This window comes from Flavobacterium swingsii, from assembly GCF_900111965.1.
In the GTDB taxonomy this organism is placed as follows: Bacteria; Bacteroidota; Bacteroidia; order Flavobacteriales; family Flavobacteriaceae; genus Flavobacterium; species Flavobacterium swingsii.
Genome location: NZ_FOJT01000001.1, coordinates 461,372 through 519,042, shown reverse-complemented (window position 1 = coordinate 519,042; position 57,671 = coordinate 461,372). Strand labels below are relative to the sequence as shown.

Sequence of the window (57,671 nt, the reverse complement as noted above, 5' to 3'; positions counted from 1 at the left end):
CGAAAGCGATTCTGGTATTTTAAAATATGTAAGAATAGAATTCTCAGGAAGAAAACTCAATGCTTTGAAAGAATTAAACGGATTGTCACTAGCCGGAGTTGGTAATAAAACAAAAATAGAATACATACAAATTAGTTTTTCTAACGACGATTCATTCGAATCGTACGGTGGAGATTTAAAACTAAATAATTTAATTTCTTTTAGAGCTACAGACGATGATTTCGATTTTACCTTAGGAGCGCAATGTTTTATAAACAATAGTGTGGCTATTCGTTACCCATTTTCATCAGATGTTTCAAGATCTAGATGTTTTGAAGTAGATTCGTATGATAAAATTGAAAATTATGATTCGGAAAGAAAATTAACAAAAATCACGGCAAATAATATAACTTTAATCAACAATGAAGATAATAATCAAGGATTGATAAAAGAAGCTATTTATATTAAAAAAGACAGTTTTTTTGAATTAACAAACAGTGTTGTTTCTGGATTTAATCAGTTCCTACTCTTGGAAGACAAAGCACTTTTAAATTCTAATCTGGATAAAATAAAGTTTCAAAACCTAGTTCTCAATGATTGTAAAACCAAAGTAGAATTAGAGTCAAGTATTATTAATAAAACACTGGAAGAATGGATTACTAATGATAGTTTAAAAATAACAACTTCACATACAGATAGGAAGTTTTTGTTTGTAGAATCAGATGTTAAAAAAAATCCTGATTTTAGATTAAAAGATGGCAATTCTGCTTCTGCCGTACTTGTCGTAAAATAAATTTAAAGTACTTGTGAAAAGTGTTTCAGAAATGAAGCACTTTTTTGTTTTCTAAAAATAAACAATCTAAAAATACAATTTTAACTTTGTATCTTTGGCACTTTGCAACTTTGAACCTTATATAAATTGATTTCAAAAGCCACCATAGACACCGTTTACGAAACTGCTCGAGTAGAGGAGGTTATTGGCGATTTTGTACAATTAAAACGTGCAGGAAGCAATTACAAAGGATTGTCTCCGTTTTCGGACGAACGTTCACCATCATTTATGGTGTCGCCAGTCAAACAAATCTGGAAAGATTTTAGTTCAGGAAAAGGAGGAAATGCGATAGCGTTTATTATGGAACACGAGCATTTTTCGTATCCAGAAGCGATTAGATATTTGGCAAAAAAATACAATATCGAAATCGAAGAAACTGAACAGTCGCAGGAAGAAAAAGAGCAAGCAGGCGAAAAAGAAAGCATGTATTTGGTTTCGGAATTTGCAGCCAAGTTTTTTCAAAACACTATGATGAATACCGATGAAGGCAAATCAGTAGGACTTTCGTACTTCAAAGAAAGAGGATTTACAAACGATACCATCAAAAAATTCGGATTGGGTTATTCGCCCGAAGTTTGGGACGCATTTACAAAAGAAGGATTAGGACAAGGTTACAAATTAGATTATTTAGATAAAGTCGGACTAACGATTCTTCGAGAAGACGGCAAGCATTTCGACCGTTTCAAAGGACGTGTTATGTTTCCAATACAAAGTATGTCTGGTCGAGTTTTGGGTTTTGGAGGACGTATTTTGACGAATGACAAAAAAGCAGCAAAATATCTGAATTCGCCCGAAAGCGAAATATATCATAAAAGTAAAGTTTTATACGGAATTTACCATGCAAAACAAGCTATCGCAAAATTAGATAATTGCTTTTTGTGCGAAGGTTATACCGATGTAATTCAGATGCAACAAGCCGGAATAGAAAATGTAGTTTCGTCTTCTGGAACAGCACTTACGCCAGATCAAATCCGATTAATAAATCGATTAACAAAAAATATCACCGTGCTTTTTGATGGTGATGCTGCTGGACTTCGTGCTTCTATTCGAGGAATCGATTTAATTCTCGAGGAAGGTATGAATGTTAAAGTTTGTACGTTTCCGGAAGGAGATGATCCGGATAGTTTTGCTAAAAAAACACCTTATGAAGAGCTGATAAAATACCTCGATGAAAATGCGATGGATTTTATCCAATTCAAAGCGTCTTTGTTGATGAAAGATGCCAAGAATGATCCTATCAAAAAAGCGGAACTTATTCGTGACATGGTAAATAGTATTTCGAAAATTCCTGACCGAATTAAAAGAGAAATCTATATTCAGGAATGTTCTCGAATTATGGATATTTCCGAAGAAGTTTTGTTTAACACGTTGGCACAACTGGTTCAAAAAGACATTTCGGAAGTTGGGAAAAAACAAAAGCAAGATCAGAAAAATCAAGTTTTTGAAGTTCATAAAAACGAAAACATTGCTGTTAATGCAAAAGTAGATGTCTTGTATGAATTGGAACTTAAAATTATCGAAATCTTACTGCTTTATGGAAATGTAGAAGAAGATTTTGAAGATTTTGTTTTTAAAGCAAATGAAGAAGGCGAATTATTAGAGATAAAAGAAATAAATAAATACAAAGTTTTTCAGCGTATTTATTTGAGTCTTCAAGAAGATGAGGTCGAGTTGGGAACACCAATATTCAAAGATATTTACAACGATTTGATTACTTATTTTAATGAAAATGAGAAATTCGAAATTGAGCAATATCTTATGAGACTTTCACCAGAATTAGCGCAAGAAGTCACCACAATTCTCATGGACGATGAGAAAGTTTCGTTGCACAACTGGGAAGCCCAACAAATTTATGTAAAACAAAAAGACGAAACGGTAAGTCAATATGTATCGGAAACGATACTTACTTTGCGTTGGTTTTTAGTTAATAAAATCATCGAAGAAATCAAGTCAAATTTATCCAAAGAAATAGACTCAGATAATTCCGAAAATCTATCTATGGCTATGGATTACTCTAAATTGGTAAATAATTTTTCGAACAAATTAGGACGCGTTATGTCACGTTACAGCTAAACGATTTCTAAAGTTTTAGCTTTATTTACTAAATCGACCAAGTTTGTAACATTCAGTTTTGCTAAAAGCCTCAATTTATAAGTACTTATCGTTTTTTCGTTAAGATGTAAAGCTTCGGCAACTTCTTTGTTTTTCTTTCCGTTGCTCAAATAACGCAAAACCTCAATTTCACGAGAAGATAATTTTCTGTATAATCTTTCGGATTTAGCTTGTTTAGAAATTAATGCGATGTTTTTCTTAACTGCATCACTAAAAATTACCGCACCACGATTTACTTTTATAATAGTAGAAGTTAGCACATCTAATTTTTCAGTTTTTTGTACAAAGGCAAAAACACCTGCTTTTATAGCATTTGGCGCATAAATTTGCTCGTTCAAGTTAGAAAACAAGATGATTTTTACCTTAGGAAAATCTTTTAGTAAATTCTTAATGAGGTTTATACTCGAAAGACCTTCGAGTTCTAAATCCAAAAGTAAAACGTCAATTTCCTTTCGTTTTAGCATCTCCGATACCATTTCAAAATTATCAACAATTCCTACCAAAGTAACATCAGCATGTTCTTTGTAGTAAGCACGAATGCCATAATGTACAACGGGATGATTGTCTGCAAGACCTATTTTTACCATGACCTTAAAGTTTAAATAGTTAGACTAAAACGTATTATAGTAATAAAGATACGGAATATTTTATAACCAATTGGCAATCAAGTAATAAATTACTTATAAAAAAGTCATAAAATCTAAAGTGAGAACCTTATAGACTTTATGACTATCATTAACTAATATCAAAAAAAATTAGACCACGGATGCAACGGATTTGGACAGATTTTTACAAAAAAATACCAACAAAAATAATTTTTAATCAGTAAAAATCCCTGATATCTGTGACGAAAAAAAATAGTCTGTTAGCGGACAGATATATTAGACTTTATAACTATTTGGAATTAAACAAACAGGAATTGGGTTCATTTTGTGCTGATTAATCGTGTTCAATCGTTTGTAAATTTCAAAAACTACTTTTTCACGACCTGTAAAATCATCAGTGTTTTTGCCGTTTTCTAACGCATTCATAGCCCATTCTAATTCGGTATAACTCGCGCCAAGTTGGTCTTCGTCGCTTCGGTCATCACCAAATAACCCATCGGTCGGAGCCGCTTTTTGTATAGATTCCGGAACATTAAGATAAGCAGCAAGCGCACGAACATCACTTTTCATCAAATCGGCAATGGGACTCAAATCGACACCGCCATCTCCATATTTAGTAAAAAAACCAACGCCAAAATCTTCAACCTTATTACCAGTTCCAGCTACTAATAATCCGTGAATTCCGGCCAAATAATACAAACTCGTCATGCGTAATCTCGCTCTAGTATTGGCAAGCGATAAATTTAGTTTGGCTTCATTGTCCGAAGTAGGAACTTCGGCTTTAAAACTTTCAAAAATAGGAGTCAAATCTACACGTGTATCAGACACGTTTGGAAAGCGTTTTTTAAGCTGAGTAATATGCTCTTGCGCTCTGTTTACATGGCTTTGTGCTTGGTGTATCGGCATTTCGACACACAAAACATGTAGTCCAGTTTGTGCACATAAAGTTGAGGTAACTGCCGAATCTATTCCGCCCGAAATTCCTATCACAAAACCATTTACTTTGGCATTTTGCGCATAGGTTTTCAGCCAGTTTACAATATGGTCGTTAACTTTTTCACAATTTATGGTACTATTTTTTTGCATGGTTACTTTTGTTTTAAAAACGAATGTATATTTGCAAAAATAATAATTAGGAGCTATTCCAGCTATACGTTTCAATCTTTTATTTTTTAAAGAAAAAAACAAAAGGATTTCCACTGCTATCTGGGCTAAAAAATCATGTTTATGAAAAAATACATTGTACTTGTTCTATTCCTATTTGCCATTGTTTCGTGTTCTAAAAAGAGCAAAATTCAAGAAGCTGCAGAAGAAATACCGGTAAATATAAAAGTAGATCGTTACGATAAAGCTTTTTTTGAAACGCCAGTAACCGAATTGCCAAAACTAAAAGCACAATATCCTGAATTTTTTCCGCCATCAATATCGGATTCGGTTTTGGTCAATAAAATGCAAAATCCGCTTTGGAGAGAATTATATGCTGAGGTGCAAAAACGTTATGGTGATTTCGATAAAGAAACAGCCGAAATAGAAGATTTATTTCGTTACATCAAATACTATTACCCAAAAACACAAATCCCAAAAGTATATACTGTGATTCAGGAAATGGATACAGATTATAAGGTAATTTATACAGAAAAAGCATTAATTATTTCGTTAGAATTATATTTAGGAAAAAATCATAAATTTTATGAATTCCCAAATTATATGAAGCAAACTTTCGAGCCTTCACAAATACTACCAGATATTGTAGAGAGTTTTTCTAGAACAAAAGTGAAGCCTCCAACTCAAAAAGATTTATTATCGCTCATGATATATTCAGGAAAACAATTGTATTTAAACGATGTTTTGTTGCCAGAATACTCAGACGAAGACAAAATTTGCTACACGCCAGAGCAGCTTAAATATTGTAAATATAATGAAGCAAATATGTGGAGATTCTTCATCGAAGAAAAATTATTGTATGATACCGACCCTAAAATGTCACAACGATTTATAAGTCCAGCGCCGTTTTCTAAATTCGGATTAACGTCAGACAACGAAACGCCAGGAAGAATAGGAGCGTGGTTTGGTTTACAAATCGTACGTTCGTTTATGGAAAACAATGATGTCCCAATGCAACAAATGATGGCTATGGATGCCAAAGATATTTTTCAAAAATCTAAATACAAACCGAAAAAGTAATTACGAATTTTCTTTATTAGAAAAATAAAAATCAAAAAAATGACTTCTGAAATAAAATTTAACATACAATTAGACGAAAATCGTGTTCCCGAAAAGCTACATTGGTCAGCACAAGATGGCGGTGTCGAAACTGAGGAAACAAAGGCGATTATGCTTTCTATTTGGGATAACAAAGCCCAAGAAACCATGCGAATAGATTTATGGACAAAAGACATGCCTGTCGATGAAATGAAAGTATTTTTTCATCAAACATTAGTTGCCATGGCAGATACTTTTCATCGTGCTACGGGCGACGAAAAAATGACCGATACCATGAAAGATTTTTGCGACTATTTTGCAGAAAAGCTAGAATTGAAAAAGTAAAATACGTTTAAAAGATGAAGAAATATTTATTTATATTGGTGATTTCAAGCATTTTTAATAATGTTTTTTGTCAAGATATAAGAATGGTAATCCCAACTTTTTATGGAAGTAGTATTAATTTAAATAATGAAGCAAAATATTTAGATTTAGGTAAGAAATCTATTCAAACAATTTTAAAAAACATTAATTATTCTAATATTGAAGCTAATTTTAAAGAAGGAGATACTATTTCTTTTGAAATAAGCTATGTAATTGGTGAAACAGGTAAGGTTGTTAAAGATTATACTTTTGTTAAATCCGAAAGTAATTATCTTGATTCTGAGTTTATTAAAATCATAAATGATTTCCCTATTTTTACACCAGCTATTTCATTAATTAAAAAGACGCCTGTAGGTTACCAATTTAAAACTTTTGCAAAATTCTTTTTTTCTAAAGAGATGTATCTAATTAGAATTTCTCCCGATGCTGTTAAGCAAAAAGAAATAAAGAGAAATTTTAAGATTTTGCCATTGTTTGGAAATTGCAAAAAAGATAATACTTTGGAAGAGCAATCAGTTTGCTTAAGCAATGGAATTGCAGATTATATTGGCAGGTATTTGATTTTTGAAGAAAAGGGTAGTCTTAAAACCATTAGAATTTACTTAAAAATAGACAAAAATGGAATAGTTGGGCTAATTGATGTTGATAATCCAAATAACGATATTAAGGAAGCTTTCAAAAAAGTAATAGAAAGAATGCCTAAATTGGAACCTGCTCTAGGTCTTGAAAATGAACCAATTGATTTTCTTTTTCGTTTACAAATTAATTTCAGTAATTAAAATTCGTTATTCTCCTTAAAAATTTCTTGATTTACTTCGTCTATATAACTTAAAAGACTTTCTTTTCCTGTATGTTCCGTTGCAGAAGTAACAAAATGATGTGGCATCTCTGCCCAATTATTGGCAAGCAAAGCTTTGCGATAAGCCGCTACGTGTTGGTCTACTTTTCCTTTACTAATTTTGTCTGCTTTGGTAAAAACGATACAAAAAGGCAATTCGATTTCGCCAAGGTAAGTGATAAATTCTAAATCTATTTTTTGTGCCTCGTGGCGAATGTCTATTAGTACAAAAGCACAAACTAGTTGTTCTCTTTTTTCGAAATAATCGGTAATAAATTGCTGAAATACTTCTTTTGTTTTTTTAGAGACTTTGGCATAACCATAACCTGGTAAATCGACAAGAAACCAATTGTTATTTATCTTAAAATGATTTATTAGCTGTGTTTTTCCGGGCCTTCCGGAAGTTTTAGCCAAACTTTTGTGATTGGTTAACATGTTTATTAACGATGATTTCCCAACGTTAGATCGTCCAATAAAAGCGTATTCTGGTATGCGTTCTTGCGGACACAAACTTACGATGGAATTGCTTATTATAAATTCGGCGGTATTAATTTTCATTTAATATGTTTTACACTAAAATAGCGGTATAATTATTTTTTAAAGAACAAGTCAGTTTTTAATGTTCTGCTTTTGTAGTCAACCATTCATCAAGCAAACGGTTAAACTCGTCTGGATGTTCCATCATCGCTGCGTGACCGCAATTTTCAATCCAATATAAAGTCGAATTGGGTAATAATTTATGAAATTCTTCGGCAACATTTGGTGGTGTTACTTTGTCGTTTCTACCCCAAATAATTCCTATGGGAACATGCATTTTCGGCAAATCTTTGGCCATATTATGACGAATGGCACTTTTTGCAATAGTCAATGTTTTTATTAATTTTATTCTGTCATTTACCGTAGCATATACTTCGTCAATGATTTCTTTGGTTGCAATTGCTGGATTATGGAACACATCTTCTGCTTTTTTTCTAATATATTCGTAATCACCACGTTTTGGATAACTATCACCCATAGCGCTTTCGTAAAGCCCTGAACTTCCTGTAATTACAAGCCCAGAAACGCGTTCTGGATACATTTTTGTAAAATATAAAGCAATGTGTCCGCCCAATGAATTTCCAACAAGAATTACTCTGTCAAAACCTTTGTATGTGATAAAATCTTTAACGTATTTCGAGAAAGCTTTTACGTTAGTTTTTAGTATGTTTTGTGTGTATAATGGCAATTGAGGTATAACAACTTTATAACCTTTTGCAGGAAAATAATTGGCAACACCGTCAAAATTACTTAGACCGCCCATTAATCCGTGCAAAATGATAATTGGTGTTCCTTCTCCAGCTTCAAAATATTCGTATTTACCTTCTTTCTTTAAGTTATCCACAGTCAATCGTTTTGTCTTTAAATAGATGCAAATATAGGACTAAAATACCAAATATAAATCGTGTCTTTTTTTATAACATCATTTTTTTGTTAATAAGTCTAGAATATTGATTCTTCTTGATTTTGCATTTGTTTAGCGTCAAAAAAGCTAAAACTTATCAACAAAGTGGTATTTTGTGGTAAAAGGTGGTAAATAATTATTTATATTTGCTAACTATCATACAAAATCATAACTACTTGAATACCATTGTTGGAACATACGAATGTAAGGTCGATTCTAAAGGAAGGCTCATGATGCCTAATCCTTTGAAGAAGCAGCTGAACACGTCTTTGCAAGAAGGCTTTGTGTTGAAGCGTTCGGTTTTTCAGCAATGCTTGGAATTGTATCCAATGCAAGAGTGGAATATGATGATGCAAAAAATTAACAAGCTGAATCGTTTTGTAAAGAAAAACAACGATTTTATTCGTCGTTTTACTGCTGGTGTTCGTGTTGTCGAAATTGATGCGACGGGGCGATTGTTAATTCCAAAAGATTTGGCGGTTTTTGCTTCGGTTTCAAAAGATATTGTGTTGTCTTCGGCAGTAAATATTATTGAAATTTGGGATAAAGATTTATACGAAAAAGCGATTGATGATTCGGTTGGAGATTTTGCAGATTTGGCAGAAGAAGTAATGGGTAACGTAAATGACGATGACAATGGAATATCATAATCCAGTTTTGCTAAAAGAAACGGTTGATGGTTTAAATATTAAGCCAGACGGAGTGTATGTAGATGTAACTTTTGGTGGCGGAGGACATTCGAAAGAAATTCTATCTCGCCTTGGTCCTGACGGAAAATTATTTGGCTTCGATCAAGATGAAGATGCTTGGAAAAATGCTTTGCCAGACGAAAGATTTACATTAATACAAGAAAACTTCAGATATATAAAAAGGTTCTTGCGTTTTAACGGAATTAAAAAAGTAGACGGAATTCTTGCTGATTTGGGTGTTTCTTCTCATCAGTTTGACGTTCCTGAAAGAGGTTTTTCTACTCGTTTTGATGCCGAATTGGATATGAGAATGAGTAAGAAAAATGATTTAACAGCTTTCAATGTTGTTAATGAATATGATGAAGCAAACTTGCGTCGTATTTTTTCGGAATACGGAGAGTTAGGAAATGCTTTGGCAATTTCAAGAGCAATTATTGAAGCTCGTGAAAAAGAAAAAATAGTAAATACAGAAGATTTAAAACAAGTTTTGGCTAGATTTTTACCTAATAACAAAGCGCATAAAATTTTGGCCCAAATATACCAATCTATCCGTATCGAAGTAAATCAAGAAATGGATGTTTTGAGAGAATTTTTAGAACAATCGCTAGAAGTCTTGGGTGAAGGTGGAAGGTTAAGTGTTATTTCTTATCATTCACTGGAAGACCGATTGGTAAAAAGATTTATGAAAAACGGATTGTTTGAAGGTGAGCCTGAAAAAGATTTCTTTGGGAGATTCGAAGTTCCTTTCAAGCTAATTGGAAAAATGATTATTCCTTCAAATGCGGAAATTAAAATAAATAATCGAGCTCGAAGTGCAAAGCTTCGAATTGCTGAAAAAAAGTAAAATGAAAGGCAATTTTTATGACATATTAAAAGCAAGATTTCTTGTCAATGAAGACGCTACAAAAAATTGGCGATTCATTGTGTTTCTGCTTTTGTTGGCTATAATAATGATTGCAAACACACATAGTTACGAGAAAAAAATTTTTCAAATTGCCGATTTAACGAATGATGTAAAAGAATTGCGTTCGGAGTTTGTAGACAGACGTTCGGAATTAATGAAAATAAAAATGGAATCGACTGTGGCGGAAGAAATGGTAGATAAAGGAATTTTACCATCATCAGTACCACCAAAAAAAATAAAAGTAATCAAAGAAAAAACTCCTTGGTATAAAATATGGCAATAGAAGATAGAAATATTTTAAAACGTATATACGTAATTGCTTTAGTTATTCTACTAATGGTAACGGCTGTAAGTGTAAAACTCACTAATATACAGTGGGTTGAAGGTGATTATTATCGAAAATTAGCCAAAGACAGATCTATTAAGAATTTTGTAATTCCTGCTAATCGTGGTAATGTATATTCTTCTGACGGAAGTTTACTTGCAACCTCAATTCCTAAATACACAATCCGTTTTGATGCTTTAGCTCCAAGCAAAGAAAATTTCGATTCTTATATTAAAGACTTATCGGATTCACTTTCCGTTTTATTAAAAAAACCTTCTAGTGCTTATTTGAATGATTTCAGGAAAGCTAGAGCTAATAAAAACAGGTATTTTCTTTTGGCTAAAGATTTGAGTTATACCCAATATGCTACGGTCAAAAAATTTCCTTTATTTAATCTTGGTCCTAATAAAGGCGGCATGATTACCGAACAAAGAACCGTTCGTGAGCATCCTATCGGAAAAATTGCAGCAAGAACAATTGGTTATGAGCGTTATGACGACAGCGGAAAACTGTTGCCAGTAGGAATAGAAGGCGCTTACGGAAAATACTTAAATGGTAAAGACGGAAAAGTAGTAAAACAAAAAATTGCACAAGGTCAGTGGAAACCCATTCGTGACAATAACGAAGTAGAGCCACAAGACGGCTATGATATTGTTTCTACAATCGACGTTTACATACAAGACATCGCACATCATGCTTTGCTAAAACAATTAATCGAATATGATGCCGATCACGGTTGTGTTGTGGTAATGGAAACCAAAACAGGAGCAGTAAAAGCCATTTCTAACCTAGGGAAAGACAAAGATGGCTCTTATTATGAAACCATCAATTATGCTGTTGGAGAATCGCACGAGCCAGGTTCTACATTCAAATTAATAGATTTAATTGCTTTATTAGACGATAAAAAAATTGATACAAGTAAGGTTTACGACAGCAAAGGTGGAGAAATTACATACAGAGGAGAAAAAGTTCGTGATTCTCACGAAGGCGGTTACGGTAAAATATCTTTAGCCAGAGGATTCGAAGTTTCTTCTAACACGATTATGGTACAGGCGGTTTATGAAAATTATAAAAACAATCCAAAACAATTTACTGACAGAATTGTAAATTTAGGTTTAAACAAACCACTCGGATTGCCTTTCAAAGGAGAAGGAACTCCAGTTATTCCCCAACCTTCAGACAACAATTGGAGTGCGATTTCACTTCAGTGGATGGCATTTGGGTACGGAGTTTCTGTAACGCCATTACAAACTTTAACCTTATATAATGCTGTAGCAAATAATGGCGAAATGGTTAAACCAATGTTTGTTCAAGAAGTTAAAGAATGGAATAAAACCATCAAGAAGTTCGACAAACAAGTCATCAATCCGAAAATATGTTCTGATGAAACACTGAAAAAAGTGCGTGCTGTACTTCAAAATGTAGTTAAAAAAGGGACGGGTTCAAAACTGTATTCTAAAGATTTTTCAATGGCTGGTAAAACAGGAACTGCAAAAGTGGATTACCATAAAACCGATGGAAGTATGTATTACGCCTCTTCTTTTGCAGGATATTTCCCTGCCGAAAATCCTAAATACTCTTGTATTGTGGTGGTGCACAAACCAAATACATCAAAAAATAATTATTACGGAGCCGATGTTGCTGGGCCAGTTTTTAAAAGAATTGCACAAAAAGTATTTACCGATGTACCATCAACTAATGTCGTAAAAAACATTAAAAAAAATAATCCTGCTCAGGACAAAAATTATTTGACTTACAATGATAAGGTTAATAAAAAACCAAAAGCAATACCCAATTTACACGGTATGTCTGGAATGGATGCGGTAGCACTACTAGAAAATTTAGGTATGAAAGTAAAAGCTATCGGTGTTGGAAAAGTTAAAAAACAATCGATACAAGCAGGTCAGCCGATATTAAAAAACAATACAATAATTTTAGAATTGTCATAAAATGGTTTTAAAAGAAATTTTATATAAAGTCGCTCTCGAAGTTGTTCACGGTTCAACCGATGTTGCTGTGAATAATATTCATTTTGATTCCCGAAAAATAGAATCAAATGATGCTTTTGTAGCTATTCGCGGTTCGGTTTCAAACGGACATGAGTTTATAGACAAAGCCATTTCTCTTGGTGCTTCTGCAATTATTTGCGACACTTTACCAACCGATTTATTGCCACAAATTACTTATGTAAAAGTAAAAGATACCAATGCAGCTTTGGCCTATTTGGCAACAAATTTTTATGATAATCCATCACAGAAATTGCAATTAGTTGGAATCACGGGAACCAACGGAAAAACAACAATTGCCTCATTATTATATCAATTATTCAAAAAAGCAGGTTTCAAAGTCGGATTACTTTCTACTGTAAAAATCTTGGTCGATGAAGTAGAATATAAAGCAACTCACACCACACCAGATTCATTAACCATCAATTATTATTTAGATAAAATGGCCGAAGCTGGTTGCGAATATTGCTTTATGGAAGTGAGTTCGCACGGAATTCATCAAAAACGTACCGAAGGTTTACAATTCGTAGGTGGCGTTTTTACAAACTTATCTCACGACCATTTAGATTACCACCCAACATTTGCAGAGTATCGCGATGTGAAGAAATCATTCTTCGATAATTTGCCTAAAAATGCATTTGCGCTGTCTAATATCGATGATAAAAATGGTGCTGTAATGATGCAAAATACCAAGGCAAGAAAATTGTCTTATGCATTAAAAACCTATGCTGATTATAAAGCAATTATCATCGAAAATCAGTTAAGCGGATTGTTATTGAAAATAAACGAACAAGAAGTTTGGGTTCGATTGATTGGAACTTTCAATGCTTATAATTTATTGGCAATTTACGGAGTGGCCATCGAATTAGGGATTGAAAAATTAGAAGTTTTAAGACTTTTATCAGAATTAGAAAGTGTTTCAGGACGTTTTCAGTTTATAGTTTCAGAAAAAAATATCACGGCAATTGTCGATTACGCACACACGCCAGATGCTTTAGAAAACGTATTGAGCACTATAAATGACATTCGTACTCGCAACGAACAACTCATAACAATTGTAGGTTGCGGCGGTGATCGTGACAAAATCAAACGTCCAATAATGGCAAATATCGCTTCAGAAATGAGCGATAAAGCGATTCTTACTTCGGATAATCCAAGAACCGAAAATCCGGAAACGATTATTGCCGAAATGGAAGCCGGAATTACACCAATTAATTATAAAAAATACATGTCTATTACTGACAGAAAACAAGCCATAAAAACAGCTTGCCAACTAGCAGAACCGAATGATATTATTCTCATTGCAGGAAAAGGACACGAAACATATCAAGAAATAAACGGCGTTCGTCATGATTTTGATGACATGCAAATTGTAAAAGAAATTTTAGAACAACTAAATAAATAACCGAAAATATGTTATACTATTTATTCGAATACTTAGACAAATATTTTGATTTTCCAGGAGCTGGAGTTTTTCAATATATCACATTTAGATCAGCATTAGCGATTATCATGTCATTGCTTATTTCGACTATTTTCGGAAAAAGAGTCATTAGTTACTTAAGCCGTTTGCAAGTTGGAGAAACAGTAAGAGAATTGGGTCTCGAAGGGCAAACTCAAAAAGCTGGAACACCAACAATGGGTGGGTTGATTATTATATTTTCAACATTACTTCCTGTTCTTTTATTGGCAAAACTGAATAATATTTACATCATACTTCTAATTATAACCACACTTTGGATGGGAGCTATTGGATTTCTTGATGATTATATCAAAATTTTCAAAAAAGACAAAGCGGGATTAAAAGGAATTTTCAAAGTAATTGGTCAAGTTGGATTAGGAATTATTGTAGGAGCCACTTTATATTTTCATCAAGATGTAACTATTCGTGAGGATATTTCGAAAAATAAAATTGAAATAAATTCTGCTCAAAACACAGCAAATTCACTTTCGTTAGATAAAAAATCGACCGCAACAACTATTCCTTTCCTTAAGGATAATGAATTCGATTATGCCGAATTATTAGCTTGGACGGGCGATGGCTATGAAAATTATGCTTGGCTAATTTTTATTCCAATCGTAATATTTATCATTGTTGCAGTTTCAAACGGAGCCAATCTAACTGATGGAATCGATGGTTTGGCAGCAGGAACTTCGGCAATAGCTGTAATCGCAATCGGTGTTTTTACATTCGTTTCAGGAAATATTATATTTTCTAATTATCTCAACATTATGTTTATCCCAAATTCGGGCGAAATGACGGTTTTTATAGCTGCATTTGTAGGAGCATTAGTCGGATTTTTGTGGTACAATAGTTATCCAGCCGCAGTTTTTATGGGCGATACAGGAAGTTTAACCATTGGCGGAATTATAGCTGTTTTAGCAATTGCAGTTCGAAAAGAAATGCTAATTCCAGTTATTTGCGGAATTTTTCTAGCCGAAAATTTATCAGTGGTTTTACAAGTTTCCTACTTTAAATATACTAAAAAACGTTTTGGCGAAGGGAGAAGAATCTTTCTTATGTCGCCTTTGCATCATCATTATCAGAAGAAAGGTTATCACGAAAGTAAGATTGTAACTCGTTTCTGGATTGTCGGAATTTTATTGGCGATAGTGTCAATAGTAACTTTAAAATTGCGATAATATGAGATTAGTAATTCTTGGAGGAGGAGAAAGCGGTGTTGGTACAGCGATTCTCGGTAAGAAAAAAGGATATGATGTCTTTGTTTCTGATTTTGGAAAAATAAAAAACAATTACAAAGAAGTTTTAATTCTTAATAAAATCAAGTTTGAAGACGAGCAACATTCAGAAGAATTAATTCTAAATGCCGATTTAGTGATGAAAAGTCCAGGAATTCCTGATAAATCACCCATCGTTAAGAAACTGAAAGAAAAAAATATTCCTATTATATCGGAAATTGAGTTTACAGCACAGTTTACTAATGCAACAACGATAGGAATTACTGGAAGTAACGGCAAAACAACAACAACGATGTTGGTGTATCATTTGCTAAAACAAGGTGGCCTAAATGTTGGTTTGGCAGGAAATATAGGTAAAAGTTTTGCTTGGCAAGTTTCCGAAGACAAACATGATGTTTATGTTTTGGAATTAAGCAGTTTTCAACTCGACGGAATAGAAAATTACAAACCACATATTGCCATAATTACAAATATTAGTCCGGATCATTTAGACAGATATGATTATAAATATGAAAAATATATAGAGTCGAAATTCAGAATCACAATGAATCAAACGGAAGATGATTATTTGATTTATGATGCCGATGACGAAGCCATAAAGAACTGGCTGAAGAACAACAAAACAAGAGCAAAATTAATTCCATTTTCATTAACAAAACAATTTGAATTTGGCGCTTTCGAAGCAGAAAAAAATATAAATATAAATACCAATAACGACCCATTTGTTATGCTAACATCTCAATTATCACTCGAAGGAAAACACAACGTAAAGAACGCTTTGGCTGCTACATCTGTGGCACAATTATTAAAAATCAGAAAAGCGACCATACGTGAGAGTTTAGCTGATTTTCAAGGTGTCGAGCATCGTTTAGAAAAAGTGCTTAAAATTCAAAATGTACAATACATTAACGATTCTAAAGCAACAAACGTAAACGCTACTTTTTATGCTTTAGACAGTATGACATCGCCAACTATTTGGATTGTAGGTGGAGTTGATAAAGGAAATGATTACTCAGAATTGATGGAATTGGTAAATAAAAACGTAAAATCAATCATTTGTCTGGGTGTTGACAACAAGAAAATAATTGAAGCATTTGGCAGCGTTGTCGATGAACTAATCGAAGTTTCTTCTATGACTGAAGCAGTTCGTCAAGCATACAAAATGGCAGAAAAAGGAGATACAGTTTTACTATCACCAGCTTGTGCCAGTTTCGATTTATTCGAAAATTATGAAGACAGAGGAAGACAGTTTAAACAAGCCGTTCAAAACTTGTAACAAGGTTTTCAAATAACCAAATTAACGCATAACCGAATAAACATAAATTATGAAAACGTTATTACATAACTTAAAAGGAGATAAAGTCATCTGGTCATTCGTGGCGCTTTTGGCATTATTTTCGTTTATACCTGTATATAGCGCAAGTAGTAATTTAGCCTATTTACATCATGGTACAGGAAATACATTTGTGTATTTACTAAAACATTTTATGCATCTAATAATGGGTTTTGTTATTATGTATCAAGTGCAAAAAGTGCCTTATCATTATTTCAGAAGTTTATCTAGATTATTACTGCCGTTTGCTTGGTTGTTGTTGATTTACACGATGCTAAAAGGTACAATAATCGATGGTGCTAATGCCAGCCGATGGATACAAGTACCATTTTTAGGAATTACCTTTCAGCCATCAGCTTTTGCATCAATATCATTGTTAATATTTGTTGCCAGATATTTATCTAAAACAGCGATTGAAGACATGACTTTGTCTAAATCTGCATTAGATTTATGGGCGCCAGTTTTTTTTACATTAATGTTAATATTACCTTCTAATTTTTCTACAACGGCTTTAATATTTTCAATGGTTTTAATGTTAACTTTCATTGGAAAATATCCAATAAAAAACATAGCTGTAATAATAGGAATTGGAATCTTATCATTGACATTTTTTATTTTGGTTGTAAAAGTATTTCCAGATGCGTTCAAAAACAGTAGGGTTGGTACTTGGGAAAGCCGTATAGAAAATTTTACATCCGACAAACCTGACGAAGATGATTATCAAATAGAAAAAGCAAAAACAGCCATTGCAACTGGAGGAGTATACGGATTAGGTCCAGGTAAAAGTGTTCAGAAAAACTTTTTGCCACAATCTTCTTCCGATTTTATTTTCGCCATCATCATCGAAGAATTTGGACTAATTGGAGGATTTGCAATTATGTTTCTATACATAATGTTGTTCATTCGATTCATAATTGCATCATATAAAGCGCCCACATTATTCGGAAAATTATTAGTCGCAGGATTGGGATTCCCAATTATTTTTCAAGCTTTTATAAATATGGGTGTTGCGGTCGAATTATTGCCAACCACAGGACAAACATTGCCACTTATAAGTAGCGGAGGAACATCTATCTGGATGACTTGTGCGGCGCTTGGGATTATAATAAATGTGACCAAGAAAGAAGAAGAAATCACCGAAGAAAATATCGAAAAACAACAACGAGAAGAAGCATTACAAAAACTAATAGACAAACAATTAGCAGAAGATTCTCAGGATGAAAATTATTCTATCGAAGACAATTCGAATAATCCGATGAATGCAGTTTTGAATAAATAAGTTAAATGATGAAAACAAATCCAAAATTCATATTAAGTGGCGGCGGAACTGGAGGGCATATTTATCCTGCAATTGCAATTGCAAATGAGTTAAAATCTCGTTTTCCTGATTGCAAAATCCTTTTTGTAGGAGCGCAAGATAAAATGGAAATGCAAAAAGTGCCACAAGCAGGTTATGATATAAAAGGATTGTGGATTGCAGGAATTCAAAGAAAACTGACATTGCAAAACGCCATGTTCCCATTTAAGCTATTATCAAGTTTGGCTAAGTCATTCGGAATCTTAAAGCAATTCAAGCCCGATGTTGTTATAGGAACTGGAGGTTTCGCAAGCGGAGCAGTTCTAAAAGTTGCTTCAATGTTAGGAATAGCAACAGTTATTCAAGAACAAAATTCTTATCCTGGAATTACCAATAAATTATTAAGCAAAAAAGCCAATAAAATTTGTGTGGCTTACGAAAATTTGGAACGATTTTTTCCAAAAGAAAATATGATGCTGACAGGAAATCCTGTTCGTCAAGATTTAATTTCAGTTGATGACAAACGAAACGAAGCAATCGATTATTTTAAATTAGACACAAATAAAAAAACAATATTAGTTCTTGGTGGAAGCCTTGGTGCAAGAAGAATTAACCAATTAATTGCAAAAGAAATCGATAGGTTATTATCGCTAAATGTTCAAATTATCTGGCAATGTGGTAAATTGTATTTTGAGGATTACAAACATTTTTCAGACAAAGAAAATGTACAAGTTTTGTCATTTATTGATAGAATGGATTTTGTTTATGCTGCTGCAGATATTGTAATTTCTCGTTCAGGAGCATCGTCAGTATCAGAATTAGCGATTGTAGGAAAACCAGTCATTTTTATTCCGTCGCCCAATGTGTCCGAAGACCATCAAACCAAGAATGCGCAAGCGATTGTCGACAAACATGGTGCGATTTTACTAAAAGAATCACAATTAGATTCTGAATTTAATTTGGTTTTTGAAGCTTTACTAAAAGACAAAGGAAAACAAGAAGATTTAAGTGAAAACATAAAGAAATTGGCTTTGCCAAACGCAACAAAAGATATAGTTGATGAGATTGTAAAATTGGTCGAAAGTCGAAAGTTATAAAGTCAAACGGCTTTGAATCTTTGCAATCTTGAACCTTTGTAACTAAAAGAAAAAAATGAATCTAAACCAAATACATAACGTCTATTTTATAGGAATCGGAGGCATCGGAATGAGTGCTTTGGCTCGTTATTTTAAATTTATTGGCAAAAACGTATCTGGTTACGACAAAACACCGTCAACATTAACATCAGAGTTAATAGAAAGCGGAATTGCAATTCATTTTGAAGACAATATCGATTTGATTCCGAAAGATTATTTCGTCGAAAACACATTGGTAATCATCACGCCAGCCGTTCCTAAAAATCATTCGGAATGGAATTATTTCCTAGAAAGAGAATATCAGGTAAAGAAACGTGCCGAAGTTCTAGGAATAATTACCAAAGATACTTTTTGTTTGGCAGTGGCAGGAACGCACGGAAAAACGACAACATCCAGTATTTTAGGACATATTTTGTACGAAAGTGGTGCCGATGTTACTGCGTTTATTGGAGGAATTGTCGAAAATTACAATTCAAATCTTATTGGTTCTGGAAAAACAGTAACTGTTGTCGAAGCCGATGAGTTTGATCGTTCCTTTTTGCATTTACACCCAAATATCGCTTGCGTCACTTCGATGGATGCCGATCATTTAGATATTTATGGCGACGATGCTTCGATAAAAGCTTCGTTCAAAGAATTTGCTGATAAAGTAGAAGATAAAAATAACCTTTTTGTGATAAATGGTTTGCCGTTAGAAGGCATTACTGTTGGTGCAAACGATGATTCGCAATTTGTAGCACACAATATAAGAATTGAAAATGGCTGGTATGTTTTTGATGTAAAAACGCCAACCGAAAACATAAAAGATTTGAAATTCGGATTACCCGGAAAACACAATCTAACAAATGCGTTGCTTGCTTTGGCAATGGCTCGAACTTTCGGAACCCCAACCGAATCTATTGCTAAAGCATTGGCAACATTCAAAGGTGTAAAACGTCGTTTTTCTTTTCAAATCAGGAAACCAGAATTCGTTTATATCGATGATTATGCGCACCATCCAACAGAAATAAATGCCGTGCATCAAGCGGTTCGTGAGCTGTATCCTAATCAGAAAGTTTTAGCAGTTTTTCAGCCACATTTATTTAGTAGAACCAAAGATTTTGCTGATGATTTTGCCAAAAGTTTATCACAATTTGATGAAGTTTTGTTGTTGGATATTTATCCAGCGAGAGAATTACCTATGGAAGGCGTTACATCGCAATGGTTATTAGATAAAATTGAAAATAAAAACAAAAAATTAATTCAAAAAAACGAACTTATTCCACTTTTAAAATCTTCCGATGCCACAGTAATTGTTACTATTGGAGCTGGAGATATTGGAGAAATGGTTGTAAATATTAAAAAAGAATTAGATGCGAAATAATTTAATTTTAAATATCCAATTAATTGCCATTCTTGCTTTGGTCGTTTTTTTGTATTCTTTCACTTCAAAAAGGAATGAACACAGAAAAATATCGAAACCAACAATAGAATTTTTAAACTCAGAAAGTCCTTTTGTGACTCATGAAATGGTTAATAACTTGTTGATAGATAATTTTGGTGGCACTTTCAGTATCCAAAAAGATAGGGTAAATTTGAAAAATGTTGAGCAAACCATCAACAAACACAACCTAATCGAAAATTCTGAGGTTTTTTTGAGTGTCGATGGAAAGTTAAAAACGGTTATAAAACAAAAGACCCCAATCGCTAGAGTTTTTAACAAAAACACTTCCTTTTATATTGATTATAAAGGAGGTAAGATGCCACTTTCGAGTAATTTTACAGCAAGAGTTCCGCTTGTTTATGGTGATTTTAACAATCGTTATAGCAAGAATTTTGTCGAGCTTTTGCAGCAAATTTATAACGATGATTTTTTGAAAAAAAACATCATCGGAATGAAAATTTTACCCGATGGTAGCGTTATTATGAAGAATAGAGATTATAGTTATGATATAATTTTCGGAAGAACCATCAATATGGAAAGAAAGTTTAACAACTATAAAGCGTTTTTTCAAAAAGCAGTACAAGATACTTTGATAAGCTCTTATAAGAAGATTAATCTGAAGTTTACAAAACAAGTAGTTTGTACTAAATAATTAGGAGTATGGAAAGAGAGAATATAGCAGTAGGACTAGATATAGGTACAACAAAGATTGTGGCTATGATAGGTAAGAAAAATGAGTACGGAAAGCTAGAAATTTTAGGTGTAGGAAAATCTAAAAGCCTCGGTGTGGCTCGTGGTGTAGTAAATAATATCACGCAAACCATACAATCTATACAAGAAGCAATAAGTTTAGCGGAAGCAGATTCGGGTTATAAAATAAAAGATGTTGTAGTAGGAATTGCGGGCCAACATATCCGCAGTATTCAGCACAGCGATTATATTTCAAGACCCAATCCAGAAGAAGTAATTAGCGAACTTGATATTGATGTTTTAATCAATCAAGTTCAAAAATTAGCGATGTTGCCTGGAGAAGAAATTATTCACGTTTTGCCACAAGAGTTTAAAATCGACGGGCAATCTGAAATAAAAGAACCAATCGGAATGTACGGCGGAAGACTAGAAAGTAGTTTTCATGTTGTCGTTGGGCAAGCATCTTCTATTAGAAATGTTGGTCGTTGTATAAAAAGTTCTGGTTTAGATTTATCTGGATTAACGTTAGAACCATTAGCTTCGGCAGATGCAGTTTTAAGTCAAGAAGAAAAAGAAGCAGGAGTTGCATTGATTGATATTGGTGGTGGAACAACCGATTTAGCCATTTTCAAAGACGGAATTATTCGCCACACAGCAGTAGTGCCTTTTGGAGGAAATGTAATTACCGAAGATATAAAAGAAGGCTGTTCGATTATCGAAAAACAAGCTGAGTTATTAAAAACAAAATTTGGTTCTGCTTGGCCAGGAGAAAATAAAGACAACGAAATTGTTTCAATTCCAGGATTAAGAGGAAGAGATCCAAAAGAGATTTCATTAAAAAACTTGTCTAAAATAATTCATGCTCGTGTAGTAGAAATTATCGAGCAAGTTTATACTGAAATTAAAATATACGGTCACGAAGATCCACGCAAAAAATTAATTGCAGGAATTGTACTAACTGGTGGTGGTTCACAACTAAATCACATCAAACAATTAGTAGAATATATCACAGGAATGGATACCAGGATAGGATATCCTAACGAGCACTTAGCAGGGAATTCTAGCGAAGAAATATCAAGTCCGTTGTATGCAACTGCCGTTGGATTGGTTATGAATAGTATTCGTAACAATACAGTAAGTGCTGTGCCACAGGATAATTTTATTCCTGAGCCAGTACTCATTCAAAAGCCAACCATTGCAGAACAAGTAGAAATACAACAAGAGGCCGAAAAAGTATTTGAAGAAACAAAATCAGAATCAAAAACGACCGAAAAAATGATTCGTAAATCGTTTTTCGACAAGTATATAGATAAAATAAAAGATTTTTTAGACAACGCCGAGTAAAATTATAATACAATTTAAAGAAACAAAATGAAAAAATTATTTTTAATATTATTTATTACGTTAACAACTTCTTTTTATGGGCAAGAGCCAGTAATGTTTAAAGTCGAAAAATCTACTATAATATTAAATGATAATACTGAAATTCAAGGAGAAATTGATTTTCCACTTGTAGACGATGGAAAACCGTTGAAATATAAAAATGCCAACGGGAAGCAAAAAATTGAAAGAGACAAAATCAGTAAAGTAGTTTTTACCACAAACCAAGGAGGAGGAGCGGCGATTGAATACATAAATATGAAGGTTTTTAATGAAATGAATGTGAAAGTAATGAAAGAACCAAAATTGTTGCTTAATGTAGTAAAAGGTAAAGTTTCAGTATACATAAGTAGTTATACAAACAATCAATTCTCATATAACGGAAGTGCAAGTGCTGCAAGAAATACTGGTGTTGGGTTTGTAAATTATTATTGCATTCGAGAAGGAGAAGAAGCAGCGTCATTAATCCATGTTGATAGTAATTATGCAAATGAAAACATGTTTTTTAGACAAAACGGAAGAAAATATTTTGCAGACAATACAGAAATTGCAGCAAAAATAGATAAAAGAGAATATACCTATAAAAATTTTATGGAAGTTATCGAATTATACAATTCCAAAAAATAATTGGAATTCAATAATATCAAATAATAGATATTAAATTTTTAAAAATAAGATTAATAAAGCATAAATAAAAACCAATAGTATGGAAAGCAACTCAGAATTTGGAAGTATTTCATTTGATTTACCAAAAAACCAATCAAATGTAATTAAAGTAATTGGTGTAGGCGGAGGCGGAAGCAACGCAATAAACCACATGTTTAAGCAAGGGATAAAAGGTGTCGACTTTATCGTTTGTAATACCGACTCGCAAGCGCTCGAGAACAGTGCTGTGCCTAATAAAATCCAGTTGGGTGTAAACCTAACCGAAGGATTAGGAGCGGGAGCAAACCCAGAAGTGGGGCAGCAATCAGCAATAGAAAGCATTGCCGAAATCGAAAAAATGCTAGACAGCAACACCAAAATGGTTTTTATCACCGCAGGAATGGGTGGAGGAACAGGAACAGGTGCTGCGCCAGTTATTGCACAATTGGCAAAAGAAAGAGATATCTTAACTGTTGGTATCGTAACAATTCCATTTCAATTTGAAGGAAAAGTACGTATCGAACAAGCACTTTTGGGTGTCGAAAAATTGAGAAAACAAGTCGATTCACTTATTGTTATCAATAATAATAAATTGAGAGAAGTGTACGGAAATTTAGGTTTCAAAGCTGGGTTTTCTAAAGCGGACGAAGTTTTGGCAACTGCATCACGCGGAATTGCTGAAGTAATCACACACCACTACACGCAAAATATCGATTTAAAAGATGCTAAAACGGTATTGTCTAATTCAGGAACAGCAATCATGGGTTCTGCCACTGCCGAAGGCGAAAACAGAGCTAAAGAAGCGATTGTTTCTGCATTAGATTCACCACTTTTAAATGATAATAAAATTGCTGGAGCCAAAAACGTATTGTTGCTTATCGTTTCTGGAACTAACGAAATCACTATCGATGAGATAGGAGAAATAAACGATTACATTCAAGCTGAAGCAGGACACAACGCCAATATTATTATGGGAGTTGGAGAAGAAGAAGAACTTGGAGATAAAATCGCGGTAACCATTATTGCTACTGGATTTTGTGTAGAGCAACAAGCAGAAATTGTAAATACAGAACCTAAAAAAATAATTCATGCGTTAGAAGACGACCAAAAAATTGTTCGTGATTTAACACAAAAATACGAAGCGCAAGGATTCGATTTTTCGTCAAATGTAGTTTCGGAAGTGCCGAAAATTATTGAAACTCCTGTTGTTGAAGAAAAAATAGTATTTTCTTTAGAAGAAGAATTGCCAAATCCTGTTGAAACTTATTTCACAATGGATTTAGTGCCAACAACAGAATTAATCAAAAATTTGGACGTTACTTTTGAAGTAGTTTCATCAAAAGCAATCGATGTCAATGACTTTTATTTCACTTCACCAGAAGTAAAAGAAATCGAAGTAATCGATCCGCAATTTGTAGTAAACGAACCAGAACAAATCACATTTACGTTCGATTTGCCAATACAAAAAGCGCCCGAAACAGTAAATACTGATAGGTTGATATTCGATTTAACAAACGAAATAAAAGACATAAAAGTAAACGAAGCGGTAGAATTTGTGCCAATGACCGAAGTAACTCAAAATGGAGTTATCAAACATTCGCTCGAAGAATACATGGAAATCGAAAACCAATTATTCGAAGCTAAAAAAGTAGAAGTAATTGCAGAAACCATTCCAACCGAGTTAAACATAACGATGACGCAAGTAGATATCGCGCCACAATATGCGACTCAAAATACAGCAAACGAAATTTCTCCGTTAGACATGTCTATCGAGGATTCATTGCGAATGAGAGCCGAAGAACGTCGTCGCAAGATGAAAGAATTCAATTATAAGTTTCACAATAACGCATCAAAAGTAGATGAGTTCGAAAAAGAACCAGCATACAAACGCATGGGAATCGATATTTCGAACAATTCGATAGACAATAGCAGATCGCGCATGTCACTAGGAACAGATAGTAACGACGATATACAGTTGCGATCAAACAATTCGTTCCTTCACGACAACGTCGATTAACTAACTCAAACCAAACCCTTGTAGCCCGAAAATTCTTATGATTTTTCGGGTTATTTTTTTATCTTTGCGCAAGATATTTGAAGCGAATGGCTTGGTCTATTTTTGCTAGCCATTTTCCCGCTTTTCGTTGCAATCTTTTTTCTATACCTGACAGGTTTTTAAAACCTGTCAGGTATAGAAAAAAGATTTTCACTTCAATCGGGGCTAAATAGTAAATCATTTTACCTTTTGCTATCAAATAACCAAATAACCAAATAACCAAATAACCAAATAAACGAATCAACAAATACACAAAATATGAGCTTATCAACACACATCATGGACGAAATGAAAACAGCAATGCGTGCAAAAGACACCGTTGCACTAGAAGCACTTCGCGCCATCAAATCGGAAATATTACTAGCACAAACCGCAACAGGAAGTAAAGAAGAAATCACTGAAGCAGACGAAATAAAAATTCTACAAAAATTAGTAAAAATGCGTAAAGACAGCGCTACTATTTTTGCAGAACAAAACCGTCCAGACCTTGCTGAGCCAGAATTAGCACAAATCGCAGTCATCGAAAAATTCTTGCCAGTACAACTATCAGAAGCAGAAGTAGAAGCAATTATTGCAAAAATCATTGCCGAAACCGGAGCTTCTGGAATCGCATCAATGGGAAAAGTAATGGGATTAGCATCAGGACAAATTGGCGGTCAAGCCGAAGGAAAAACAATCTCTAGTATTGTTAAGAAACTATTAGTTTAGATAAATTAGATAACATTAGACTTCTTAGATTTTAGCAACTGTTTAAGTTGTCTAAAAATCTAAGAAGTCTAATAATCTAAAAACTGGCCGCGTAGTTCAACTGGATAGAATGACGGATTTCGGCTCCGTTGGTTGCAGGTTCGAACCCTGCCGTGGTCACATTTTAGTGTTTTGGAATAAAACAAGCAACAATTTTTATGATAATTATTTTATTAATTTTATTTACTCCTGCTGTTGCTCTTTTTATTGCTTTTATCTACACAGTAGCAGAGGATAATTACGGTTTGTTGTTTAATAAACCTTTTTATGTTCATTTTTACCCTAATGTAAAGTCATTATCGGCTAATCAGTTTTATATTTTAAAGAAACAATTTAATTATTACAACACACTTCCGGATAATAAAAAAAAATATTTTGAACATCGAGTAGCTACTTTTATAAAAAAATATAAATTCATTGGAAATGAAGGGTTTGTAATTACAGATGAAGTGAGAATTTTAATAGCTTCAACGTCAGTTATGTTAACTTTTGGAATGCGAAACTATTTATATTCTAATATTGATAAAATAATAGTATATCCAAAGGAATATTATTCAACAATTGGAGAGGTCTATCACAAGGGAGAATTCAATCCAAGAATGAGGGCAATTGTTTTTTCTTGGCACGATTTTAAAGAAGGTTTCGAAATTACTAATGATAATTTAAATCTAGGAATTCATGAATTTGCACATGTTTTGCATTTTCACGGGTTGAAGAGCGATGATGCTAGTGCCGTAATTTTTTCAAGAATGTACAATCAAATTCAGAAAGAAGTAAATCATCCTGTAAATAGAGAGAAATTAATCAATTCAGAATATTTTAGAATTTATGCTTACACTAATCAGTTTGAGTTTTTAGCAGTTATTTTAGAGTATTATTTTGAATCACCCGATTTGTTTGAGCAAGAATTTCCGCAACTTTATAGTAATGTAGGTAAAATGTTAAATAATAAACATTAGGGAACTTATCACTCTTTATAAACTTCTAAATTCATGTTAAATAAACCGCAATCATTTAGATAAATGGATATTAAAAATTAGTTTTGTTATAATTTACAGATTGTAATAACACTACATATAGCCATTATGAAATTAAAAAATATTGTACTCTTACTATTAGCAATCCTATTAGGCGGAATGATTTTTTACCGCATTTCAGAAAATAAAGACAAAAGCGACGAAGGCGGAAAAGGAAAAGGTGGCGGAGATAAAAAACCAGCCAAAGTAACCGGAATGGTTCTAAAACCCCAAGTCTTCTCAGATAATCTTTCACTTTCTGGTTCTATTGATGCTAATGAACAAATTGAAGTTCGCAGTGAAGTTTCGGGTGTTGTTGAAAGCATTAATTTTGACGAAGGAACCTTTGTGAGCAAAGGGCAAATGCTTTTCAAGATTAATGACATTGAGTTAAGAGCACAACTTTCACAAGCCAGAACGAAACAAACTTTAGCCTCAGAAAACGAAAGGAGAGCCAAGCTTTTACTTCAAAAAGAAGCGATTAGTCAGGAAGAATACGATGTTTCAAATGCTGATTTTCGTTCTGCACAAGCACAAACTCAGTTAATTCAAGCACAAATTGCCAAAACAACCGTTCGTGCTCCTTTTTCCGGAAAAATTGGATTGCGTTCTATTTCTAAAGGAACGTATGTAACATCAACAACAGTTATAGCTAATTTAGTCAACACCAATCAAGTAAAAATCACATTTTCAATCCCAGAGAAATATGCTACTAAAATGAAGGTGAATTCACCGTTATCATTTACTGTTGCAGGTTCTAAAGAAACTTATACAGCAAAAATTTACGCCATCGAACCACAAATTGATGTAACCACACGAACATTGCAAATGCGAGCGATTGCTCAAAATTCGGAAGGAAAATTAATTCCAGGAACATTTGCTAATGTGGCTTTGCCCTTAGAAAATATTAACGATGCTTTATTGGTTCCAACAGAAGCGCTTATTCCGGTTCAAAACGGGAAAAAAATATTTGTTTCTATTCATGGAAAAGCCAAAGAAATTATGGTAGAAACCGGAGCCAGAACCGATAAGAATATCTTGATTCTTTCTGGATTAAAAGCTGGAGATACCGTTTTAACTAGTGGTGTTATGACCTTAAAAGATGATTCGCCAGTAAAAGTCAGTATTAAAAAAGATAAACTTTAAATCCCAAAACCATGAGTTTATCCACATTAAGTATAAAAAGACCCGTTTTAACGATTGTACTCAACTTGATGTTGATACTTTTCGGTATTATTGGCTACACTTATTTGGGCGTTCGTGAATTCCCATCGATTGATCCGGCACAAATTTCGGTGAGAACAAGTTATTCAGGTGCGAATGCTGATATTATCGAATCTCAAATTACCGAACCACTTGAAAAAGCCATCAATTCTATCGACGGAATTCGAAATATCAGTTCTTCAAGTAATCAGGGAAGTAGCAATATTAGTATCGAGTTTAATCTGGATAAAAATCTAGAAGAAGCCGCAAATGATGTTCGTGATAAAGTATCTCAAGCCGTTCGAAGTTTACCGCAGGATATCGATGCTCCACCAGTAGTTTCAAAAGCTGATGCCGATTCAGAACCAATTATTACGATGACCGTTCAGAGTGATAACAAAAACGTTTTAGAACTTTCTGATTATGCCGATAATGTTATTGCGCAACGTTTGCAAACTATTCCGGGTGTGAGTAGCGTCCAGATTTGGGGCCAACGAAAATACGCCATGCGTTTGTGGATTGATCCAGCGAAATTAGCTTCTTACGGCTGTACTGTTGCTGAAGTTCGAGAAGCATTGAACAAACAAAATGTAGAATTGCCTTCAGGGAAATTAACGGGTGCAAATACAGAATTGAGTGTTAAAACCGTTGGAAATCTTTCTACAGAAGAGGAATTTAATAACATAATTATTCGTGCTGAAGGTGATAAAATCGTTCGATTGAGTGATATCGGAAAAGCAACTTTGGAAGCCGAAAATTTAGAAACGAAATTGTCAGATTCTGGACAACCTATGGTTGGTTTGGCGATTATCCCACAACCAGGTACTAATTATTTGGATATAGCCGATGCATTTTACAAACAATACGACCAATTAAAAAAGGATTTACCCAAAGATTTCAAATTAAATATTGCTATCGATAATACTGTTTTTGTTGAAAAAGCTGTCGTTGAAGTGGCAGAAACCCTATTATTATCAATTATTTTAGTAGTATTGATTATCTATCTTTTCTTTAGAGATTGGGCTATCGCTTTCCGACCGTTAATTGATATTCCAGTGTCATTAATTGCCACATTTTTTATCATGTATTTGTGTGGATTTTCGGTAAATGTACTGACGCTTTTGGCTATCGTTTTAGCAACTGGTTTGGTGGTTGATGACGGAATTGTCGTCACCGAAAATATTTTCAAAAAAGTAGAAGAAGGAATGTCGCCCATTGAAGCGGCAATCAAAGGATCGAACGAGATTTTCTTCGCCGTAATTTCAATTTCCATAACACTGGCTGCCGTTTTTTTACCAGTAATTTTCTTGGAAGGTTTTGTAGGAAGATTGTTTCGAGAGTTTGGAGTCGTGATTGGAGCTGCAGTATTAATTTCTGCTTTTGTATCCTTGACTTTAACACCAATGTTAAATGCCTATTTGATGAAAGGTGGCGAACAAAAAAAATCAAAATTTTATAATTTAACTGAACCGTTTTTTCAAAAAATGAATGCCACTTATGCGAGTACGCTTAATGCTTTTATGAAGAAAAAGTGGTTGAGTTTTCCGATATTAATTGCTTGTTTTGGACTGATTTATTTGTTTTTCAATATCATTCAAAAAGAAACTGCTCCTTACGATGACCGAAGTTTTATCGGAGTAAATGTAACCGCTCCAGAAGGCGCTTCATACGATTATATGGATCGTTTTATGACTGAATTAACAGAATTGATTAACGACTCCATTCCCGAGAAAAAAGTAAGTTTAATTATTACATCGCCCGGATTTGGTTCCTCAGCAGTAAATAACGGTAGAGCTCGTATTGCATTGGTTCAGCCAAATGAAAGAGAAAAATCACAAAAAGAAATTGCCGATAAATTAACCAAGTGGACCAAACAATATTCTGAAGCTAAAGTTTCTGTTTCCGAATCGCCAACAATAGCTGTAAATAGAAGAGGAGGATTGCCAATTCAATACATTATTCAGGCTCCAAATTTTAAGAAATTGGAAGAGAAAATCCCTCAGTTTATGGACGAAGCTTCCGAAGATCCAACGTTCTCTAATACTGATGTTAATTTAAAATTCAATAAGCCTGAAATTTATGTAACAATCGATAGAGAAAAAGCACAAAGTTTAGGCGTTTCTGTGATTGATGTAGCGCAAACATTACAACTTTCTTTTAGCGGACAACGTTTTGGTTATTTCATGAGAAACGGAAAACAATATCAGATTATGGGGCAATTTGATAAGAAAGATAGAAATGCACCTATGGATTTGACCTCAATTTTTGTAAAAAACAAAAACGGACAATTAATTCAGTTAGATAATGTTGTAACGGTCGAAGAACAAAGCAGTCCGCCACAATTGTACCATAGTAACAGATATATGTCGGCAACTATTTCTGCAGGATTGGCTCCAGGAAAAAGCATTAGCGACGGAATTGAAGCCATGGAACGTATTAAAGAAAAGGTGCTAGATGATACTTTTACTACTGATTTAAGTGGAGAATCTCGAGATTTTGTAGAAAGTAGTTCCAATACTTCTTTCGCATTCGGATTGGCTTTGTTGCTGATTTTCTTAATTCTGGCAGCACAATTTGAAAGTTTTATCGATCCGTTTATTATTATTTTAACCGTGCCAATGGCAGTTGCTGGAGCTTTATTTTCATTATGGTTATTTGGTCAAACCTGGAATATTTTTAGCCAGATTGGAACCATTATGTTAATTGGTTTGGTGACCAAAAACGGTATTTTGATTGTTGAATTTGCCAATCAATTACGAGAGCAGGGCAGACCTAAATTTGAAGCGATTTTAGAAGCTTCGGAATCCCGTTTAAGACCTATTTTAATGACTAGTTTGGCGATTGCGCTTGGAGCACTTCCAATTGCTTTGTCGTTGGGAGCGGCATCAACGAGTAGAATAGGAATGGGAGTTGTAATTGTTGGCGGAACCTTATTTTCATTGATGCTAACGTTATACGTGATTCCCGCTATTTATTTAATGTGGTCGAGAGAGAAAAAACACCGACCAGAATTTGACCATATTAATGAGTATGAAAAAGAATAAATATATGAACTATAAAATCTTTTTTCAGTTACTGATTTTAATTGCTGTTTCAACAGTAATTCAGGCGCAAGAAGTTTTAAAACTTGATGATGCAGTAAGTATTGCATTGAAAAATAATTACGATATTAGAATTGCTTCCAATGCTGGAAAGATTGATTCGGTTGGCGTAAGTATTGCTAATGCTGGAATGTTACCGAAGTTAGATGCTACTTTAACTCAAAATAATAACATTCAAAATTCGAAACAAACCAGATCAACTGGTGAAGTTCAAGAATTAAATAATGCTAAAAATAACAGTTTGAATTATGGCGTGACTTTGGGCTGGACTGTTTTTGATGGTTTTAAAATGTTTGCACGTTACGATCAGTTGAAAGAATTGCAAAAACAAGGTGAAGCCGAATTGAAAATGACGATTTTAACGAAAGTTGGCGATGTCATGACCACTTATTACGATTTGGTGCAACAACAACAATTACTGAAAGCTTTGGATACGACAATTGTAATATCCAAACAACGATTGAAAACGGCCGAAAACCGATTCACAATAGGAAAAGCATCGAAGTTAGAAGTGTTGAATGCTCAAGTGGATATGAATACCGATACGACGACTTTTTTACGTCAGAAGGAATTGTATGAAAACACCAAAATTCAATTGAACCAGATTTTAGCTCGAGATGTTTCGACTAATTTTACTATTGTTGAAACAGTTGAAATTGATGATAAATTAGTGCTTTCGGATTTGAATACTTTGGCAACAAAACAAAATCCACAATTACAATTGACTTTAATTAACAAAAGAGTCGCTGAATTAGATTTAAAGCAAATTCGCGCAACTCGTTATCCAACAGTCAAATTGAATACGGGTTATATGTTTAATGAAACCGAATCGAGTTTGGGTTTTACTTCACAAACATCAAACAGAGGTTTTAACTACGGAGTTTCGGCTTCATTGAATATCTTTAATGGGTTTCAGCAGCATAGAAATGAGAAAATAGCCAAACTGCAAATCGAAAATTCTAATATCGCTTTAGAACAACAAACACAAACATTAAACGCACAATTGGCCATGGCTTTTCAAACGTATTTAACGAATCTTGAATTGTCTAAATTGGAAGAAAATAATGAAGCAATTGCAAAAAAGAATTTGGAAATTACTTTAGATAAATTCAAAATCGGAACCATTTCTACTTTGGAATTCCGTAGTGCACAACAAAATTATGTAAATGCGATTGCAAGGAATAGTAATGCTAAGTTTCAGGCAAAAATATCAGAAGTAGCATTGAAGGAAATCGCTGGAAATATTAAGTTTTAAATAAAAAGCTCCGATATTATATTGGAGCTTTTTATTTTTATATTGTTGTGATTTTTTTAAATCAGCAATGGTTTGTGTTGGATTTTCTGCTACTATAACATCAGCGCAGCTTTTACTAATTGTTTTGCATTTTTATTTGTCACACTGTCTCAATTTCAATAATTGGTTTTGGAGTTATTCCATAAAGTAAAAACAATGATAAACTACATGAACACATGTTTTTTGTAAATAACGCTATGTGCCGAGTAATTAAGTAGATAGTCGGTTTTTTGTTTTTTTTGTGATTTACTTAATTATGTTTGTAAATAACGTTTAATCTAAATAAATTTATGAAACAACAAACTACTCTTCAATCTTTAAAGAAAAGTTCTTTAAAAATTATTTCTACAACTTTTATAATAATTACATCGTGTAACTCGTATGCTCAGTTATTGTATTCAAATGGAGCAATATCTACTGGAGTAACACATGCTGCAACTAGTACAGCTGCTCCTGTAGGGTATACATGGTCAGAATTACAAACGCCAGCTACAACTTTAGGTTTTTCTGCTGTTTATAATAATGCTTTAACTAGCAATCTTGCTTTAGCAGACGATTTTGTGGTGCCAGTTGGTCAGACTTGGAACTTAACTAATGTAAATGTTTATGGTTATCAAACAGGTTATGTAGGAGCGACAGTTCCGATTGATGTTTTAAGAATTAGAATCTGGAATGGAGACCCTTCTCTTGGAACTTCGACAGTGGTTTATGGAGATATGACTACCAATGTTTTGAATGCAGCTGGAAGCGGAGAGGAGTTTGTTTATAGAGTTGCAGCAGCAACTGGAACAACTAGAAAAATATGGCGTTTTAATGCAGCAATTTCAACCTCACTTACAGCAGGTACATATTGGTTAGAATATCAAGTACATGCAACAAATGACGGTGCAATATTTGTTCCCCCAGTTACAATTTTAGGTACTCAAAGTGATCCTTCTTGGACTGCTAAACAAAGAAATGCGACAACTTGGGCTGGACTTATTGATGCAGGTTCGACATTTAATAAAGCCATGGCTTTTCAGTTAATTGATTCGGCTTTAGGTTTAAATTCGAACGAATTGGCTTCAAGTTTTAAAATGTATCCAATGCCAGTAAGAGATGTTTGTAATTTTAAACTGAATGAAAATATTTCAGTGCAAGCTAAATCAGTAAGTATATATGATTTAAAAGGGTCTTTGGTTCTTAATCAAAATATTATTAAAAATGGTTCTGAATTTTCTATTAATGTTTCAAATCTTGAAGTTGGAATGTATTTAGTAAAAATTATTGATTTTGAAGGAAGACCTATTTTTACAGATAAATTAATCAAGGAATAATTAAATAGCCTTATTTTATATAAATTGAAATGCCATTCATTAAATTTTGAATGGCATTTTTATTGAGAGTTTTTAAAAACGTATCATTTTCTTCAATTCAGCAATAGTTTGTGTTGGGTTTTCTGCTTTAAAAATATAGCTTCCAGCTACTAAAACATTTGCTCCAGCTTCCACTAATTGTTTTGCATTTTTATCGGTAACGCCACCATCAATTTCAATTAAGGTGTCTAATCCTTGTTCGTTAATCATTTTTCGAAGCTTTCTAACTTTATTGTATGTTATTTCTTCAAATTTTTGTCCACCAAATCCAGGATTTATAGACATAATTAAAACCATATAACATTCAGAAAGGATATCTTCCAAAACTGAAACAGGTGTAGATAAATTTAAAACAACTCCTGCCTTACAACCCGCATTTTTAATTTGAGTAAGTGTTCGGTGAATATGAATTGTTGACTCATAATGAACAGTAATTATATCGGCACCAATTTTCGCAAATTCTTCAATGTATCTTTCAGGTTTTTCAATCATTAAGTGTACATCAAGTGGTTTTGTTGCATGTTTTTTGATTGCTTCAATTACAGGCATTCCATAAGATATGTTAGGCACAAAATGTCCGTCCATTACATCAATGTGAAACCAGTCGGCTTCACTATTGTTAATCATTTCAATGTCGCGTTGTAAGTTAGCAAAATCGGCAGCTAGTACTGATGGAGCAATAAGTGTATTCTTCATTGTGTAGTTATATTGTTTGTGCAAAGGTAATTATAAAAAATAAAACTCCGGTAATCAGCCGGAGTTTCAATCATCAATCAAAAAACGAACAGTTAATCAAACTGTTAGTCATCGGTTTTAGGATTAACCTAAATACGTTTTCAAGATTTTACTTCTTGAGGTATGTTTTAATCTACGGATTGCTTTTTCTTTTATTTGACGTACACGTTCACGAGTAAGATCGAAGGTTTCTCCGATTTCTTCTAACGTCATTGGGTGCTGGTCGGCAAGACCAAAGTATAAACGAACTACATCGGCTTCTCTTGGAGTTAATGTTTCTAGAGAACGTTCTATTTCTGTACGCAAAGATTCGATAATTAATTCTCTGTCAGGATTTGGTGATTCTCCAGAACGCAAAACGTCGTAAAGGTTAGAATCTTCTCCTTCAACTAAAGGAGCATCCATAGATAGGTGACGACCAGAGTTTTTCATGCTCTCTTTTACGTCATTTACAGTCATGTCTAGCTCTTTTGCAATTTCTTCAGCAGATGGCGGACGCTCGTTAGATTGCTCTAATAAAGCGTACATTTTGTTGATTTTATTGATAGAACCAATTTTGTTTAAAGGCAAACGAACGATACGTGATTGTTCTGCTAATGCTTGAAGAATCGATTGGCGAATCCACCAAACGGCATAAGAGATGAATTTGAATCCACGAGTTTCGTCAAAACGTTGTGCGGCTTTGATTAGACCTAAATTTCCTTCGTTAATTAAATCGGGAAGTGTTAGTCCTTGGTTTTGATATTGTTTTGCTACCGAAACTACGAAACGCAAGTTGGCTTTTGTTAGTTTTTCTAACGCAGCTTGGTCTCCAGCTTTTATTCTTTGAGCCAATTCTACCTCTTCATCGGCAGTAATCAAATCTACTTTTCCAATTTCTTGCAAATATTTGTCTAACGATGCGGTTTCACGATTGGTAACCTGCTTGGTAATTTTTAACTGTCTCATTGTAGTTTCCCTTAAAAGTTATAAGTGTACAAGTGGTTATACGTAATGAGTGAGCAAAAAGTTACAAAAAGATTAATTAATTATTAAAATAAAACAAAAACCCCGTTTCAAGCTAATGAAACGGGATTTTCTACATTTATTTTACTTCGATAATTTCTGAGACGTAAATGGGTTTTCCGTTGTCGGAAATTCCTTCTAACAATATTTCGAATTCACCCGTAACATCAGATGTTAAAAATGATATTGTTTGTTCTTTATTTTCTAATTTAATTTCAGGCAACCACAATAACTGGTATCTGTAATCTGGAATTCTATTTGCGTTATTATTGCTATAATTTGGTTGAAAATATTTTTTTTCGCCAAGAGGTCTCAGGATTTCAGGTTTTATTATAAAATCGCCACTTAGTTTACTGTCGTAATCATATTGTTTTGTTGTAAAAGAGATGAGTCCGTTGTATAATTTTGAGCCAAAGTAATATCCACCTTTTATAAGCGATATTTTATAAAAAAGATCTGCTTTGTGTGCAAAAAGTTCATTAATGTCTTGAATTATTAAGCCGTCTACTATTACTAATGCGGGAATGTCTAATTTATTGTTTAGGTCGAAATCTCTTAAATGTAAGCTGTAAATTTTATTCTCGGTTTTAAAATACATTCCTTCGACAACTTCTATAACGGTTTCTTTGAGTGTTGGGAATCTAGTATAATCATTAAGAATATATTCAGTTGATAAAGGATCATAAAATGTTTTTGCGTCTTTTATGGGAATTAAACTATCCTTTTTATTTTCATAATATGCATTTTCAATTTGACTGGCAACTGCTTTTTCTTCAATAAGATTTTGAAGTTCAGGATTTAGTTGGAATTCATTAAATGTTAATGAAGAATAATTTGGAGATGGAACTTTGTTAATTTCAATTTTATAATTTTCTTTATCAGATTCGATAATTTGAATAATTATATTGGCACTAGGGAAAGATTTTTCTAGGTTAAATATAAATTCGCCCTTTTTATTTGTTTTGGTAATTTCAAAAGCATAATTTTTTCCAGGTATTGAAAGTGAAATGTTTTTATTTTCGATATTATTTGTGCCTGATTTTGAGATTATTTTTCCAGAAATAATTTCACCTCGAAGTTCTGGAATTATAAAATGCTCAAGATTATAGTTACTCTCGATATTCGTAGCCTTTTTAGAGGCTATAAATTCATTAATGTTTAATTTATTTTTTGATGAAAATGTATCTAATTTTCTGACGGAAACGGAGAAATTGCCTTTTAGAGATTCATTTGTTGTGTTTGGTTTAATGTTTAAGGTTACAGTTTCTCTGTTTGAAAACATTTTTTTATTTGTAACAACAGAAAAATTATTGGTAGTTTCTATCGAAGCTTTTTTGGTGTCAGTAATATTATTTTCTTGAGTTGTATTTGTTATGTTCTTAGTAGGAGTTTGATAAGGATTTATAATAGAAATATCAATACTAAAATAATCAGGATTAGATTTGTTTAGCATCCAACTAGTGTAGCCAACTAGTTTGTAATTTCCAGTTTCTAGGGTTGTAGGTATAAAAAAATCTCCGCTTGCTATTCCTTTTTCTAAAAACAATTTCTGTGTGAATATACTTTTCTTATTGCTGTCTACGAGTTCGATATATGCAATTTTGCTAAAGGTAGAAACAGCGTTTGAACTATTATTGAGACAAAATAATTTATACAGCAAATTCTCACCTGTTAAAAAGGTATTGGTGTTTGTGCTAATGAAAATGGATTCATTAATCTTTTTATCAATAGCATTTAGTTCGCTTATTGAATACTTGTTTTGAGCCAATGTCGCTTGATTATAAATAAATAAAGAAGCAATTACGATTATGTGTTTTAGTCTATCCAAAATATTGGTTTTAAGTTAGCGCCTACTTTTGTGCAATCTCCACAAATGGGTTTTACCATAATGAATTCATTTACTATATCCGCTGTGTTATTATAGAAAATCATTTGTTTGTCCGGTATTACATCTCTTAATTCTCGTCCCGGGCCAGCTGCTAAACCTAGACTCCCTACACAGAGAGGGGAATCGGAAGTGCAAGGGCAATATGTGGGCACACCAGGTAAGTCTACAAATCTATGTTGACAATATATGAACTCTTCGCATTGGTCATAATATGTTGGTGTAGGTTCACCAGGGAAAATCTCATTATAATTAAAAAACACACGTTTTTTAGATACGGAACTTACATCGAAAAAACCAATTACTTTCTCGTTCGGATTGGTGGTCGATTTTATATTCCCGTAAATAAAACCTGGTTGGTTTTGAGACAAAACACTTCCTGAGCCACTAACTTTTTTTAAGGTATTGTAAAAACTAAAAGATTGAAATGATTGCACATATTGTGTAACTAAAATGCTGTATCGCTCTGCAATGGTATAATCTGATTGGCTAATAAATCTTACAGGGAAATTCACTCTGTCTTCGGATAAATTATTGGTGCTTGTTAAAATGATATCTGTTGATGATTCTGTTTTATAACAAATTTTGCCTATTTCGTTACCTTTTGCTACTCTATCTATCGATGGAAATCCAGGAAAATTTGGTGCTCCACAGAACATTATGCTATAATTAAATTTTAAGTCATAATCAGACCATTTAGGAGCGGTAATTCTATTGGTTTCTTCATATTCATATCTGTAATATTTTGATGTGTTTGTGGGGTCAAAACTTTTTACAGCAATTTGCACGCCACGAAGTCCTTCTTTAGTAGTTACTTCTGGAACTAAATCCTGTATTGGAGTATCGGTTGTTAGATTCTGAATGGTCGATGCATAAGATTTCCCATCATTAGTAGTAATGAATAATTGATAAGTTCTGTTTGCTGCTGCTTGAAATTCTGAAGTTGAAAGGTATTTACCATTGTTTTCCCAAAAATTATATTGATTTCCTAAATCATCTTTTACTAAAACAGTTGCTCCAGCTTCATACTCAGGACCATTATCTTCAAAACGATAGGTTCTTGAGAGTTTTATTTCTTGTTTTTTAAACTCGTTAGTTATGGTTGCTTCAACTAGAATTACGTCTTCAAACGTATTTGTTTGAAGTGCATAAGGTTCTGTGCAGCTTATTAAAATTGTAGTAAACAACAATGCGACAAATATGCGTTTTAGTCTATCCAAAATATTGGTTTTATGTTGTTAGAAAAAGAAGTGCAGTCTCCACATTGAATAGGATATAAAAGCAGTGTTGGTGCTGGCCCACCCAGACCCCCACTGGGTATTGTGCCAATGCCTGGATATCCTGAATAGTAAACACTTTTTCTTTTCATCAATAGATCTAAAATATTAACAGCAGCACAATCTGGTGCTGGATCGAAACAATATTTGAAATAAAATTCGTTTTCGCGATCTCCTGGTATTGGATCTGGACAATCGTATGGATACAAGGGAATCGCTTCTGAGGGGAATATATCTTGAAAATTAAAAAAAACTCTCTTTTCAGAGTACGAATTCACACTAAAATAACCTAAAACTTTTTCTTTTAGATTTGAAGTAGAAACTACATTGGATGTTATAAAACCAGGCTGATTTTGAGATAATGTACTGTCTGAATTTGACAATTTCTTTAGTGTTTGATGATATGTATAGGAAGCAAGATTTTCTACATATTGCTTTACCAAAATACTATATCTATTCATAATTATATAATCCTTACTACTAATGAATCTCGTTGGTAGAATAACGCGATCTTCCGATAGATTTGAAGTGTTTGTAAGAATAATATTTTTACTAGTTTTCGATGTGTAGCATACCCGTGCTTCTTCAGTTCTAGGTATTAATTCAACATATCCTGTTACTACACCCGCGCCAGTTCGAGGCGGTGAAAAAACTAACGCATTTGCTCTTAAATATGTCCATTTTGGAGCTATTATTTTATATGTTTCCTCATATTCATAACGATAATATTTAGCAGTACTACTCGGGTCAAAACTTTTTGCAACTATTTGAACTCCTTTTACACCATCTTTAACTACAACTTCTGGAATTAATTCTTGCAATGGCGAAACTGTAGTTAGTTTTTCATTACTTGAAGTATATGATTTTCCGTCATTAGTTGTAATATGTAACTGGTAATTTCTTCCAGCTATTGCTTCAAATTCTGAAGTTGAAATGTATTTACCATCATTTTCTTCAAAATTGTATTGATTTCCTAAATCGTCTTTCACGAAAACAGTTGCTCCAGCTTCAAAATCGGGTCCATTATCTTCCAAACGATAGGATCTTGAAAGTTTTATTTCTTGTTTTTTAAACTCGTTAGTTATGGTTGCTTCGACAACAATAACATCTTCAAACGTATTTGTTTGAAGTGCATAAGGTTCTGTACAACTTATGAAAATTGTAATCAGCAATAATGTGACAAATATGTGTTTTAGTCTATCCAAAATATTGGTTTTAAGTTAGCGCCTACTTGAGTACAATCTCCACATATAGGTTTTACTACTGTAAAGTTTGGGTACATCCCATTATAATATATTCTTCTATTTAGAGTTAATGCTGTTCTTAGAGCATTCCCAGCGCCGTAATCTTGTATTCTCCCTGGGGGGCATTGAACGTTGTTTGAAGCACAGTCACCAAAATAACTATATAATGGTGGATCTGGTTCAGTAAATTTTATTGAACAAAATATTTCTTCCTCGCATTCATCATAATATTTTGGTTTTGGTTCTCCTGTAAAAAGGTCTTCGAAATTAAAGAATATTCTTTTTCTTGATACAGAACTAACATTAAAAAAACCAATTACTTTTTCGTTTGGGTTGGTAATCGATTTTATATTACCGTAAATAAAACCGGGTTGGTTTTGAGATAAAATACTACCTGATCCACTTATTTTTCTTAGAGTACTATAAAAACTATAAGATTCGAAAGATTCTACATATTGTTTGACTTCAATAGAATATCTTTCTGCAATCGTATAGTCAGAGGATGCAACAAACCTTACAGGGAAATTTACTCGATCTTCAGATAAACTATTCGTATTCGTTAAAATAATATCAGTTGATGATTGTGTTTTATAACAAACTTTACCTATTTCATTGTTTTTTGGCACTACATATAAGTAAGGAAACCCAATCAAACTAGATGTTGGACAGTAAAATTGAGTAGTACTAAATTTTAATTCATAGTCAGACCATTTAGGAGCAGTAATTCTTGAGGTTTCTTCATATTCATATCTATAATATTTTGATGTGTTTGTAGGGTCAAAACTTTTTACTGCCATTTGAACTCCACGAACGCCTTCTTTTGTTGCAATTTCTGGAACTATATTTTGTATTGGCGTATCGGTTGTTAGACTTTGTATGGTCGATGCATAAGATTTTCCATCATTAGTAGTAATGAATAATTGATAAGTTCTGTTTGCCGCTGTTTGAAATTCTGAAGTAGAAATGTATTTTCCATTGTTTTCTTCAAAATTATATTGATTTCCTAAATCATCTTTTACGTAAACGGTCGCTCCAGCTTCAAACGCAGGTCTATTATCTTCCAAACGATAGGATCTTGAAAGTTTTATTTCTTGTTTTTTAAACTCGTTAGTTATAGTTGCTTCAACAACAACTGCATCTTCAAACGTATTTGTTTGAAGTGCATAAGGTTCTGTACAGCTTGCTATACATATGAGAAGCGTACTTAGAATGAATATTTTTAAATATATACTTTTCATAACTAGTTAAAATTTAAAATTATAAGTTATTGTAGGTACTGGAATTCCAAAGATTGATGTCTTGTATGCTTTTACTTGACCTTCTTTTGTTACAAAATATACAGAATACGGATTGTTTCTTCCTAAAACATTATAAACAGAAATGTTCCAGAAACTATGAGCTAGTTTTTTTAGTTTATGATTTCCTTCAATATTAATACCTATGTCTAGACGATAATAATCAGGGATTCTAAATTTATTTCGGTCGCTATACAATGTATATTCGGAATTTGCGTAAGTGTATTTTCCAATAGGATATGTTATAGGTCTTCCTGTTTGGTATATAAAATTAGCTGAAAAACTATAACGATGTGTGAATTTATAATTTAATACAGCACTAAAATCATGCGGTTTGTCGAAATTTGTTGCGAAAAACTCTCCGTTGTTTACTTTTTCTTCATTAAACTGGCTGTCTAATTTTATAAATGCTCTCGAATATGTGTATCCAATCCATCCATTCAGACGACCTTCAGCTTTTTTGACTAATAATTCTACCCCGTATGATTTGCCTTCGCCTTGCAATAATTCTGTTTCTAGATTTTCGTTCAAAAGTAAATTTGCACCAACTTTATAGTCTAGAATATTATTAGATTTCTTATAATATCCTTCGGCACTTAATTCTAAATCTTCGTAGTCTATGTTTTTAAATAATCCTAATGAAAATTGTTGCCCGTTTTGTGGTTTTACATTCAAATCAGATAATTTCCAAGTGTCTGTTGGGGATTGTGTCGTGTTACTTGATAATAAATGAATATATTGAAACGTTTTATCATAACCGGCTTTTACAGAAAAATCTTCGGTTATCATATATCTTAATGCTAATCTAGGTTCAAATCCACTTGATGTATTTATTGTTTCGTTGTTCCCAAATTCTTTTTCGTCTATAACTGTAGCGTCGCTTAGCGGTACTCCTTCTTGATAAATTTTTTGTGTCGACTTTCCTAAAGCCATAAATACAGAGTATCTTATGCCAACATCTAATAGTAGTTTTTTTGTAATTTTATAATTATCTGAAACAAAAGCTGCAGATTCTAATCCTTTTTCTTTGTCAATATTAACAGGAATTAATAGAGAATTTGGGTCTTTTGCGCTGAAATTACCTGGGTTAATGTTGTATAATTTACTCGAAACGCCATAAGTGAATTTGTGTTTGTCATTAAGAGTATAGTTAAGCTTAAGCATTGCTTGAGATTCATTTATTTTGAAACCAAAATCAAAGGCATTTAGGTTGTTCGAATCGTAATCGATATTAAATTTGTATTCACTATTTGTAATGATTAATTCTCCTTTGTTTTTATCATTAAAGGTGTGTTTCCATTTTAAAGATCCTAATCTGTTGCTGTATTTATATAAAGAATCGGACGTGATGCTAAAGGCATCTTTACTATAATATAAAGTAGTTTCGAGCGAATTGTTTTTATTTATTTTATGATTGTATTTTGCAAATAAATCATAAAAAGAAGCTTTACTATTCTTTAATTTTTCATCTTTTAGACTTTTTAAAATCCATCCAGAATAAGTAGCTCTTCCACCTATAAGGAGGCTAGATTTTTCTTTGATGATAGGTGTTGATAAGGTTATGTTGCTCGTAACAGGTCCTATTCCTCCTTCACCAGAAAATTTTGTTAAGTTTCCGCTTTTTGATGTTATGTCAAACACGGAAGATAATCTTCCTCCAAATTCAGACGGAATACTACCTTTGTAAATATCTACTTTGCTAATCGTATATGGGTTTATTGCAGAAAAGAATCCGAAAAAATGCGAGGGATTATATATAGTTCCGTTGTCTAGAAGTATTAGGTTCTGATCTTCTTTTCCTCCTCTAACATTAAATCCTGCCGAACCTTCTCCTGCAGTTTTTATTCCAGGAATTGTTAATGCTACTTTTAGTACATCTCTTTCTCCTAAAACTAATGGAATGTTTTTTATTCCTTCGGCTTCAATGGTTGTAACTCCAGTAACAGCAGTTCTTAAATTTTGCTTTCTTTTTCCTCGTATTACTACTTCGTTTAGCTGATTTGCTTTTTCAGAAACGGTTATGTTTAGTTTACCATTACTATAAATCATTATTTTTCTTGATGCTTTCGTATAGCTTAATGATTGCGTCTCAATGACATTCATCCCATATGGAAGTTGTAAAGTATAATAACCGTCTTTATCTGTGCTAACACTGGTTTTTCCGCTTTTGACAGTGATGTCTGAGATTGGTTCATCATTTTTACCATTTTTTATATATCCAGAAAGGGAGTATAGGTCAGCTACTGAATTTGCTGTTTCTTTTCCTACTAATGTTATTGGATCAGTGTTTGTTGATTTGGTATTTTTTATCGAATCATATTGTTGGAAAAAGATTGGGTTTGCTGCTTTTACTATGGTATTTGAATCGGGAGCTTTGTTTCCAAAGTAATTGTCTGGTAATTTGTCGTAAATAATACTATTTCTTGTTAGTATGATTTTATTTTTATCAATAAAAAAATTAATGTTTGTATCTTCAAAAACAGCCGTTAAAATTTCCTTTATAGTCTTGTCTTTATGATTCCCAGATATTAGGACATTTTCGTTAATCCAATCTTCTTGATAATAAAATTTGTAATTAGAAATAGCTTCTATCTTGTTAATAACATCTATTTTGCTAATGTTACTGTATTCAATAGTAATTAGTTCAGTTTTGTATTGAGAATAAATTAATTGATTAAAAATCAATAGTAGTAAGAGTATTGTAAGTTTCCTCATTATTTAGTTGAGTTGTTTTGTAGTAAATTATTAATATAGGTCATTAAATTTTTCATGAATTTCAATTCATTCTCTTTTTTTAAATCCCTGTAAGTTTTGTGGAAATTAGATATTTCGTTTTTGTGATTAGGGAATAGCTTAAGGATTTCGCTTTTAGAATTTATTTTATTGAATTTATTTTCGGAAAACAGAATAAATTCATTTTTATAAAAATATTCTATAAATGCGCCACGTTCTTTTAATAACTCCTTTTTTTCTTTATAGTGCTTTATGTAAAAAATAAAGGATTTGCTTGTTAAGTTTTCTTCATAATAACCTTTTGAAAATCCTTGTGGCAATTCAAGGTTTAAATTAATAAACTTCGTATTGTATATTGTAAATGTTTTTACTTTTTCTTTTGTAAGGTTTATATTTATATAATCTGATTCTCCGTGAGGTTTTAAGACTAATTCATTATTGTAAATATCATATTTTAAATTCACATTAAAATAATCTTGAGCGTCATAATTTACATTGCCAATTATGAATTTGTTAGAATCGAAATAACGATTTTGGCCATTTAGTGTTCGATCATAATTGGTATGTATTACGCCATTATTTACACCTAGAGTTTCTTTACCAATTGTTTTGTCAAACCAATTGTATATTGATTCGTTATTGTTGCTTTGAGCAAACACAGTGCTTAATTTACTAAAAAAGCATAGTATGATTAACAAGGTTCGAATTGATATTCTGCTATATTTCATTAATTTATTTGTATATCGATTGGATTTCAAAAATACAAAAAAATCTTACAAAATATATTTATTGAGCAAAATAATTTTTAAACAAAAATCCCGTTTTAAATTAATAAAACGGGATTTTCTATAAATAAACCTTTAGTAAACTATAAGATCTGATTACTCTTTTTTCTCCTCACGTGGAGGTCTTGGCATCAAGGCTTTTCTAGATACTTTCTCTTTACGAGTTTTAGGATCTAAACCTAGATATTTTACCATAAATACATCGCCCATGTTTACAACATCGGCAACATTTTCTGTACGTTCCCAAGCTAACTCAGATACGTGTAATAATACTTCGTTTCCAGGAACAGCAGTATATTCTACAACTGCACCAAAATCTAGCATTTTAATTACTTTTACTTCGTAAGCTTCTCCCATTTGTGGTTTGAAAGTAATTGACTCAATTTTAGCCAATACAGCTTCAATTCCAGCAGGATCTGTACCTAGAATTTCAACAACTCCCATTTCGTCAACTTCGTTAATTACGATAGTTGTTCCAGTGGCTTTTTGTAATTCTTGAATTACTTTTCCTCCAGGTCCAATTAACGCACCAATAAAGTTACCAGGAATAGTTCTCATGATAATTTTTGGAGCATATACTTTAACGTCAGCTTTTGGAGTAGCTAGCGTTTCGGTAAGTATATTAAGAATGTGCAAACGACCATCACGAGCTTGAGCTAATGCTTGTTCCATGATTTCATATTTCAATCCATCAATTTTAATGTCCATTTGGCAAGCTGTAATTCCTTCAGAAGTTCCAGTTACTTTAAAGTCCATATCTCCCAAGTGATCTTCATCACCTAAAATATCAGATAAAACTGCAAAACGATCACCGTCAGTAATTAATCCCATTGCAATTCCAGAAACTGGACGAATCATTTGAATCCCTGCATCCATTAACGCCAATGTTCCAGCACAAACTGTTGCCATAGAAGACGAACCATTCGATTCCAATACTTCAGAAACAATTCTGATTGTATAAGGATTTTCTGCAGGAATCATATTTTTCAAGGCTCTTTGTGCCAAGTTTCCGTGACCAACTTCTCTTCTTGAAGTTCCTCTTAAAGGACGTGCTTCTCCTGTTGAAAATGGTGGGAAATTATAGTGTAAATAGAATTTTTCTTCTCCTTGTTCAGATGGCGAATCAATTTGGTTTGCTTCTCTAGAAGTTCCTAAAGTTGCAGTTGCCAATGCTTGAGTTTCTCCACGTGTAAACAATGCAGAACCGTGAACAGATGGTAAATAATCTACTTCACACCAAATTGGGCGAATTTCTGTAGTTTTTCTTCCGTCTAATCGAGTTCCTAAATCTAAAGTTACATTACGAACAGCTTCTTTATTAGTTTTGTAGAAATATTTAGAAACTAAGTCTCCATTTTCTGCTAATTCTTCTTCTGTAAATAATGCTTTTACTTCTTCTTTTACAGCGTCAAATGCAGCCGAACGTTCGTGTTTAGCTGAGCCAACTTTAGCAATGTTGTAAATTTTATCGTAAGCTGCTGCTTTTACTTTTGCATAAATAGCATCGTCAGTTTTTTCTTTTTCATAAGTACGAACTTCTTTTTTTCCAAAAGCTGCAGCCAATCTTTCTTGAGCAGCAATTTGTACTTTAATATGTTCGTGTGCAAATTTAATTGCTTCTAGCATTTCTGCTTCTGAAATTTCTTTCATTTCTCCTTCTACCATGGCGATAGAATCTGTTGAAGCTCCAATCATCATGTCAATATCAGACAATTCTAATTGTGCACGAGATGGGTTGATGATAAATTTACCGTCAATTCTTCCAACTCTAGCTTCAGAAATTAAAGTTTCAAAAGGAATGTCAGACAAAGCAAGTGCTGCCGAAGCTGCTAATCCTGCTAATGCATCCGGCATAACTTCATCATCATGAGACATTAACTGAATCATAACTTGAACTTCTGCATGGTAATCAGATGGGAAAAGTGGACGTAAAACACGGTCAACTAATCTCATGGTTAGCACTTCGCTATCACTTGGACGCGCTTCTCTTTTGAAGAAACCACCAGGAAAACGACCTGCTGCTGCAAATTTTTCGCGATAATCTACCGTTAACGGTAAAAAATCGATACCTGGACTTGCTTTTCTTGAAGATACAACTGTTCCTAAAATAACAGTTTTACCAATTCTTACTACTACAGATCCGTCAGCTTGTTTAGCCAAACGACCTGTCTCGATTGTGATGCTTCTGCCATCACCTAAATCGATTTTTTCTACAAATAATTGTGGAATCATAAATTTTCCTTTTTTAAGTTTAACATGGGTTCTAGTTGTGTTGTTGTTGCGTAGTTAATGCCTAAAACCCAATGAAAAACTAACTTTTTTAAGACGATTAGATAAATGAAAGCTTAGAATCTAAATTCCCAAAATCTAAATAAAAAAAGAGGCACTTTCGCACCTCTTTACTATTGATTATTTTCTAATACCCAATTCTTTGATAATCTCACGGTATCTGTTAATCTCTTTTTTCTTCAAGTAATCTAGTAAAGATCTTCTTTTACCTACTAAAAGTACTAATGAACGTTCAGTGTTATAATCGTGACGATTTTTTTTCAAGTGCTCAGTTAAGTGGCTAATTCTGAATGTGAATAAAGCAATTTGCGCTTCTGATTTACCTGTGTTTGTTTTTTCTCCGTGTTTAGCGAAGATTTCTTCTTTAATCTCTTTAGTTAAATACATTCCAATATTTGTTTAATGATTTTTATGTATGAATTCCGTTTCTCGGATTCGAGTGCAAAAGTACAATTATTTTTTGAAGTACCAATATTTTGCAGATTTATTTCAACCATAAATTTCTAAATTCTCGGCTCTTATCATAATCGCTGGCTTGTTTTTCGATATTAAAATAGCGATGACCTCTAGGGTCGTTGCCTACTCCGGCTAAATAGGCCCAATTTCCCCAATTGCTGGACACATCGTAATCTATTAATTGCTGTTCAAAATAGGCAGCTCCAAAACGCCAATCCATATTGAGTTCGTTGCAAAAAAAGCTGGCTACATTTTGTCGTCCACGATTACTCATAAAACCTGTAAGTTTCAATTCGAGCATGTTGGCATTGATAAAATCAGAAGTGGTTTTACCATTTATCCATTGAAAAAGTAATTTATCATTTAATGATTTTGAGTTTACTTTTTCGGTTTTTATCCCAGAATATAAGAAAAATTTGGTTTGGTATTTTTTGAACATGAATCGAAAGAAATCACGCCAAATCAATTCAAAAACCAACCAATAGGTTGATTCGTTTGCGCCAAATTGCAATTCGTATTTTTTAATTTCATTGTAAATAAATTTGGGAGAAATACAGCCTAAAGCCAACCAAGTTGAAAATTTAGATGAATAATCTTCGCCAACCATTCCGTTTCGAGTTTCTTTATAAATTGATAAGTTTTTTGTTTCAAAAAAATAATGATTTAATCTTTTTATCGCTTCAGTTTCTCCTCCTTTAAAATGGATTGCGGCACGAGAATCTAATTCAGAAAATTCTAAACCTAATTCTATTAAAGTTGGTAAATTTAAAACTGGAATTGATGGAGAATAGATTTGTTTTGGTTTCTCAAATGGTTTTCTAATTGTAGCATCTTGTTCTGTTTTTTTTCTGAAATTGGTAAAAACATCTGGAATATTTTTGATAGAAAATGGTAAATCTTCGGCATGATATAAAGTACTAGTGCTAAAAGTTTCGATTTCACAACGTAATTTAAACAATTTATCTTGAACTAATTTTTCGGTTTTTCTTTCTTCAAAAGCGACTTCTCGTTTTACAAAAACTTTTCGTGCTTTATAATATTGTACGATTTTCGGGATTTCAACTTCTGGTTTTCCTTTTGTAATTACTAATCCGGAACCTAATTTTCTTAAATTATCATCTAAATTTTCTAATGCTTCCAATAAAAATTGAGTTCTGAAACTTCCTGTTTTCTTGAATCCGTAAGATGTGGTTTCAAAATGGGAATCGTCAAAACAATACACAGGTATTATTTGTTCGCTTTGTGAAATAGCTTTAATAAGTGTTTCGTTATCTTCTACTCGTAAATCGGTTTTAAACCAAACTATTGCTGTTTTCATATTTTTACTTTAGTTTTCCTGCAATTTTTTTAAAACCTTGTGGAAATACAAATTATTTATTCATTTTGCATTTATCACTGCAATATTTTACTTCGTCCCAAACTTTTTCCCACTTTTTGCGCCAAACGAAAGGTTTTTGACACACCAAACAAATTTTATTGGGTAGGTTTTGTTTTTTTACTCCTCGCATTTTTAGGTTTATTTGGGTTTGTTACGTGTTTTTGTAAGATTCTTTTTCCTTCTTCTTTCACTTCCTCTTTTTTGCGAAAACTCCAAACAATATCGCTGGCGTATTTTCGGGTTTCTTCAATGTTTACTATTGGTTCTGGATAATTCTCTCCGATTTCACAATTGTAAAATTGTTGTTCCATGTCGTTCATTTTCCACGGTTCGTGAAGTAATGAAACTGGAATTTCAGCTAATTCAGGTAACCATTGTTTGATGAAAACACCTTCCGAATCGTGTTCTTCCGAATTTTTAATTGGATTGTATATTCGAATCGTATTAATTCCAGTTGTTCCCGATTGCATTTGAATTTGTGGATAATGAATGCCAGGTTCGTAATCTAAAAATTGTCGGGCTAAAAAATGCAGTTCTCTCCAATCTTGCCATAAATTGAACGTAAAAAACGAAACTACCATGGCACGCATTCTGAAATTAATATAACCTGTTGTTACTAAACATCGCATGCAAGCATCAACAATTGGAACACCTGTTTTGCCTTCTTGCCAAGCTTTTATATATACTTCATTTTTAGGTTTGACTAAACTATCATAAGCGCGATTGGCGTTTTGAAATTCCATGTCACATTCGTCTTCAAATTTTTGCATAAAATGACAATGCCAATGTAATCGCGAGACAAAATTGAGAATCGCTCGTTTGTTTTTTGAAGTTTCATAAAACTGATTGGTATATTGATAAACCGCTCGCATACTGATATTTCCGTACGCTAAATAAGGTGATAATCGGCTACAACCTTTTCTACTTAAAGCTGGTTTTGAAATGTGTTTACTATAATTGACATAACGTTCTTTTACAAAACTATCTAAATAACGCCAAGCCAAAGTTTCGCCACCTTGTTGGAAATTTTTATTTGGAATGGTGATTGCTGAAGCTAATTCTTCGCCTTTTATTTCTCTGTAAAAAGATTCTTCTAATCTTTCAATCTTTAAATTTTCAATTTTCAAAATTTTAATTTCACCTCGCATCACATTTTCCCAACGCTTATCCCAGTTTTGTCTCGATTTTAATTTTCTAATCACACCGTGTAGTTGAAACTCTTTCCAAATAATATTATTTTTCTGAAAAAGGGCTTGCATCGCAATATCTCTATCGAAAGTGATTTTATTACCAATTTCTTGATGCGAAAAAATGGTTTTTACTTCGAAGTTCTTGATAATTTCTGAAAACACGAACGCTGCTTCGTTATGAAAAAAATAGATCTTATTATTTGTTGGATTTAATTTTTTTTGTAATTCTTGAATCGATTCGTAAATAAATCGCCAATGGCGCACATCGGCATCATCATAATTCATAACTGAAGGCTCGAAAATATAAATCAATAATAAAGGTAAATCAGATTGATGTGCGTGAAATAACGCTTCGTTATCTGTGAAACGTAAGTCTCGCTTAAACCAAACAATATTGATAGCTTTTTTATTCAAAACTTAGGTTATAGATGTGATTGCTTTATCTGGTTTCGCATAACTTAAACGACTTATTTTGATGGTTTTGTGATAACTATCCAAACCAGAACAAGTTATGGTATTTGCTTTTTCTAAATCTAAAAATCCATCTTCGCATAGACAATTTTCTGGAAAATAAACTTTTTTAATTTCTCCAATAATCATAATAGTGTTATTGATGGTAATATCTATTTTTTCTTTAAATTCAACGCCGAGTTGTATATTACTTTCTTTTACAAAAGGTGCTTTAAAATTATTTTTATATTCTGGTGTCAAATTAGTCGCATCAAATTCGGAAATATCAGCATCATAACGAGCTGAAGTTTGGTGTGCTTGTTTATAAATATTTTCGTTGATATGATTTATAGTATAAAAACCAGTTTCTAAGATATTTCTTAACGAATCTCGTTCTGGCGGACTTGGACGAAAAACCACCGCAATTAATGGAGGATTGGCTCCAATATGAAAAATAGAACTGAAAATCGCCAAATTAGTTTGTCCGTTATTATTTGTCGTTCCTAACAACGAAACACTTTTAAAACCACCCAAACTATTAATAAAATGAACACGTTCTTGTTTTTCCATGTTCATTATTTCTGTCGAAGAAATATGTTTTTGCATTACAATTTTGATGTTATAAAATTGGTTGAAAATCCTATCATTTTAAGAAAATAAGCTGTCTTTCTGATTTAAGATTAACCACTTTTTGTCGCTATTTAGCTTGAAAGTAGCAATATGTTCTTTATTCCATTCTTGCGGAGAAATTAATGATAAAAAGTTTATTCCGTCATTGCCAGTATACAAATGATAAATCTCGCCAATAACGGGTTCGAACGAAAATTGGGCATTATAAACCATATCGTTCCACTGGTATTCCTCCATTAATTTTTGATATTGTAACTTGAGTTCGTTAAACTTGTTTTCAAACTCTTTGTTCACATTATGTATGCCTCTATTTTTCCAAGCCACAACATCATCAGTCTTTATTACTGGTGCGCCAACTGTTGTTGCATAAGGTAAAATATTTGAGTTGTATCCTTTTTCTTCCGAAAAAGCTATACTATCAGGTATTTTATTATCCATTTTATTATCGTTTTGATATTTTATTATTAGAAATAGCTCTTTGCAGTTTGCATTTGAAACGGTCAATTCCTTCAAAACGTTTGTCAAGATGTTTGGTTTTGCAATTCTCAACACGCTTTCGCCAAAGTTTGTAACTAGAAAACTTGAGTTCTTTTTTCATCAACGCTTTTACATCGGCTTCGGTCAGCCCAAATTGAAATTTTATAGCATCAAAAGGAGTTCGGTCTTCCCAAGCCATTTCAATAATTCTGTCAATTGCAATGTCGTCTAATTTTGTTTTTTGTGAAATTGGCATTATTCTGTTTAATTAAAATTAAATAAAGTTAAACAAAATTAAACAATTTAATTTGGAATTCTATTAAGCATTGGAAATAAAAAAATCCGTTAATTAATAAAATTAACGGATTCTATAATATTAAATCTATCTGTTTAAAAGAGCAATGCAATTTGTTCGTTTACAAATTCTAAAAATTCTTCATCAGCTTTAGTAAATGGATCTAAAACATTAGAATCGATATCTATTTGTCCGATGTTTTTTCCGCTTACAAATAAAGGAACTACAATTTCCGATTTTACAGTAAAGCTGCAAGCAATATAATTGTCCTGCGCCGCAACATCTGGCACGACAAAGTTCTCGTTAGAAACCGCTACTTGTCCGCAAATTCCTTTCCCAAAAGGAATTACAGTATGGTCAGTTTCTGCCCCAACATAAGGGCCAAGATGTAAAGTTTTTGTTTCGTGATTGGCAAAATAAAATCCAACCCAAGTATAATAAGTGATGTTTGCCTCCAACAATTCGCAAACTTTCAATAATTTTTCATCTCGAGAAAATGCTGTGTTTGTCGTAATTTCAGTTACTTTTGGTTTTAATGCTTCGAAAGTCATAATTTCTAATTTTATGCAAAAGTATTTAAAGCTGGTTCTAATTTTTATATAAATTTGTTAAAATTTCTATTTTGAAAAAATATTTCACTCAATACAAACCATTTTTGCTTTTTCTAGGGAAATTTTTCTTGGCGTATTTTGTATTTACTCTTATTTATCGAATTTATATAGGAACTTCTTGTGATGATTGTATAGATGGAATAACTGAAAACGTTTCAGTATTAACAGGGAAATTTTCAAATTTAATAGGCATAAAGTTGTCAGTTGTTAGCGATTATATGCATTATAATATTGTTTACAACAATAAGATTGCCGCCACAATTATTGAAGGCTGTAACGCGATTAGCGTGATTATTTTATTTATTTCGTTTGTGATTGCTTTTTCTGGAAAACTAAAACAAACAGTGCTTTTTATTTTTTTTGGAAGTTTATTTATTTACATCTTAAACATACTTCGAATCATAATTTTAAGTGTTCTACTATATTATTATCCAGCGCAAGAACATATTTTGCACGGTGTAATTTTTCCCTTAATAATTTACGGAGCAGTATTTATTTTGTGGGTAATTTGGGTTAATAAATTTTCGAAATATGCTACAAAAACTACTAAATAATAAATTTAAAATCATTCAATTAGTTTTTCTAGTTGGATTATTGGCATTAGTTCGTGCTTTCGAAGATGAGTTGTTTTATGATCCATTTCTGAATTACTTTAAAGAAGAAAACGCTTCGGTTTATCCTGAAATAATATCTTTAAAATTATTTTTGAGTTTGTTTTTCAGGTATTTTATCAATACAATAATTTCAATAACAATTTTATATGTTATTTTTAAAGATTTAAATTTGGTTAAATTTTCATCAATTTTATATGCGTTGTTTTTCGTTCTGTTGATGATTTTATTTTTCGTTGTTTTAAATTTTTTCGATGAAAGTCACAAAACGACACTTTTTTACGTCAGAAGATTTATTATTCAGCCTATTTTTATTTTGCTTTTTATTCCAGCTTTTTATTTTCAAAAAGAAACAGAGAAAAAATAACAAATCATTGGCTTTTGTCCTTCAATTAATTACTTAACTTTGCGAAGTGAAAATTAGAAAACACATCAGTATTTTATTAGCGATGCTACTATTGGTTTCCAATGCTGGCTTGGCTTTTAATGTGCATTATTGTGGAGATGAGATTGATTCGGTTTCTATAAATAATCCGTTTTTTAATCAAAATCCTGAAGACGATTGTTGCGGAATTGCCGAAAAAAAATCGAATTGTTGTAATGATAAAGTTATAAAATTTGATAAAAAAGTCCAAAATTCGATTGTAAAAACAATTAGTTTTGAAATAAATACTCCTTTTATATTACAAGATTGGAAGCCTATTGTTTTTGACAAAAAAACAGTTTTCAAGAAAGAAAACGTAACCTCTTATACTTGTAATGCTAACCTTCCGCCCATTTTTATGCGGAATTGTCAACTCATTTTCTACGCCTAACTTTAATGTTTTAACTCGAACTCATCGAATTTTAAACATTAAATAATTTACAATGAAAAATACAATGCTATTTTTTGTTGTTTTACTTTCGTTTCCTGTTTTTGCACAAGACACATTACAAACTGTAAAAATAGAATTGGGACGAAAAAAACTTCAAAAATCATTACTCAAAACAACAAATACAACAGTTTTATCTAGTCATGAGTTGCTAAAAGCAGCTTGTTGCAACCTCGCCGAAAGTTTCGAAACAAATCCATCAATCGATGTTAATTTTTCCGATGCTTTAACAGGAACCAAGCAAATAAAAATGCTTGGACTTACAAGTCCATATTTATTAATTGCCGAAGAGAATATTCCTTCTGTTCGTGGTGCTTCGCAAGCTTACGGATTGTCATTTACACCTGGAACTTGGGTGGAAAGTATTCAGATTACAAAAGGAGCGGGAAGCGTAATAAATGGGTACGAAAGTATCTCAGGACAAATAAATACCGAATTGCTAAAACCCATAAAAGACATTCCGTTTTTTTTGAATGTATATGGCTCGACCGATTCTAGAATGGAAATAAACACGCATTTGAATAAGAAGTTGTCAGACAAATGGGCAACTAGTTTATTCGTTCACGGAAACAATCGTCTGTCTAAAAACGACATGAATAATGATGGTTTTTTGGATAATCCGTTGGGAAATCAGATAAATATTCTGAACCGTTGGCAATATACAAATGCCGAAAAAGGCTGGGTTAGTTTTTTGAATTTCAGATATATGAATGACGAAAAACAAACAGGTCAAGTTAATTTTAATCCAAATACAGATAAATTAACGACCAGTTCTTGGGGTTCTGAAATAAATACGCAACGTTTCGATTTTTCATCAAAAATTGGATACGTTTGGCCAGAAATGCCATACCAAAGCATCGGTTTTCAAAATGCTTATAATTCGCATAATCAAGAATCGTATTTTGGGTTAATACAATATAATATCAAGCAAAATAGTTTTTATTCGAACCTAATTTTCAATTCGATAATTAGCAATACGATGAATAAGTTTTCGACAGGATTAAATTTTACTTCCGACGAATACAAGGAATTTGTAAACACAAATGATTATAGCCGAAAAGACAATTCTCTTGGTGCTTTCCTAGAATATACTTATGATAATACCGATAATTTTAGCATTATTTTAGGTGGAAGATTAGATTATCAGAACCGACTCGGGTTTTTTGCAACACCAAGACTTCACGCTAGATACAATCCTTGGGAAGGTGGTGTTTTGCGATTTTCGGCAGGAAGAGGAAAACGTTCGGCTAATATTTTTGCCGAAAATCAACAACTTTTCGGAAGTTCTAGAAGTTTTAATATTTTAGATACTAATGGGAAAATTTACGGACTAAATCCTGAAATAGCTTGGAATTATGGTGCTGGTTTTTTACAGAAATTTAAAATTTTTACAAAAAGCGCCGATGTTTCTGTCGATTTCTATAGAACCGATTTTCAGAATCAAGTTGTGGTCGATTTGTTTGAAAGCGCGCAACAAGTCGATTTTTATAATTTGAAAGGGAAATCGTTTGCCAATAGTTTGCAATTCGAATTTAATTTAGAAATTATAAAACATCTAAATTTAAGAACGTCGTATAAATTTTATGACAATAAAACCGATTATAATTCGGGTAGTTTTCAGCGACCATTGCAAGCACAACAACGCTTTTTTGCAAACTTAGAATTTGAAACACATATTAAAGATAAAGGACAACAATGGAAATTTGATTATACTTTCAATTGGATTGGGAAACAACAATTGCCAAACACGACAACAAATCCTATTCAGGATAGGTTGTCTGGTTTTTCTAAATCTTATTCGTTAATGAATGCCCAAATTACACGAACTTTTTCTTCAACATTCGAAATGTATGTTGGTGGCGAAAACATGGGTAATTACAAACAGGAAAAAGCAATTTTAGGAGCAGACAATCCTTTTGGAACAAGTTTTGATAGTAGTATTGTATATGCTCCAGTTTTTGGACAAATGTATTATGCAGGTTTGCGATTTAAGATTAAATAGTTTTCAATATCAAAAATCAATGTCAATAACAATTTTAAAATCAATAAAAATGAAAAATATAATTTTAATACTAATGATTTCTTTTCTTGGGTTTTCTATGAATGCACAAGAAGCGAAAAAGAATAAAAATGCCAAATATACTATTGAAGTAAATGGTAATTGCGAACAATGTCAGAAGCGAATTCAAAAAGTAGCTTTGGGAGTTTCTGGCGTAAAAACAGCAACTTGGAGTATCGAAACACATCAGTTAAACCTTATTTTAAACGAAGAAAAAACTACCGTTCTTGATGTGAAAAAAGCCATTGCAAAAGTAGGTCACGATACAGATGCGGTAAAAGCAACCAATAAAGACTACGATAATCTGCATAGTTGTTGCAAATACGAACGATAAAAAAAATAAACTCCTTAAAAAAAAATACTTTTAAGGAGTTTTTTTATAAATGAATGTTAATGTGTAGTTGAAACAAAATTTATTTTTTAAATTCGCCATATGAAATTTTTTACCAGATTAGTTTTAGCGATTTTTATTTTATTTCAGTTTTCAACCATTATTATATGTGTGATTAATGCTCGAAATGAAACCAATGTTGCTATTAATATTACGGAAGAAGAGGAACATTCAAAGCATATTAAAGAAGTAAAATCGGTTTTTGTTGTTTCTAACTACAAATTATTGCCTCTTTTTGATGAAACCCCTAAAAGAAAAGTTCATGACAACTACTTGTTGAAAAAATATATAGCAGATGTTTCTATCTTTCTGCTACCACCTGAACAGGTTTAAAACATAAAATTAAAACTACAGACAATGTGTCTGTGGTAAAATATTGTTTTAAATTTAAAGGTAATATGACAAAAAAAATCAATCTTTTTGCTAACCTTAAATCTGATTTTGCATCAGGTTTAGTGGTTTTTTTGGTGGCATTGCCACTTTGTTTAGGTATTGCGCTTGCGAGTGGCGCACCACTTTTTTCAGGAATTATTGCAGGTGTAATAGGAGGAATCGTAATAGGTTATCTTAGCAAATCACATTTAAGTGTTTCTGGTCCAGCAGCGGGTTTAACAGCAATTGTTTTAACAGCCATAACTGATTTGGGTTCGTTTAATGCTTTTCTTTTGGCTGTTTTTTTAGCCGGAATTTTTCAATTGGCACTTGGATTCATTAAAGCAGGAACAATTTCTAATTATTTTCCGAGTAATGTAATTGAAGGAATGTTGGCGGGAATTGGTGTAATAATCATTCTAAAGCAAATTCCACACGCAGTTGGATATGATAATGATTATGAAGGTGATCAAGCTTTTTTTCAATCAGATGGTCAAAATACTTTTTCTGAATTATTTTCCATTTTCGATCATTTGCAGTTAGGTTCAGTTGTAATAGCTGTGATTTCCTTATTTATATTGATTGCTTGGGACAAAATTAGTTTTTTAAAAAATCTAAAACTCGTTCCTGCTGCTTTAATTGCTGTAATTGTAAGTGTTGTATTGAATGAATTTTTTATATTCTACGGAAGTAGTTTGGCAATATCAAGTGAGCATTTAGTAACTTTACCTGTTCCAGAATCCTTTGACGAGTTGAAAAATATTATTGTTTCTCCAGATTTTTCAGCCATTACAAACAGTAAAGTATGGATTGTTGCGGCTACAATCGCTGTAGTTGCTTCTATCGAAACCTTGCTTTGTATGGAAGCTGCTGATAAAATGGATGCTCAAAAGCGTTATTCAGATACAAACGTAGAGTTAAAAGCACAAGGCGTTGGA

53 protein-coding genes and 1 tRNA gene (2 of these 54 running past the window's edge) are annotated in these 57,671 nt (G+C 32.7%); 33 read left to right on the top strand and 21 right to left on the bottom strand.

Going from position 1 to position 57,671, the window contains the following annotated elements:
* Both BM053_RS02390 and dnaG read left to right on the top strand, forming a co-directional pair.
* Window positions 1-772, top strand: partial view of a hypothetical protein gene (locus BM053_RS02390; protein WP_091473589.1) — the 3' portion only. The gene continues 509 nt to the left of window position 1, outside the view; the window shows 772 of its 1,281 coding nt (coding positions 510-1,281); its start codon lies beyond the left edge, outside the window; its stop codon occupies window positions 770-772.
* A gap of 126 nt (window positions 773-898) precedes the next feature.
* Window positions 899-2,884, top strand: coding sequence for a DNA primase (gene dnaG / locus BM053_RS02385; RefSeq protein ID WP_091473586.1), 1,986 nt, complete (start codon window positions 899-901; stop codon window positions 2,882-2,884).
* Here dnaG and BM053_RS02380 read toward each other — a convergent pair.
* Both BM053_RS02380 and nadE read right to left on the bottom strand, forming a co-directional pair.
* Window positions 2,881-3,510 (bottom strand): response regulator transcription factor, encoded by a 630-nt coding sequence (locus BM053_RS02380; protein ID WP_091473584.1) that lies wholly within the window; start codon window positions 3,508-3,510, stop codon window positions 2,881-2,883. The genes dnaG and BM053_RS02380 overlap by 4 nt on opposite strands.
* A 294-nt stretch (window positions 3,511-3,804) precedes the next feature.
* On the bottom strand, window positions 3,805-4,614 hold the full coding sequence (gene nadE / locus BM053_RS02375; RefSeq protein ID WP_091473752.1) for an NAD(+) synthase: 810 nt from the start codon (window positions 4,612-4,614) through the stop codon (window positions 3,805-3,807).
* A 141-nt stretch (window positions 4,615-4,755) separates the two neighbouring features.
* On the opposite strand from nadE, the gene gldB reads away from it, so the two are divergent.
* From gldB to BM053_RS02360, 3 genes are read left to right on the top strand one after another with little or no spacing between them, the layout of a single operon-like run.
* Window positions 4,756-5,712, top strand: coding sequence for a gliding motility lipoprotein GldB (gldB, locus tag BM053_RS02370; protein WP_091473583.1), 957 nt, complete (start codon window positions 4,756-4,758; stop codon window positions 5,710-5,712).
* Window positions 5,713-5,751: 39 nt separating this feature from the next.
* The gene (gldC, locus tag BM053_RS02365; protein ID WP_091473581.1) at window positions 5,752-6,075 is read left to right on the top strand and encodes a gliding motility protein GldC; all 324 of its coding nucleotides are present in this window, start codon (window positions 5,752-5,754) and stop codon (window positions 6,073-6,075) included.
* Window positions 6,076-6,089: 14 nt separating this feature from the next.
* Window positions 6,090-6,893: a hypothetical protein gene (locus tag BM053_RS02360; RefSeq protein ID WP_143076454.1), complete on the top strand. Its 804-nt coding sequence runs from the start codon at window positions 6,090-6,092 to the stop codon at window positions 6,891-6,893.
* On the opposite strand, the gene yihA is transcribed toward BM053_RS02360, so the two are convergent.
* Window positions 6,890-7,510 carry a ribosome biogenesis GTP-binding protein YihA/YsxC gene (gene yihA, locus BM053_RS02355; RefSeq protein WP_091473577.1) on the bottom strand — a complete coding sequence of 207 codons (621 nt, stop codon included), beginning with the start codon at window positions 7,508-7,510 and terminating at the stop codon, window positions 6,890-6,892. The two genes, BM053_RS02360 and yihA, sit on opposite strands and share 4 nt — an antisense overlap.
* 58 nt (window positions 7,511-7,568) lie before the next feature.
* Window positions 7,569-8,333 (bottom strand): alpha/beta fold hydrolase, encoded by a 765-nt coding sequence (locus tag BM053_RS02350; RefSeq protein WP_091473574.1) that lies wholly within the window; start codon window positions 8,331-8,333, stop codon window positions 7,569-7,571.
* 236 nt (window positions 8,334-8,569) lie between these two features.
* Here BM053_RS02350 and mraZ point away from each other — a divergent pair, with 236 nt between their 5' ends.
* The 21 genes from mraZ (at window position 8,570) to BM053_RS02240 (ending at window position 33,654) form a co-directional block, all read left to right on the top strand.
* Entirely contained in the window at window positions 8,570-9,043 is a 474-nt protein-coding gene (mraZ, locus tag BM053_RS02345; protein WP_091473571.1) for a division/cell wall cluster transcriptional repressor MraZ, read from the top strand.
* A complete protein-coding gene (gene rsmH / locus BM053_RS02340) occupies window positions 9,018-9,926 on the top strand; it encodes a 16S rRNA (cytosine(1402)-N(4))-methyltransferase RsmH (RefSeq protein ID WP_208600936.1) in 909 nt (302 codons plus the stop codon). Before mraZ ends, rsmH begins: the two co-directional genes overlap by 26 nt.
* 1 nt (window position 9,927) lies before the next feature.
* Complete coding sequence (locus tag BM053_RS02335; RefSeq protein ID WP_091473569.1) at window positions 9,928-10,269, top strand: FtsL-like putative cell division protein; 342 nt, start codon at window positions 9,928-9,930, stop codon at window positions 10,267-10,269.
* Entirely contained in the window at window positions 10,260-12,260 is a 2,001-nt protein-coding gene (locus BM053_RS02330) for a penicillin-binding protein (RefSeq protein WP_091473567.1), read from the top strand. The genes BM053_RS02335 and BM053_RS02330 overlap by 10 nt, the downstream gene beginning before the upstream one ends.
* Before the next feature lies 1 nt (window position 12,261).
* Window positions 12,262-13,722: a UDP-N-acetylmuramoyl-L-alanyl-D-glutamate--2,6-diaminopimelate ligase gene (locus BM053_RS02325; protein WP_091473565.1), complete on the top strand. Its 1,461-nt coding sequence runs from the start codon at window positions 12,262-12,264 to the stop codon at window positions 13,720-13,722.
* Window positions 13,723-13,730: 8 nt separating this feature from the next.
* Window positions 13,731-14,960, top strand: a complete 1,230-nt coding sequence (gene mraY / locus BM053_RS02320) for a phospho-N-acetylmuramoyl-pentapeptide-transferase (protein WP_091473562.1) — start codon at window positions 13,731-13,733, stop codon at window positions 14,958-14,960.
* 1 nt (window position 14,961) lies between these two features.
* Window positions 14,962-16,293, top strand: coding sequence for a UDP-N-acetylmuramoyl-L-alanine--D-glutamate ligase (murD, locus tag BM053_RS02315; protein WP_091473560.1), 1,332 nt, complete (start codon window positions 14,962-14,964; stop codon window positions 16,291-16,293).
* A gap of 49 nt (window positions 16,294-16,342) precedes the next feature.
* Window positions 16,343-17,629 (top strand): FtsW/RodA/SpoVE family cell cycle protein, encoded by a 1,287-nt coding sequence (locus BM053_RS02310; RefSeq protein ID WP_091473558.1) that lies wholly within the window; start codon window positions 16,343-16,345, stop codon window positions 17,627-17,629.
* Between the two features lie 8 nt (window positions 17,630-17,637).
* A complete protein-coding gene (murG, locus tag BM053_RS02305) occupies window positions 17,638-18,744 on the top strand; it encodes an undecaprenyldiphospho-muramoylpentapeptide beta-N-acetylglucosaminyltransferase (protein WP_091473556.1) in 1,107 nt (368 codons plus the stop codon).
* 55 nt (window positions 18,745-18,799) lie between these two features.
* On the top strand, window positions 18,800-20,146 hold the full coding sequence (murC, locus tag BM053_RS02300; protein ID WP_091473553.1) for a UDP-N-acetylmuramate--L-alanine ligase: 1,347 nt from the start codon (window positions 18,800-18,802) through the stop codon (window positions 20,144-20,146).
* The gene (locus BM053_RS02295) at window positions 20,136-20,858 is read left to right on the top strand and encodes a cell division protein FtsQ/DivIB (protein ID WP_091473551.1); all 723 of its coding nucleotides are present in this window, start codon (window positions 20,136-20,138) and stop codon (window positions 20,856-20,858) included. The genes murC and BM053_RS02295 overlap by 11 nt, the downstream gene beginning before the upstream one ends.
* Window positions 20,859-20,866: 8 nt before the next feature.
* Window positions 20,867-22,240: a cell division protein FtsA gene (gene ftsA, locus BM053_RS02290; protein WP_091473549.1), complete on the top strand. Its 1,374-nt coding sequence runs from the start codon at window positions 20,867-20,869 to the stop codon at window positions 22,238-22,240.
* Between the two features lie 27 nt (window positions 22,241-22,267).
* The gene (locus BM053_RS02285; protein WP_091473547.1) at window positions 22,268-22,903 is read left to right on the top strand and encodes a hypothetical protein; all 636 of its coding nucleotides are present in this window, start codon (window positions 22,268-22,270) and stop codon (window positions 22,901-22,903) included.
* A gap of 79 nt (window positions 22,904-22,982) precedes the next feature.
* The gene (gene ftsZ, locus BM053_RS02280; protein ID WP_091473544.1) at window positions 22,983-24,938 is read left to right on the top strand and encodes a cell division protein FtsZ; all 1,956 of its coding nucleotides are present in this window, start codon (window positions 22,983-22,985) and stop codon (window positions 24,936-24,938) included.
* A 297-nt stretch (window positions 24,939-25,235) separates the two neighbouring features.
* A complete protein-coding gene (locus BM053_RS02270) occupies window positions 25,236-25,685 on the top strand; it encodes a GatB/YqeY domain-containing protein (protein WP_091473540.1) in 450 nt (149 codons plus the stop codon).
* An 85-nt stretch (window positions 25,686-25,770) separates the two neighbouring features.
* Window positions 25,771-25,844: transfer RNA gene (locus tag BM053_RS02265), tRNA-Arg, on the top strand.
* Between the two features lie 38 nt (window positions 25,845-25,882).
* A complete protein-coding gene (locus BM053_RS02260) occupies window positions 25,883-26,683 on the top strand; it encodes a zinc-dependent peptidase (RefSeq protein ID WP_091473537.1) in 801 nt (266 codons plus the stop codon).
* A 126-nt stretch (window positions 26,684-26,809) separates the two neighbouring features.
* Window positions 26,810-27,886, top strand: a complete 1,077-nt coding sequence (locus tag BM053_RS02255; protein WP_091473536.1) for an efflux RND transporter periplasmic adaptor subunit — start codon at window positions 26,810-26,812, stop codon at window positions 27,884-27,886.
* Between the two features lie 11 nt (window positions 27,887-27,897).
* The gene (locus tag BM053_RS02250) at window positions 27,898-30,987 is read left to right on the top strand and encodes an efflux RND transporter permease subunit (RefSeq protein WP_091473534.1); all 3,090 of its coding nucleotides are present in this window, start codon (window positions 27,898-27,900) and stop codon (window positions 30,985-30,987) included.
* Window positions 30,988-30,991: 4 nt separating this feature from the next.
* Entirely contained in the window at window positions 30,992-32,299 is a 1,308-nt protein-coding gene (locus BM053_RS02245) for a TolC family protein (protein ID WP_091473748.1), read from the top strand.
* A 329-nt stretch (window positions 32,300-32,628) separates the two neighbouring features.
* Window positions 32,629-33,654 (top strand): T9SS type A sorting domain-containing protein, encoded by a 1,026-nt coding sequence (locus BM053_RS02240; RefSeq protein WP_091473533.1) that lies wholly within the window; start codon window positions 32,629-32,631, stop codon window positions 33,652-33,654.
* 72 nt (window positions 33,655-33,726) lie between these two features.
* Here the strand turns inward: BM053_RS02240 and rpe are convergent, their stop codons facing one another.
* The 17 genes from rpe to BM053_RS02155 all read right to left on the bottom strand — a co-directional run bounded on the left by rpe (window position 33,727) and on the right by BM053_RS02155 (window position 52,368).
* Window positions 33,727-34,389, bottom strand: coding sequence for a ribulose-phosphate 3-epimerase (gene rpe / locus BM053_RS02235; protein WP_091473530.1), 663 nt, complete (start codon window positions 34,387-34,389; stop codon window positions 33,727-33,729).
* 123 nt (window positions 34,390-34,512) lie between these two features.
* Window positions 34,513-35,376, bottom strand: coding sequence for a sigma-70 family RNA polymerase sigma factor (locus tag BM053_RS02230; RefSeq protein ID WP_091473528.1), 864 nt, complete (start codon window positions 35,374-35,376; stop codon window positions 34,513-34,515).
* 136 nt (window positions 35,377-35,512) lie between these two features.
* Window positions 35,513-37,261, bottom strand: a complete 1,749-nt coding sequence (locus BM053_RS02225) for a hypothetical protein (RefSeq protein WP_091473527.1) — start codon at window positions 37,259-37,261, stop codon at window positions 35,513-35,515.
* Complete coding sequence (locus BM053_RS02220) at window positions 37,249-38,538, bottom strand: DUF4249 domain-containing protein (protein WP_244148498.1); 1,290 nt, start codon at window positions 38,536-38,538, stop codon at window positions 37,249-37,251. Before BM053_RS02220 ends, BM053_RS02225 begins: the two co-directional genes overlap by 13 nt.
* A complete protein-coding gene (locus BM053_RS02215) occupies window positions 38,526-39,800 on the bottom strand; it encodes a DUF4249 domain-containing protein (RefSeq protein ID WP_167357267.1) in 1,275 nt (424 codons plus the stop codon). The genes BM053_RS02220 and BM053_RS02215 overlap by 13 nt, the downstream gene beginning before the upstream one ends.
* Complete coding sequence (locus BM053_RS02210) at window positions 39,788-41,077, bottom strand: DUF4249 domain-containing protein (RefSeq protein WP_091473521.1); 1,290 nt, start codon at window positions 41,075-41,077, stop codon at window positions 39,788-39,790. The genes BM053_RS02215 and BM053_RS02210 overlap by 13 nt, the downstream gene beginning before the upstream one ends.
* Before the next feature lie 6 nt (window positions 41,078-41,083).
* The gene (locus BM053_RS02205; RefSeq protein ID WP_091473520.1) at window positions 41,084-43,849 is read right to left on the bottom strand and encodes a TonB-dependent receptor; all 2,766 of its coding nucleotides are present in this window, start codon (window positions 43,847-43,849) and stop codon (window positions 41,084-41,086) included.
* Window positions 43,849-44,595 (bottom strand): hypothetical protein, encoded by a 747-nt coding sequence (locus tag BM053_RS02200; protein WP_143076453.1) that lies wholly within the window; start codon window positions 44,593-44,595, stop codon window positions 43,849-43,851. The genes BM053_RS02205 and BM053_RS02200 overlap by 1 nt, the downstream gene beginning before the upstream one ends.
* Before the next feature lie 153 nt (window positions 44,596-44,748).
* Entirely contained in the window at window positions 44,749-46,884 is a 2,136-nt protein-coding gene (locus tag BM053_RS02195) for a polyribonucleotide nucleotidyltransferase (RefSeq protein WP_091473516.1), read from the bottom strand.
* A gap of 177 nt (window positions 46,885-47,061) precedes the next feature.
* Window positions 47,062-47,328 (bottom strand): 30S ribosomal protein S15, encoded by a 267-nt coding sequence (gene rpsO, locus BM053_RS02190; RefSeq protein ID WP_091473515.1) that lies wholly within the window; start codon window positions 47,326-47,328, stop codon window positions 47,062-47,064.
* Between the two features lie 97 nt (window positions 47,329-47,425).
* Window positions 47,426-48,715 (bottom strand): DASH family cryptochrome, encoded by a 1,290-nt coding sequence (locus BM053_RS02185; protein ID WP_091473514.1) that lies wholly within the window; start codon window positions 48,713-48,715, stop codon window positions 47,426-47,428.
* 52 nt (window positions 48,716-48,767) lie between these two features.
* Window positions 48,768-48,905 carry a DUF2256 domain-containing protein gene (locus tag BM053_RS02180; RefSeq protein WP_091473512.1) on the bottom strand — a complete coding sequence of 46 codons (138 nt, stop codon included), beginning with the start codon at window positions 48,903-48,905 and terminating at the stop codon, window positions 48,768-48,770.
* Window positions 48,871-50,379 (bottom strand): cryptochrome/deoxyribodipyrimidine photo-lyase family protein, encoded by a 1,509-nt coding sequence (locus BM053_RS02175; protein WP_091473509.1) that lies wholly within the window; start codon window positions 50,377-50,379, stop codon window positions 48,871-48,873. The genes BM053_RS02180 and BM053_RS02175 overlap by 35 nt, the downstream gene beginning before the upstream one ends.
* 3 nt (window positions 50,380-50,382) lie before the next feature.
* The gene (locus BM053_RS02170; protein WP_091473507.1) at window positions 50,383-51,021 is read right to left on the bottom strand and encodes a flavin reductase family protein; all 639 of its coding nucleotides are present in this window, start codon (window positions 51,019-51,021) and stop codon (window positions 50,383-50,385) included.
* Window positions 51,022-51,063: 42 nt separating this feature from the next.
* Window positions 51,064-51,483 (bottom strand): DUF2452 domain-containing protein, encoded by a 420-nt coding sequence (locus tag BM053_RS02165; protein ID WP_091473504.1) that lies wholly within the window; start codon window positions 51,481-51,483, stop codon window positions 51,064-51,066.
* A 4-nt stretch (window positions 51,484-51,487) separates the two neighbouring features.
* Entirely contained in the window at window positions 51,488-51,778 is a 291-nt protein-coding gene (locus BM053_RS02160; RefSeq protein WP_091473502.1) for a TIGR03643 family protein, read from the bottom strand.
* A 134-nt stretch (window positions 51,779-51,912) separates the two neighbouring features.
* On the bottom strand, window positions 51,913-52,368 hold the full coding sequence (locus BM053_RS02155; RefSeq protein WP_091473500.1) for a GAF domain-containing protein: 456 nt from the start codon (window positions 52,366-52,368) through the stop codon (window positions 51,913-51,915).
* Between the two features lie 71 nt (window positions 52,369-52,439).
* Here BM053_RS02155 and xrtF point away from each other — a divergent pair, with 71 nt between their 5' ends.
* From xrtF to BM053_RS02120, 7 genes are all read left to right on the top strand, one after another.
* Window positions 52,440-52,982, top strand: coding sequence for an exosortase family protein XrtF (gene xrtF, locus BM053_RS02150; RefSeq protein ID WP_091473498.1), 543 nt, complete (start codon window positions 52,440-52,442; stop codon window positions 52,980-52,982).
* Window positions 52,960-53,406 carry an exosortase F system-associated membrane protein gene (locus BM053_RS02145; protein ID WP_091473497.1) on the top strand — a complete coding sequence of 149 codons (447 nt, stop codon included), beginning with the start codon at window positions 52,960-52,962 and terminating at the stop codon, window positions 53,404-53,406. The genes xrtF and BM053_RS02145 overlap by 23 nt, the downstream gene beginning before the upstream one ends.
* Before the next feature lie 46 nt (window positions 53,407-53,452).
* Window positions 53,453-53,854, top strand: coding sequence for an HYC_CC_PP family protein (locus BM053_RS02140; RefSeq protein WP_244148497.1), 402 nt, complete (start codon window positions 53,453-53,455; stop codon window positions 53,852-53,854).
* Between the two features lie 52 nt (window positions 53,855-53,906).
* Window positions 53,907-55,913, top strand: a complete 2,007-nt coding sequence (locus tag BM053_RS02135; protein WP_091473495.1) for a TonB-dependent receptor plug domain-containing protein — start codon at window positions 53,907-53,909, stop codon at window positions 55,911-55,913.
* A 49-nt stretch (window positions 55,914-55,962) separates the two neighbouring features.
* On the top strand, window positions 55,963-56,304 hold the full coding sequence (locus BM053_RS02130; protein WP_091473744.1) for a heavy-metal-associated domain-containing protein: 342 nt from the start codon (window positions 55,963-55,965) through the stop codon (window positions 56,302-56,304).
* 99 nt (window positions 56,305-56,403) lie between these two features.
* Window positions 56,404-56,694 carry a hypothetical protein gene (locus BM053_RS02125; protein WP_091473492.1) on the top strand — a complete coding sequence of 97 codons (291 nt, stop codon included), beginning with the start codon at window positions 56,404-56,406 and terminating at the stop codon, window positions 56,692-56,694.
* Window positions 56,695-56,759: 65 nt separating this feature from the next.
* Window positions 56,760-57,671, top strand: the 5' portion of a protein-coding gene (locus BM053_RS02120) for a SulP family inorganic anion transporter (RefSeq protein ID WP_091473490.1). The gene runs 690 nt beyond the window's last position; only the first 912 of its 1,602 coding nucleotides appear in the window; it begins with the start codon at window positions 56,760-56,762; the stop codon falls past the right edge of the window.

Coding starts and splice junctions, on each gene's coding strand:
- yihA (WP_091473577.1), bottom strand. CDS start 7,510: ATGAAAATTAATACCGCCGAATTTATAATAAGCAATTCCATCGTAAGT.
- ftsA (WP_091473549.1), top strand. CDS start 20,867: ATGGAAAGAGAGAATATAGCAGTAGGACTAGATATAGGTACAACAAAG.
- BM053_RS02155 (WP_091473500.1), bottom strand. CDS start 52,368: ATGACTTTCGAAGCATTAAAACCAAAAGTAACTGAAATTACGACAAAC.
- BM053_RS02230 (WP_091473528.1), bottom strand. CDS start 35,376: ATGAGACAGTTAAAAATTACCAAGCAGGTTACCAATCGTGAAACCGCA.
- BM053_RS02135 (WP_091473495.1), top strand. CDS start 53,907: ATGAAAAATACAATGCTATTTTTTGTTGTTTTACTTTCGTTTCCTGTT.
- BM053_RS02285 (WP_091473547.1), top strand. CDS start 22,268: ATGAAAAAATTATTTTTAATATTATTTATTACGTTAACAACTTCTTTT.
- BM053_RS02380 (WP_091473584.1), bottom strand. CDS start 3,510: ATGGTAAAAATAGGTCTTGCAGACAATCATCCCGTTGTACATTATGGC.
- BM053_RS02195 (WP_091473516.1), bottom strand. CDS start 46,884: ATGATTCCACAATTATTTGTAGAAAAAATCGATTTAGGTGATGGCAGA.
- gldB (WP_091473583.1), top strand. CDS start 4,756: ATGAAAAAATACATTGTACTTGTTCTATTCCTATTTGCCATTGTTTCG.
- BM053_RS02200 (WP_143076453.1), bottom strand. CDS start 44,595: ATGAAATATAGCAGAATATCAATTCGAACCTTGTTAATCATACTATGC.
- rsmH (WP_208600936.1), top strand. CDS start 9,018: ATGACGATGACAATGGAATATCATAATCCAGTTTTGCTAAAAGAAACG.
- mraY (WP_091473562.1), top strand. CDS start 13,731: ATGTTATACTATTTATTCGAATACTTAGACAAATATTTTGATTTTCCA.
- rpe (WP_091473530.1), bottom strand. CDS start 34,389: ATGAAGAATACACTTATTGCTCCATCAGTACTAGCTGCCGATTTTGCT.
- BM053_RS02180 (WP_091473512.1), bottom strand. CDS start 48,905: ATGCGAGGAGTAAAAAAACAAAACCTACCCAATAAAATTTGTTTGGTG.
- BM053_RS02360 (WP_143076454.1), top strand. CDS start 6,090: ATGAAGAAATATTTATTTATATTGGTGATTTCAAGCATTTTTAATAAT.
- BM053_RS02250 (WP_091473534.1), top strand. CDS start 27,898: ATGAGTTTATCCACATTAAGTATAAAAAGACCCGTTTTAACGATTGTA.
- gldC (WP_091473581.1), top strand. CDS start 5,752: ATGACTTCTGAAATAAAATTTAACATACAATTAGACGAAAATCGTGTT.
- BM053_RS02130 (WP_091473744.1), top strand. CDS start 55,963: ATGAAAAATATAATTTTAATACTAATGATTTCTTTTCTTGGGTTTTCT.
- ftsZ (WP_091473544.1), top strand. CDS start 22,983: ATGGAAAGCAACTCAGAATTTGGAAGTATTTCATTTGATTTACCAAAA.
- BM053_RS02270 (WP_091473540.1), top strand. CDS start 25,236: ATGAGCTTATCAACACACATCATGGACGAAATGAAAACAGCAATGCGT.
- BM053_RS02210 (WP_091473521.1), bottom strand. CDS start 41,077: ATGAAAAGTATATATTTAAAAATATTCATTCTAAGTACGCTTCTCATA.
- BM053_RS02325 (WP_091473565.1), top strand. CDS start 12,262: ATGGTTTTAAAAGAAATTTTATATAAAGTCGCTCTCGAAGTTGTTCAC.
- BM053_RS02165 (WP_091473504.1), bottom strand. CDS start 51,483: ATGGATAATAAAATACCTGATAGTATAGCTTTTTCGGAAGAAAAAGGA.
- murC (WP_091473553.1), top strand. CDS start 18,800: ATGAATCTAAACCAAATACATAACGTCTATTTTATAGGAATCGGAGGC.
- BM053_RS02295 (WP_091473551.1), top strand. CDS start 20,136: ATGCGAAATAATTTAATTTTAAATATCCAATTAATTGCCATTCTTGCT.
- nadE (WP_091473752.1), bottom strand. CDS start 4,614: ATGCAAAAAAATAGTACCATAAATTGTGAAAAAGTTAACGACCATATT.
- murD (WP_091473560.1), top strand. CDS start 14,962: ATGAGATTAGTAATTCTTGGAGGAGGAGAAAGCGGTGTTGGTACAGCG.
- BM053_RS02145 (WP_091473497.1), top strand. CDS start 52,960: ATGCTACAAAAACTACTAAATAATAAATTTAAAATCATTCAATTAGTT.
- BM053_RS02245 (WP_091473748.1), top strand. CDS start 30,992: ATGAACTATAAAATCTTTTTTCAGTTACTGATTTTAATTGCTGTTTCA.
- BM053_RS02125 (WP_091473492.1), top strand. CDS start 56,404: ATGAAATTTTTTACCAGATTAGTTTTAGCGATTTTTATTTTATTTCAG.
- BM053_RS02170 (WP_091473507.1), bottom strand. CDS start 51,021: ATGCAAAAACATATTTCTTCGACAGAAATAATGAACATGGAAAAACAA.
- rpsO (WP_091473515.1), bottom strand. CDS start 47,328: ATGTATTTAACTAAAGAGATTAAAGAAGAAATCTTCGCTAAACACGGA.
- BM053_RS02240 (WP_091473533.1), top strand. CDS start 32,629: ATGAAACAACAAACTACTCTTCAATCTTTAAAGAAAAGTTCTTTAAAA.
- BM053_RS02260 (WP_091473537.1), top strand. CDS start 25,883: ATGATAATTATTTTATTAATTTTATTTACTCCTGCTGTTGCTCTTTTT.
- BM053_RS02330 (WP_091473567.1), top strand. CDS start 10,260: ATGGCAATAGAAGATAGAAATATTTTAAAACGTATATACGTAATTGCT.
- BM053_RS02205 (WP_091473520.1), bottom strand. CDS start 43,849: ATGAGGAAACTTACAATACTCTTACTACTATTGATTTTTAATCAATTA.
- BM053_RS02160 (WP_091473502.1), bottom strand. CDS start 51,778: ATGCCAATTTCACAAAAAACAAAATTAGACGACATTGCAATTGACAGA.
- BM053_RS02310 (WP_091473558.1), top strand. CDS start 16,343: ATGAAAACGTTATTACATAACTTAAAAGGAGATAAAGTCATCTGGTCA.
- BM053_RS02255 (WP_091473536.1), top strand. CDS start 26,810: ATGAAATTAAAAAATATTGTACTCTTACTATTAGCAATCCTATTAGGC.
- murG (WP_091473556.1), top strand. CDS start 17,638: ATGAAAACAAATCCAAAATTCATATTAAGTGGCGGCGGAACTGGAGGG.
- BM053_RS02335 (WP_091473569.1), top strand. CDS start 9,928: ATGAAAGGCAATTTTTATGACATATTAAAAGCAAGATTTCTTGTCAAT.
- BM053_RS02185 (WP_091473514.1), bottom strand. CDS start 48,715: ATGAAAACAGCAATAGTTTGGTTTAAAACCGATTTACGAGTAGAAGAT.